The following is a 55,201-nucleotide window of genomic DNA, read 5'->3' on the forward strand; positions in this document are numbered from 1 at the left end:
GCCGCCGCAGGTCTTCCTCCAGCGTAACGGCGGGATCACAGTGCACCGCAAAGCCGGTGTAGCCGTGGCCCTGCTTGCGCTCGGTGCGGGCGAGGGCGTACTCGTCTTTGGTTTGCGGATGCAGGAATACGGGGAAGTCCTTGCCCACCTGCGTGTAGCCCTGCTCCAGCATCTCTGCAGGCGTGGCACCGACCACCACCCAGTCTCTTTCCGAGACCGGGTACTCGAGCAGGGCATCGCGGACCGCGCCGCCAACCAGGTAGGTTTTCATCGGCTGTATTGTACCGCCTCGGCGTGAATTATGAGCGGATATGATGAGGTCGAGGGTGGTGACAGTGGGTACGCTGCCCACGAATTGATCATTGAGTGAAGCTGCTATGTGTGATGTAATAACAAAGTTATTACATGCGGAGATTGTCCCCATGCGCTCGACCATTCGCAAGATAGGCAATTCTCGCGGTGTACTGATTCCCGCGGCGCTGCTGGCCGAATGTGGTATCTCGAAACACATCAACATGCGGGTTGAAGGCAAGTGTATTGTCATTGAGCCCCTCAGGGAGGTTCGTGAGGGCTGGTTTCCGGCTGCCGAGGCAGACGACGATACAGACTTCTGGGCCGAGTTCCCCACCGACGCAGACTGTGAGGACTGGGCGTGGTGAGCCGGCAGGTCGCTATCAGCCGCAGCGAAGTCTACTGGGTGAATCTCGATCCCACGGTGGGCACGGAGATTCGCAAGGTTCGCCCTGCACTGGTAGTGTCGCCGGATGACATGAACGCCGCCCTGCCCAGAGTGATCATTGCACCCATCACCAGCAAGGGCCAGGCTCTGGGCTGTCGTCCCGAGGTCATGCTGGAGGGTCGAGCTGCGAGAATCCTGCTGGATCAGTTGCGCAGTGTGGACAAGTCGCGTCTGGTCAGCAGGCTGGGGGTAATCAAGCCTGAACTGTGGCACGACGTATTGCTGGAGATGTTTGCCTGAGCCTTCATGCTTTCCTGCCCCCACTCTTGCAGCGGCAGGAGGTCAGTTCACCGGAATCCAGGTTGTACAGGGTCATGGCGCCGCCCCAGACACAGCCGGTGTCCAGGCCGATGGTATTGGGACTGTCCGTGTGCCCTTCAATCGAGGCCCAGTGGCCGAAGATAATCTTCTCGTTGGCGGTCTTGCGCTCCTTGTGGCTGAACCAGGGCGATACCTTCTTGCTGTCACCCTCCGGCCGGGGATTGGGACTGGGCCCCTTGCTGACCAGGTCCAGCACGCCCTTTTTGGTGCAGTAGCGCATCCGCGTCAGGTAGTTGGTGATGACCCGCAGCCGGATCATGCCGGTGAGGTCATCGGACCAGACCGCGGGCTCGTTGCCGTACATGGTGCGCAGGAATTCCACACAGTCCGGACTCTGCAGGACCTCTTCCACCTCCCAGGCATGGCGCATGGCGTCCTCCACACTCCACTGCGGCGGGATGCCGGCATGCACCATGGTATAGCCGTGCTCATAGTGCAGCAGCGGGCGGTGGGCCAGCCAGTTCAGCAGCGTGTCGCGGTCGGGTGCGGCGAGGATCTTGCCCAGGGTGTCAGAGGGTGCAGGCGTCCTGACGCCGGCGGCGACGGCCAGCAGGTGCAGGTCGTGATTGCCCAGCACCATCACCAGATTGTCCCGCATATCGTACAGAAAGCGCAGGGTTTTCAGGCACTTGGGGCCGCGGTTGACGATGTCGCCGACGGACCAGAGGACGTCCCGGTCGGGATTGAACCCGACCCGCTTCAGCAGGCACTGCAGGGGCTGCAGACAGCCCTGAATATCCCCCACGGCATAGGTCGCCACCCGCGGCCTCAGTTCAGCGCCGTTGGGGTGTGCAGGGTAAAGGCGCGGATCGGCACCTCGAAGGCGGGCAGCGCGCCGGGGTCGGTATCTTCGTCCTCCAGCACGATCATGGTATAGCTGCCCTGCATGAAGCCCACCGGTGTCGGCAGCGTTGCACCGCTGGTGTAGCGGAAGAAGCTGCCCGGCTGAATGACCGGCTGCTCACCCACGACACCCTCGCCGCGCACCTCCTGCACCTCGCCATCGGCGTCGGTGATGATCCAGTGCCGGGACAGCAACTGCACCGGAACGCCGCCCTCGTTGCTGATGGTGATGGTGTAGGCAAACGCGTATTGCTTGTCCGCCGGGCGCGAGTGGCGGGCGAGATAGGTGGCAAGGACGTCGACGCTGACTGTTTGGGTATCCATGTGTCTCAGTTGTTGCCCAGATGATTGGCCATGTGGATAAAGTCTTCAAGCTGCAGGGTCTCGGCCCGGCAACCGGGGTCTATACCCAAGTCCGCCAGTGCGGCCTCGTCAAGTATACCCTTCAAATTGTTGCGCAGGGTTTTCCGGCGCTGGCCGAAGGCGGCCTGGACCAGCTTCCGCAGACCGTGCACATCGCACTCGGGCCAGGGTGACTGCTGGTAGGGGGTCAGACGGACAATCGCCGACTGCACCCTGGGCGGCGGAAAAAACGCCTCTGGCGGCACATCGAAGAGATGCTCCACTGCGCAATGGTACTGCGCCATGATCCCCAGCCGTCCCCAGTGCTTGCTGCCGGGGCTGGCCGCGAGCCGGTTAACCACTTCCAGTTGCAGCATGAAATGCATGTCCTGGACCATCGGCGCGAAGTCCAGGAGCCGGAATAGCAGTGGCGTCGAGATATTGTAGGGCAGGTTGCCGACCACCCGCAGGGGCACGCCGTCCCGTGCCAGGGCGGCGAAGTCGAAAGTGAGCGCATCCGCACTGTGCAGCTTGAAGCCGGGATAAATGCTGAAGGCGGCGAGCAGGCCGGTGACCAGGTCCCGGTCCAGTTCCACCACGTCCAGGCGAATCTCCCGGCTGATCAGGGCCGCCGTCAGCGCTCCCTGTCCGGGCCCGATTTCCACCAGGTGCTCCCCGGGCTGGGGGTGGATGGCGTTGGCGATACCGGCGATCACTCCCGGGTCCTGTAGGAAGTTCTGGCCAAAGCGCTTGCGCGGGGTGTGGGATTTCAGCGTCATGCGCGGCAGTGTACTTTGCCCCGCGCCCGGGCGCAGCTGTTGTGGCTGAAAATTCCCGGCACTGGTAAACTCGCCCGCTGGTTTCTTGGGCAGCAGTCCTGCACGGGTATATGAATCTCACCCAGTATTTTTCCCTGGTCGACACCATGGCGCGCATGTCGCTGAAGGCGGATGCCTCGCGCTACTTCTTTGGCTATATATGGTGGGTGCTGGAGCCGCTGCTGTATGTGGCTGTGTTCTATGTGGTGTTCGAGCTTATCCTGCAGAACAGGAAGGAAGATTTCCTGGTCTTTCTGATGGTGGGCAAACTGACCTTCATCTGGTTCTCCAAGTCGGTCAACCAGGCATCGCGCAGCATCATCAACAGCCGTGGCCTGGTCAGCAAGGCCAACATCAGCAAGAGCCTGTTTCCGATAGCCACGGTCCAGGAGGGCCTGTACAAGCAACTGAGCGTATTCCTGCTGTTGTTTGCGGTACTGTTGTTCAGTGGTTACGGCATCAGTGAGGCGTGGCTGTGGCTGTTCCCCCTGATTCTGGTGAACTATATCGTGATCGTGGCCGCCTGCCTCGTCTGCGCCTTCCTGGTATGCCTGGTGTTCGACTTCGTCGTCATGGTGTCGCTGGGCACCATCTTCCTGCTGTTCGTGTCCGGGATCTTCTGGGACCCGCGCGGTCTGCCGGACCCGGCGGCCACGGATCTCATTCTCCTGCTGAACCCGCTGGCGTTCGTGATTGATGCCTACCGGCAGATTCTCATGGCGGGGGTGGCGCCGGATGGTTGGCACCTGCTTGGCATCGGCGCGGGCTTCGGGCTGCTGGCCCTGGGCATGGTGCTGCTCCTGCAGCGCACCAGCCGCTTCCTCGCGCTCAAGGTGCTGACCTCATGACTGCCGATGACATCCAGGCCGTAGCACCCCCGGCGGACGACGGCAGGCGGGTAATGCTGGAGCTGCGCAACGTCAGCCACAGCTTCCACGCGCGCAAGGAAAGTTTTGAGCACGGCGTGCACAGGGTGCTGGACGGCGTTTCGCTCAAGTTGCTGGAAGGCGAGACCCTCGGCATCGTCGGCCGCAACGGCGCCGGCAAGACCACCATGCTGCGCCTTATGGCCGGCATATTCGCCCCCACCTCGGGCAAGATCCTGCGCCAGCCCGGCGCCAGTGTGTCCCTCCTGAGCCTGGGTCTGGGCTTCCAGCCCCAGCTCTCGGGCAGGGACAACGCGCTGCTCTCGGCCATGCTTCAGGGCTTCAGCAAGCGCGAGGCCGAGTCCCGCCTAGAGGAGATCAGGGAGTTCTCCGAGCTGGGGCAATCCTTTGACGAGCCGGTGAAAACCTACTCCTCGGGCATGAATGCCCGGCTCGGCTTTACTACCGCCCTGTTGACCAAGGTCGATATCCTGCTGATCGATGAAGTACTGAGCGTGGGTGACGCCGAATTCCGGCAGAAGGCCGAGGAGGCCATGCGCGGCCGCCTCTCCGGTGGCCGCACCGCAGTGTTCGTGTCCCATGCGGAAGGCCAGGTGAAGAAACTGTGCAGCCGGGTGGTGTGGATAGAGGACGGCCTGGTCAGGGCCGAGGGTGACCCGGAGACGGTGTTGCGGGCGTATCGGCCGCCGCCGGTGGCGCCTGCTCCCGGCGGCGGTTCTCCACCGCGCCCATAACCAGCGCGACCAGTACCCCGAGCATGCCACCCGCCACGATGGCAATTGCCAGGGTCAGGCTTTTCCTGGGCCGAATGGGTGCGCTGCGGGCGATGGCGGGCTGGTCCACCCGGGCCAGGTGTACCGCGTCATAGCTCGCGGCCAGCAACTCTCGCAGCTGGCTGATTTCAGCGCGTAATGCGTCCGTGTTGTCCGCCAGTGCTTCATAGTTTTCCCGTGCCTGGAGGATTTCGATGCGGCGGTTCTGTGCCAGCAGGTCCAGTTGCTCCTGCAGGTCGCGCAGCTCTGGCACCATGTGGGCATCGGTCGTGCGCTTTTCGAGCACCGCCAGCTCCGCCTGCAGCATGCGGCTGCCGCGCAGGTACAGCGGGTCCCCCTGTCCCGTGGAGAGGTCCGCACTGACGGACACCGATTCGCGACCATTCTCGCGCCGGGACAGCATCTGCAGGATGGCGGGCTCGGTGATATCCAGGCTGCGAGCAATCGCAAGCGCTTCTTCCAGCTCGGCAACCTTGTCGGCCCGCAGCTGGCGTGCTTTTGTGGTGAGGGCGGCTATCTGATCCTGCAGTTGTAGCCGCTTCAATTCATCCTCTTCCTGCAGCCGTACGATCGTGTCCTTATCCCTGCGCTTCAGAATGTCGGCGCTTCGGGCAATCCGCGACTCCAGCATGCGGATCCGGGTTTCCAGCAGGGCGCGCAATTCATCCATGACGCTGGCCAGGGCGCGGCTGTGTGCGGTCGCCGCCAGGGCATTGGCAATCTCCGCGGCCAACTGGGCATCAGTGTGCTGGAAACGGATGGACATGATGGTTTCGGCGAGGACATCGTTCTTGCCCAGCCCGTCGATGTTGATGGACAGCGCGGGGGTGAAGGCGCGGAGAAAATGCTGCACGACCTGTTTCCGGTCCGCTGCCGGCTCGTGGAGTAGACGCTGGCTGAAGGCGAGGAAGACTTCCCGCTGCGTGTCCAGGGAGCGCGCTTCGAAGACCACCCTGCTGAATGCATCACTCGGAGGCAGTTCCACTTGTCCGGTTTCATTGATGGCAACCAATTGCGATGCTAGCGGCGGGCGCAGACGTGCGGTGGACTCGTACACCGGGCTGGCCAGCATAAGGTAGGCCGCGGCGACTGCCACGGCTACCGCGGTGATCCCAAGCACAATCCACTTGCGCTGCCAGAGGCCGGTGCCAAGTTCGAACAGGTCGATTTCATCATCGGCCCAAGCGGGCGGTGGCAGTTGTGAGGGCGAGGGGTAGTTGCTCGGTTGCGTCATGCGATATCCGTGGGGCTGATTTCAATGGTGATCTGGTTCACCGCGACTTGTCGCGCCCGCTTGCGTGCGATGTGCCACGCCTGACTCATGACGATACAGTACAGGATAAAGGCACCCACCAGAATGCTGAACTGGTATGATTCCGGAGTCCCCGCCCGGGCCAGCATCAGGCCGAGAAAGGGCGGGGCGACCCCCACGCTGCCAATCAGGAATAGGGCGCGTTTGTCGGACAATCCGAGTTCGCGCAGCAGGTGGTGGATATGGGTATTGTCCGCCCGGATCGGTGATTTCCCCTTCAGCACCCGGCGCAAGGTCGTGAGCGCCATATCAAACAGTGGCAGACCGAGCAGGTAGGCGGCGGTTATCGGCTGGATATAGCGCACACCGCCCACCTGGGCCGAGGTCACCGACAGCGTCAGTGCCACCACAATCAAACCGAGCAACTTGGAGCCGGCATCCCCCAGGAAAGATTTCGGAATAAAGGGCGCCAGGCCCAGGTTCGATGTCAGGAAGGCCACCAGGGCTGAGCTGATGACAATGGTAATGAGCCCAGGCGACAGGCCGGTGAACAGGTGGAAGGCAAACAGCGTGATCAGGACGATAACCCCGAGCAACCCGTCCATGCCGTCCAGCATGTTGTAGGCATTGATCACCACGAAAATGACCAGAACAGTGAAAGGGTAGCTGAGCCAGCCGCTGAGTCTTACGCTGCCCAGCCCCAGAAAGTCGCCCAGATTGGCCAGACGCAGGTCCAGGGACTCGATCAGGAACAGGGCCACCCCGATCTCCGCCAGGGTGCGGGTGAACACGCTCAGGTTAAAGCGGTCGTCGACGATGCCGAGCACTACCAGCATCCCGCCGGCCGTCATGAACAGGGTGAGGACATCGGTCTGCTCCGCCAGCCCCCCGGGATGGGTCTGGCCCCAGACCATAGAGTTAGAGAGCAAGGCCAGATAGATGGCGATGCCGCCTACCAGGGGAACATGGCCTTCATGTTGCTTGCGCTGATTGGGCGCATCCACCAAACCCAGGCGTATCGCGATCGGGCTCAGGGCCCAGATGAAAAACAGCGTAAGGGTAAAGGCGAGTGTGGCTTGTAGCAGCGTTGGTGACATGTCTAATTGCAATTCTGATCCTAGCGAGAAGATACAGCCGGGGTAGTGAAAAGGCCAGCGCAGTATGTTTGTAAGTTCAGGTTGAATAAAGGAAAATTTAGAAGTCTCAGCGGAAATCGGATTTCATGACAGACTCTGGCCGACAATGGTATGCCGTGGCGACGCGACCGCGCATGGAGCAAGCTGCCCGCGAGAATCTGGAGCGGCAGGGCTATGAGGTGTGCCTGCCGGAGATTCGGCTGCGCAAGCGGCGCGGAGGGCGTTGGCAGGCAGTGACTGAGGCGCTGTTTCCCGGGTATCTGTTCGTGGCGCTCGATCTGGAACACGACAATGCCGCGCCGATTCGCTCCACTGTCGGGGCCCGGGGCCTGGTTCGCTTCGGGCTGCACAGCCCTGCAATGCCGGTCGGGAGCGTGGAGTTCCTGCGAGGCCAAATTCCTCAAGGTGCGGAGGCTGAAACGCCGCTACCGTTTACTCCCGGGGACAAGCTTCGAATCACCCGGGGTCCCTTCGCGGGGCTGGACGCGGTGTATCAGATGCAGCGCGGGGCAGACCGGGTGCAGGTGCTGCTCGCGCTGCTGGGGCGGGAGCACAGTGTTGCGGTTGATGTGAACGATTTGGAGGTGCCCTGACATCCCGTTCCCCGGCAAGCTATCGTCCAATAACTGGCCCCTTTGCTTGCAATCCTGCTCACGCCAAGCGGGATGAAGGCCAAGATGGTGCTGTGGAGGCTTGCAAGCGAAAAATTGGCGGCCAAGAGTTCAACGCTGTTGCGCGCTCGGGACTCGAGGCCTGCGTCCCGAAGAAACACCCCTGCAAGGTCTCGCAGTCTATTATCGCCAGCAATCAAGAACGCGCGTTTCAGATAGTCGGTGGCAAGTACGGGATTATTTTCAAGCTGCATTGCCACCATTTCGTAGTGGTCAGCCTGTTCGTTCAGATCCTCAAGGTATGCCGAGAAGCTTGTCTCGAAATGTTCGTTGAATTCAATGTACTCCGTGCGGATGAAAGCGCTGGGTATTCTCGCATACCGGGATTTGACCAGTAGCGTTTCTTTGCCCATAGCTTGGGCAACGCCTAACTCGTAGAAGATATTTCCCTGTGTCTCGATTGAAATATCCTCATGGCAGATTCCGACGGACAAAGGTGCCGATGCGTTTATCTTCCAGATTTTCAGCAGAAAATCCCGCCCAGTCACTCGTGACGCTGCATCAATAACCTTATAGTCGTGGCCTCTGCAAACCGCAGTAATGGATGATCTTATTTCTGCCACCCCTGGCGGTATGGGTTTTCCTAACCTTGTCATGAGGAAGCAATGTCGAGGTTGTGCTTTGACAGCGCTCGTGAGGGCGCCTCCATCATGAGGGCTGTAGACAATCACTTGCGCTTCCTGGCTACCGGAACTCCTTTATAGGGCCCATCAGGTTATTTGTGCGCAACAATCAAATGTACCCAACCCTCCGACGCCGGCACACCCCGTGCTTGCACTTCCTCCCAACCTTCGCTAGCCTGTTCAGCTTTTGAACACCCAGTCACCACACCCCGGGAGCACCCCAAGCGTGCATTCCCTGCGGTAGCCTGCCCAGCCCCCCGATTTTTCACCACGAAACAGCCCTATGTCCGACAACGAACAGCACCTGAAAGTCCTGCGTCTGCTGCAGGACAATCCCGACATCACCCAACGGCAAATGGCCCAGCAGCTGGGTATCAGTCTGGGTGGGATGAACTATTGCCTCAAGGCCCTGGTGGAGAAGGGCTGGGTCAAGGTGGACAACTTCAGCCGGAATCCGAACAAGCTGAAGTACAGCTACTTGCTTACCCCGCGTGGGGTGAAGGCCAAGACCACCCTCACCGCCCGGTTCCTAAAGCGCAAGCTGGTGGAGTATGAGGCGCTGAGGACAGAAATCGAGACGTTGCGTACGGAAGTCCGCAAGACCGGCAACTAACCCCCCCCCTGAAATCACGCAAAGCACCCATGAATACAGCAACCAACAAGGCAAGCAACTTCCAATGACACTCGCCATCATAGGCCTCGGCTACGTCGGCCTGCCCTTGGCCGTGGAATTCGGCATGCAGCGCCCGGTCGTCGGCTTTGACATCAACGCCCAACGCATCGCTCAGGTGCAGGCAGGCCACGACGCCACCCGCGAAGTCATCAACGACGAACTCGCCCAGGCCGCGGGCTTAAGCCTTACCGCCAACCCCGAAGACCTGCGCCAGGCCACCATCTACATCGTCACCGTGCCTTCCCCCATCGACGGCCACAAACAGCCCGACCTGCGCCCTCTGCACGCCGTCAGCGAGATCATCGGCAAGGCGCTGAAGCCCGGGGATATAGTGGTGTACGAATCCACCGTGTACCCCGGTTGTACCGAGGAGGAGAGTGTGCCGGTGCTGCAGCGTGTTTCCAGCCTCACCTTCACCAAGGATTTATACGCCGGCTACAGCCCAGAGCGCATCAACCCCGGTGACAAAGTGCACCGGGTGCCGAACATCACCAAGGTGACCGCAGGCTACACTCTCGAAGTGGCGGAGACGGTAGACCAGCTCTATGCCAGCATCATCAACGCCGGCACCCACGAGGCGAGCAGCATCCGCGTGGCCGAAGCAGCCAAGGTGATCGAAAACACCCAGCGGGATCTGAATATTGCCCTGGTTAATGAGCTGGCGATGATCTTCAGCCGCATGGGCATCGATACCGAGAAAGTCCTGCAGGCGGCGGGCACCAAGTGGAAGTTCCTGCCCTTCCGACCCGGGCTGGTGAAGGGCACTGTATCGGCCTTGACCCCTACTATCTGACTCACAAGGCCCAGGCGATTGGTTACGACCCCGAGGTGATCCTGGCCGGCTGTCGTATCAACGATGGCATGGGCAGCTTCTTCGCCAGCGAGCTTATCAAGGTCATGCTGCACCGGGAGTTGCTGATCAAAGGCGCACGGGTGCTGGTACTGGGCCTGACCTTCAAGGAAAACTGTCCCGACCTGCGCAACACCCGGGTGGTGGGTGTGATCAAGGAACTGCGGGAATACAACGTGCAGGTGGACGTGCATGACCCCTGGGCCAGCCCGCAGGTAGCAGAAGCAGAAGAACGGCATCAGCCTTACTGCAGCACCGGAAGCGGGCACTTACGATGCAGTGGTAATTGCTGTTGTCCACGACGAATTCCGTGCCATGGGCGCCGATGGTATGCGCGCTCTGGGCAAAGTGGAACATGTATTGTATGACCTGAAATATGTGTTTCCATCAGATCAGACGGATCTGAGATTAAGAACGTCACCATCTTCGGCACCGCCTATGTCGGCTTGGTGCAAGCTGCCGTACTGGCGGAAGTCGACACACCATGTGCTCCGCATTGAATATGATGTGCACAAGATCGAGCAGCTGCGCAACAGCGTGGATGCCCTGCGCGAGGTGTACGAGCCTTTCAGCCGTAACCACAACAAGGTTGTCGTCATGGATGTGCGTAGCGACGAGCTGACCAAATACGCTGCCAACTGCATGTTGGCCACTAAAGTCAGTTTCATGAACGAAATTGCCAACCTCGCCGAGCGAAAGGGGGTAGATATTGAAATGGTGCGCAAGGGCATCGGCTCCGGCCCGCGAAGCGACTACCAGTTCATCTACCCCGGCGTCGGTTACGGCGGTTCTTGCTTTCCCAAGGATGTGCAGGCTCTGATCCGCACCGCCGAAGGTATCGACTTCGACTCCAGAATCCTCAAGGATGTTCATTTACACCCATAAATTACGTCACACGCGCGAGGAAAGATGCCCTTACTTGCGCGAGCTGGGCGGACTAATCGAAAGTAAAGGCATTGACTGAACAGGTTTCGAAACAGGGATTGCAGGGTCGCATAGCCGGCATGGCGCCACTAAGACTCCGCTATGCCGCTCAGGATCTTGGCGACTGGTTGGCGCGCATCGGGGCGAAAAAGCCAGCTTTCGTCATCATCGGCACAGGACGCTGCGGCACCAATTTCGTCGCCGACTATCTGACGGCAGCCGGGCACCCCTGTGGTCACGAACGCTTCTACCGCCCCTCCGGGCCGCTGTATCGCGCGACCCAGACACAGGTCACGCCCGAGGGCGATTCCTCCTGGTTGGCGGTGCCCTACCTGCCTGAAACCGGCATTACCGCCGTGCACCAGACCCGCGCTCCGCTGCCCGTCATCAAGTCCTTTCTCAAGCTCGGCTTCTTCCACACCGAGCATTACGCACGACACAAGCGCTTCGTCGATTTCGCCCGCGCGCATTTCGCGTTTTCCGACGATCCGCTGCGCTCCTCGATGCGCTGGTGGCTGGAGTGGAACGAGAAATGTACCGCCATCACCGGCCATCATTTCCGGCTAGAGGATTTCCACGACCGTACCGACCAGTTGTCCGACTGGTTGGGCTTAGATGCGCCGCTGCCGAAACTGGACGTGCCCGCCGACACGAACACGAAACGCTCTGTCGTGGCGATCTCAGAGGATGAGATTGAGAGTCGCATCCGCAGCTTCCCGGAATATCCCCGGCTGGTCGATTTGGCCGCGCGGCTGGGCTACGAACTCTGAGGCGGCAGGCATGGCGCGGGGGCTGAAGATCATTTCGGGTGCAATTGCCTTCCGGCTGTATTTTGCGCTCTTCTCAGTGCTGATCACCATCGCCCTGTCCCAGTATCTTGGAGTAGAGAACTTTGGCCGTTATGCCTGGCTGACCAGTATCGCCTTTTTACTGTCGGGCCTGGCGCAGGCCGGGGGCAACAGCCTGGTGGTGCGCGAGACTTCGCGCAGCATGGGGCGGCGGGTGCCGGTGCACGTGCTGTGCCGCACTACGCTGATATCGGGCGGAACGCTGGTGGCGCTGACTGCCGTGGCGCTTCTGTTCACCGGGGACCGCATGACGCCCGCCCTGCTGGTGCCACTGGGACTCCTAGCGGTGGGCCACCTGGCGCTGGTGTTGGTCTCCGCCTCCAACCGCGGCCTCGGACACTTGCAGGCGGGACAGATCCCCGAGCTGGTGCTGCGGCCAACACTGTTTCTGGTCCTGATCGGCGGGGTGGTTCTGGCGGGGTATGTCTCCGGCCCGGGCGTTGACTCGGCATTCGGCTCCGACACCATGGTCTACCTGCTGGCCGCGGCCTATGCCGGCGCCGGGCTAGTGGCCATCGTGCTGTTGGCCCAGGGCCTCGCCGCGCGCTCGGATCTGCCCGACGAGACGCCCGAGACCGACTGGCTGGGCAGCTTCTTTCGCCTCGGGCTGATTGGCTGGCTGGCGGTGGGCAACGCGCAGCTGCTGGTGATCGTGACGGGGGCGCTGGCTGATTTCTCCCAGGTTGGGCTCTACCGTGTCGCCACGCAGGCGGTGATGATCATGGGCCTCGGCCTGACCGCGATCGAGACAGTGCAGGCCCCGGGTTACGCCCGCGCCTGGAAGGACGGCGACCTGCGCCGCCTGCATGACCTGTTGCAACAGAGCTGCCGCATCGGCATCGCCTTCTCGGCGCCGGTCATGGTCCTCTTGCTGCTGCTGGGCCGCCCGATGTTGGGGCTCCTGTTCGGTGACAGCTTCACCGCGGCCTTCCCGGCACTCTGCTTGCTGGCGGGGGCGCAGCTACTGAACGCGCTGACGGGCAATGTCGGTGTTCTGATGATCGCCGCCAAGCAGGAGCGCAAGCTGATCCTCGGCAACCTCGCTGCGCTGACGGCGACGCTTCTGGCGGCCTGGCTCTTCATCCCGCAGAATGGCTCGCTGGCCGCTGCCGGGGCCGGTGCCTTTGGCCTGACACTACGTAACCTCCTGAACCTGTGGTTCTGCTACCGCACGCTGGGGTTGGTCTCGCTGCCCTTCGCCCCCTTCCGATTGCGTAGCGACGCCCCACCAACAACCCATGAGGTCCCATGACCAACAACCCCCCCAACGCCTTTCAAAGACTGCTGTCCGAATACCTCGCCCACAGCCTGTTGAAGCGTGCGCGCGGCTACCGCAGGACCCATCCGCAGATGGCGATTTTCGCGCATGACTTCATCGGCACGGAAATCAACGTCTACGGCCGCTACGAACACCGCGAGCTGATGGCCCTGTCCGGGCTGATCGCCGGTCTTGATCGGTCGAAACGGGTGCTGGATGTGGGGGCCAACATCGGCAACCATACACTATATTTTGTCGGCGAGGGGTTCGAGCATATCCATGCTTTCGAACCCAACCCGCGGACCCTCCGGCTGTTACAGTTCAACACCGAAAGTCACCCGCAGGTAACGGTGCACGACTTTGGACTGTCGGAGCAGGACGCCACGCTGGAGGCTGTGATCCCACTGGTAAACGCAGGTGGCGCGAGCCTCGAAGCTGGGCATCAGGAGGCCCATAGCGCCGACGCGGAACGGATTTCCTTCGATGTGAAGCGGTTTGACGACCTGCCACTGGCACAGGAACCTGTGAGCCTTGTCAAAATTGATGTGGAGGGCCATGAGCCCAAGGCCATAGCAGGCATGATGGAGATGCTCTGGCGGGACAGGCCGCTGGTGGTCTTTGAGTGCAACCGCAAGACGGAACGTTTTTCAGCCGTCCGGCTGGTCGCCATGCTGCAGGAAGCTGGATACAGCAGCTTCGCGGCCATCGAGGCTCCAGCCTCGGCCATTCCGCAAACCCTGCCCTCGCTCCTGCGCCGCCCCCTACGTCTGCTGGAGCGGCTGGTCTCAACGCGGCAGGCACACTGCAAGATCACGCAGATCTCCGATTTCGAAGAGCGCAACTACCCCATGGTCGTTGCGTCTCAGAGCATTGGCAATTGAGCACATTCGCGGAACACCAGTCCCAAGCTTTTAGGCTCTCGGGAGCGTTTGCAAGACGATACTGTCGGGCAAGAGGAAACTAACGTGCCCGCGCCCTATGAAACCATACGCGCAAGCTGTGTGATTCCCGCCTACAACACCGCCGAAACAATCGGGCGGGCGTTGGAGTCGGTACTACGCACCCCCGGCGTCGAGGAGGTGATTGTGGTCGATGACGGCTCCGTAGACGAAACCGGAATTCGGGTGGCGGCGCTAGCGGGAACAGCCCCGGTTCCAGTGCGTCTGATCCGGCAGGATAATTCTGGCGCTGGTGCGGCGCGCAACACGGGCATGCAGGCTGCAACACTTGACTGGATCACCTTCCTTGATGCCGATGATGAAATGCTGCCCGAAGCGATCATCGGCAAGGCGAAGCACCTGGCAACCTGTCCCGATCGAGAGACCGTCGATGCAGTGCATGGCAGCTTTGTGAGAGGCGACACTGGCGCCATCGCGAAATTCTCAGAGACCCGAACCCAGGTCGATCCCGATGGCATCGGCCGGTTGGGTGGCTTTCCGGGAGGAGTCCATTCTTTTGTCTTCCGCCGTGAGCCGCTTCTGGCTACGGGCGGGTTCCGACCTGAGCTGACCAATTACGAAGACTTCGAGCTCATTCTGCGCTTCATCGCGCAGGGCTCGCGGGTGGTGGGCTGTACTGCGCCAGGTTTTCATCGCCATTACACGCAAAATTCGTTGTCACGTGGGCTTGCAGTGCCAAAACGCCTGGAGTTAGAGCGCCGATTCTTGAACATGGCCGCAAGAGAGGATCTGATGGGTAAAACTGAGGTTATGCGGCGGTTACTGCGCAACCGGGTCCGGCAGTTGCATCACGTCGTGACAGGTCATTGAGCCATGCTGTATGTAAAAGAAAGCCTCAAGAATCTGATGCCAGAGGGACTGCGAATGGGGCAGTTGGTCCTGCGCCGCGCCGCTGCCTTGAAACAGGCTGGAGTGATCTTCGTACATGTTCCTAAGAACGGTGGCACCTCAATCAACAACGCAGTCTATGGCCGCTTCATGGGGCATTTCCGAGTGAGTGACATCGAGCGCGTTTGCCCCCACTTGCTACGAAGCTTACCTTCCTTTGCTGTAACCCGGAACCCTTGGGCGCGGGCTTACTCCGCTTGGAATTTCGCGCGAGCCGGTGCTGCAATGAAAGACGGAGCCCAGATCCGTACCCCTGCACGCTATCAAACGCCTGAGTTTGAGAGTTTCGAGCGTTTTGTGCTCGAATGGCTTCCAAGCCGGAACTTGAGCCGCGAGGACTACGTGTTCCGCCCACAAAGCCAATTCCTCCTTACCCGCCGCGGGGAAATCGGCGTGCGCCACCTAGGCCATATCGAGAGCCCCGACAGTTATTTACCGTTCATAGAGGAAATCTTTGGACGCGAGATTGAGATCAGTCACCTCAACCGCACCGCTCACACCTTTAGCTATCGCGAAGCTTATACGAAGGAGATGCGGGATATGTTGGCGCGTTGCTACTCGGTTGATCTTGAGAGGTTCAATTATGACTTCTGAAGTGATCGCGGGGATTAGAGCATGAGCCGCATTTCCCAGGCTGATCCACAGCCACCTAGCCTTCGGCAATATCTTTGCCGCAAGTGTGACACGCACGCCCTTGGTCTATACCTACCACAGCGAGAACGTCCGCTTTTCGCGGGCCTTCCAGACGTATTTCTGCCACCGCTTGGCGTAGTTCATCGGTATTTCCCGAAACTCTGCGACAAACCTGCAAATCTATGCCGGGCAGGACGTATGGGTTAGTACGACCATCAACGGCATCGATCTAGCGGCAATTCCCGCCCGTCCGGGATTTCGCGAGCTCGCGGTGCTGCACGCCATTTGGGTCTGGCGGATCCGCGGCGCAGAAGAATTACCCGCTCATGGCTTGCGCAGTGGCAGTACTGGAGCCCGCGCATCGTGAGGCTTACAGTCGACATCTGTGGTGAGGGCGATTTGACCATTGTCGCCAGCTGCATGGATATCCTGCCCGCTTCCGATGTGCCTGAGGATAGCCTGCGCTTTCACGGTGTTTCCACAGAGATCCGCGAAATTCTGCAGGGCTATGACATGCTGCTAATGACCTCGGACCGGGAGAGCCTGCCCATCGCGCTAATTGAGACGGCAGCGGCGGGTCTGCCTACCGTGGTGACCGACGTTGGCGGTTGCCGTGAGGTTACGGGCGCGGACCCTACCTCCGACACGGCGGGCATTGTCGTGCCGCCGGGGGGATTCGTTAGCCTTCCGCGATGCCACCGCTACGCTGCTCGACGATGCCGCCGCGCGTGTGCGCTGGTCGCGAAACGCGCGGGATATTGCGCGGGTATTTTCAAGCAAGCAGTCCGCCGAAGAACACGCGCGTCTCTACTAGGAGGTCATGGGATGAAGGATATCATCCTAGCCAAGGCACCGGTCTGGTTCCAGAATGCCGCGATTTCGGTCAATAATCGGCGCCAATGGTGGATATGACAAAGCGGGGAATACTAGCCTTGGTTTGAGCTGAATAAGGAAGCCACTCGCTGGAGCGCTGACCATAGCGCAAAGTACCAAGCTGGGTAGCTCGATACCTGCCTGCGCCACGCCATACCAAGGAATTACAGCAGACGGCGGGTATCCAGTGGAGCTTCCTGCCGTTCCGTTCCGGTCAAGACTGGTGGGTGGGCACCGCATCGGTGTGGACGACTACTATCTGACTCACAAGGCCTAGGCAATTGGTTGCCACTGGCTGGCCGGCGCATCAATGGCGGCATGGGCCGGTTTGTCGCCAGCGAGCGTATCAAGGCCATGCTGCATTGAGAGCTGCCGATCAAAGGCACGCGGGTGTTGGTATTGGGCCTGACCCTCAAGGAAAATTATTCAGATCTGCGCAACACCCGGGTAGTGGATGTGATCAAGGAACTGCGGCATTACAACGTGCAGGTGTACGTGCATGCCCCCTGGACCAGCCCACAGGAAGCAGAAGCGAAATACGGCATCAGCCTTACTGCAGCGCCGGAAACCGGCACTTACGATACGGTTGTAATTGCCGTGGTCCACGATGAATTCCGCAGCATGGGTAGCGAGGGCACTCGCGCCCTGGGAAATGCGGAACATGTACTGTACGACCTGACATACCTGTTGCCGGCGCACGCGTCGGACTTGCGTCTATAGGAGGAAAGCTCTTGATTCAAAACGCATACACGAAGTGCCAGGCAGCGCTTAAGGCTGACGCAAAGAACTGGCTGATTACCGGTGTCGCCGGCTTTATCGCGTCCAACCTGCTGGAAACCCTGCTCAGGTTGAACCAGAAGGTAGTCGGGCTGGACAACTTCGCCACCGGCCACCACCACAACCTGGCAGAAGTGGAATCCCCGGTGAGTCCCGAACAGTGGGCGCGCTTTCGATTTATGGAAGGAGACATCCGCACCCTGGCGAACTGCCACACTGCCTGCTAGGGTGTGGACTACGTGCTGCACCTGGCCGCCTTGGGCTCAGTTTCGCGCAGCCTGGAGGACCCGATCACGACCAACGCACCCTATATCAGCGGTTTCCTGAATATGCTGGTTGCCGCGCTGGACGCGCAGGTAAAGAGCTTTACCTACGCTGCCAGCAGCTCAACTCATGGTGACCACCCTGACCTGCCCAAGGTGGAAGACAAAATCGGCAAGCCACTCCGCCCCTATGCGGTGACCAAAGACGCCAACGAACTCTATGCTGATGTATTCGCCCGCTGTTATGACTTCAAAACCATCGGCCTGCGCTACTTCAACGTGTTTGGCGCTCGGCAGGATCCCAATGATGCCTACGCGGCCGTCATTCCCAAGTGGACTGCTGCAATGATCAAGGGGGAGGACGTGTACATCAATGGAGATGGGGAGACCAGCCGGGATTTTGCTATATTGAAAACATCGTACAGGCAAACCTATTGGCCGCTTCAGCAAATGAAGAAGAAAACAATCATGTTTACAACGTGGTCTGCAATGGGCGTACAAGTCTGAATCAATTATTTGGTTAATTAACAGAGTCACTAGAACAGCAGGGTTTCGAATATCGACAGGAGCCAACCTATCGCAGCTTCCGTGAAGGTGATGTAATACATTCGCAGGCGGATATTGGAATAACACAAAGCAAGCAGACTTACGACGTGATTTTTCGAGTTGGTGAGGGGGTGAAAGCGGTGATGCCTTGGTATATTAAATCGATCAGCACTACTGTCGAGTGAGATAGATGTTGGTGCGTTATTCCATTTCTAGCGATAACCGGACCGGGCTGTTGGCCCAAATGAATTACACCATCCGATTATTTCGTAAATGTTGATATCGGACCACCATTTTTCGCTCTCAGATGGCTTCAATATGTACCAAGTTAGTAAAGTGCTTGGCTGAAAATTTGATTGAGGGGGCCTGATAGTATGAGGATATTACATTTCATTTCGTCTCCTGCAGCTGGTGGAGCCGAAATATACGTGCGCGATTTAAGTATAGTGATGCGCGAATGTGGGCATGATATCCATATGGTATTCCTGCAGTCAGCAGCAGGAGAAGGTAGAGATCTGAAATTCGAAAAGCAATTTCTTGAATCACTTTCTCAACACTCAATTACCTATTCATTTATTGGGAAGGATGCGAGAAGCAAGCCGTGGGTAGGCGGGGCGCGTTTGCGTCACCAAGTACGCGTTTTCAATCCAGATGTAATCCATTGCCACCTTTACTATGCGCTTATATTTTCATTCTTTGTTTTGAAAACCCCAGTTGTATACACTCATCACAGCTTTGAACTAAGTCTACCAAGAATTATTTATCGATTTTTTGATTTCCGAGTGAAGGCGTATATAGGTATATGTAGTGCTTGCACAAATCTATTAAGGCCAATCGTCACTAGAGATGTTATTCAAATAGATAACGCTGCCGATCGGCGTCGTACTCCTTCTCGTTCCATTAATCGACAATCTAGAGAAGAGCTTGTTTTTGTTTTCGTAGGAAGTTTAAGGGCACCGAAAAATTTGAAGCTTATGCTGAATTCATTTTCCGTATTGAAAAATCGAAACGCTATATTAAAAATCGCGGGAGAAGGTCCAGACCGTAATGAGCTGGAGATATTGGCAAAAGCACTAGATATAGATAAAAAAGTCCAGTTTTTAGGAAATATTTCAAACGTTGGAGATGTCCTGGCTGACGCAGATGTCTTTCTAATGTCCTCGGCATGGGAGGGCCTCCCTATAGCTTTGATTGAGGCTACCCTTATTGGCCTGCCTGTGATAGTTACCAACGTTGGTGGGTGTGCAGAGGTCGTTCATCGGTGTGCAAACGGGTTCGTTGTGGATAGCTTGGATGTCATTGATTATCGAGCTGCTTTAGAGAAGATGATGAATAGTGCACAATTGAGACTGTTTTTTTCGCAGAACGCAATGGAATATTCTATGGAATATGAGATTCACGGGGCGGTAGAGAAACATTTAGATCTTTACCATAAGGTTGTCTAGTAGAATATCGCTGATTGGTTTTGTGCTCTTGATTTTTTGTAGATATTACTGGATTTCATAATTTGACTTCTTCTTTGAAGGTCAACTCGGCGGCATGCTTGATTCTTGATCAGGCGATCAACAAAGAATTGCCGTGCCAAATAATTCTGTACGGTCCCTACTAATATTTCTCTTTTGATTAGAGGATAAGTATTAAGCCTATGTGTGTGTTGTATAGAATTCGTCTCCCATGGAGATAATCTCGACAGGCTGGCATGTTTTTGGCGCGTTGCTGGTCTTTTTGCTGGGTGCATTTACATCTCTGGCTATTGCTAGCCGTTTTGGTATCGGTGATAAGCGAGGCTTGTTTCTTTATTTATGGCATACTCTTTGGTGTTTAGTTTATTTGATTTACGCAATTAACGCGGGTGGTGATTCGCTTTTTTACTACAGCGAATCCATTTCTGGAGAACTAAAAAGCTTCCGATTGGGTACTGTTGCTGTAATTTATTTCACACATTTCTTTTCGGATTTCGTGGGCCTATCTATTTTGGGAGTCTTCCTTGTCAATAATATCATTGGTTTTATAGGTTTATTAGGATTTGCTGGCGCGCTAAAAAAGGCAACTGTAGCCAAGAGTAGCCAGTTACGCTTGCTTGCGCTTGTCATCATACTTTTACCTTCGGTGAGTTTTTGGTCATCTGCAATTGGCAAGGACTCTATCGCATTCATGGCTGCCGGGTTGGCCCTCTGGGCAGCACTCGATTTGCGGCGTAGGGTGGGCCTGATGATTTTTGCCGTTTTGTCGATGTTTTTCGTCCGTGCTCACATGGCAGCAATGATGGTAATCGCTCTAAGTGCTACTTTCATTATTGATGCTAACATATCAATGTTAAAGCGCTTCTTTTTCGGTATGGCTAGCTTATCAGTTGCAACCTTGCTAATTCCGTTTGCACTTGAATATGCTGGCGTTGGAGATGTTGATGCTGATGGCTTAATCAGCTATGTCGAGGCTCGACAAGGTTACAATCAAGAAGGTGGAGGAGGAGTAGACATCGCCCCAATGAGTCTGCCTGTGCAGCTGTTTACCTATATGTTTCGTCCCTTGGTTTTTGAGGCTCGCTCTGTTTTTCACCTGGGCGCTGCTGTTGATAATTTAGTTCTAGCAATTCTGTTTATGGTCGGTGGATTGGTAGTTTGCAAGCGAAGGAAGAGCCGCATGGACGATGCGCGAGTGTTCCTCTGGGTGTATGCACTCTTTGCCTGGATCGTCCTGGCTATGACCACCGCTAACCTGGGGATCGCTATGCGGCAAAAATGGATGTTTGCTCCAATGCTGATCTACCTGATGATTTCGGTAATGGGCCAGTCAGGAAGTAACAGGCATAGCCCGCGAATATCAACAGGGCACATCAGTACTTCGGTGGTTACAGGTTCTGGCACGTCCGGCAAAGAAACTAGCAATGCATAAAATCAACGCTTGCGCTCCTCGCCGGATCGCCATCTTGGCAGGTCTTGGCTCCTCTCTCGTCAATTTCCGTGGCCCTTTGCTGAAGGCTCTTTGCGATTCTGGCATCGAAGTTCATGCTATCGCTAACGGCCTACGGGAAGACCTGGCGACTCGTAAGCGACTTGAGGACTGGGGTGTAGTCACCCATGATGTGGTAATGCAGCGCACCGGCACCAATCCGCTGAGCGATCTTGCGGCACTGCGAGAACTTTATCACCTTTACCGAGAGATCAAGCCTGATGCGGTGCTCGGGTATACCGTTAAGCCGGCTCTCTACGGTACCTTGACGGCTTGGCTCGCTCGGGTACCCAAGCGATATGCCCTGATTACCGGACTTGGGTATGCTTTTACCGGCGAAGCACGTGGTAAGAGGAGGTTGATTCAGTGGTTGGTGCGTGCTCTATACCGCCAGGCACTCAGTCGCGCAGAAAGGGTCTTTTTCCAGAATCCCGATGATGAGTCACTGTTCCGTCATCTGGAGCTACTGAGCAAACAAGTACCTTCTCAGGTGGTAAGCGGCTCTGGAATTGATACCTCGCACTTCGCTTGCTCTCCACTGCCTGAAAATGGTCCCAATTTTTTGTTGATCGCTCGATTGTTGGGTGACAAGGGAGTCCGTGAATATGTGGCGGCGGCGTCCAAAGTGCGCGAAAGGCACCCTGATGCTCGATTCCGCCTGGTAGGTTTCATCGATGGGAATCCGGATTCCATTACCCAGCGTGAGCTGGAGCAGTGGATAGTTGATGGGGATATCGATTACTTGGGTGAATTGGATGACGTCCGCCCAGCGATAGCTGATGCGAGCGTTTATGTGTTGCCCAGCTATCGCGAGGGCACACCGCGCACGGTCCTGGAGGCCATGTCCATGGGGCGACCGATCATAACCGCTGATGCGCCCGGTTGCCGAGAGACGGTATCACATGGCGACAACGGATATTTAGTCCCAGTAAAGGCAGTCGATGAGCTAGTTGAAGCTATGGAATACTTTATTACTCGGCCCGATTTGATCCACCAGATGGGTGCCCGATCCCGAGAAATCGCAGTTGAAAAATACGAAGTACAAAAGGTAAATGCACAGATGCTGGAAGGCATGGGTATATTAACTGCTAATTGTTGATTTGTTGCCGAATGCTGACTGGGTTTCCTTGACTATATAACTATGGGATATCGTTTTGACAGTACTGTTTGACCAGATTATTAGTGAAGTGCACACGATTTTTGGCGATGGCTTCGTCCCGCTTCATCGCCCTGTCTTTGAAGGCAACGAACGCCAGTACCTTGTCGATTGTATAGACTCTAACTTTGTCTCCTCGGTCGGCACCAAGGTCACCGAATTCGAACAACGCATCGCCGACTTCGCTGGTAGCAAATATGCGGTCGCCACGATAAATGGCACGGCCGCACTGCACATAGCGTTAGGTCTGGCCGGGGTGAGGGCAGGCGAGGAGGTGATCACCCAGGCCCTCACCTTTATCGCCACCTGTAACGCCACTCGTTATTGTGATGCCTGGCCAGTCTTTGTTGATGTGGAGAGCGACACGCTGGGCATGAGCCCCACAGCCTTGCGCAGGTTTTTGGAGGAGTTCGCTGAGCGGCGCCCGGAAGGCATATTCAATCGGACCAGTGGGCGCCGTTTGGCTGCGTGTGTGCCCATGCATACTTTTGGCTTGCCGTGCCGGATTACCGAGATCATCGCTATCTGCCAGGAATACGGTATTTCCGTGGTAGAGGATGCAGCGGAGTCCCTCGGCAGCTATGTCGGTGAGCAGCACACCGGTAGCTTTGGCACCCTGGGTACCTTCAGCTTTAACGGCAACAAGGTGATTACCACCGGCGGTGGCGGCATGATTGTCACCAATGACGAGGCACTGGCCCTGCGTGCCAAGCACATTACCACCACGGCTAAGGTTCCCCACGCCTGGGAATTCGTCCACGATGAGGTGGGCTACAACTACCGCCTGCCCAATCTTAATGCGGCCCTAGGCTGCGCGCAGATGGAGCGGCTGCCGGAAATTCTCGCCATCAAGGCGGGAATCGCCGCGCGCTATGCCGCCTTGCTGGAAGGGAGCCCCCTGGAAATGGTGCAGCCTTTGCCCGACACTACTGCCAATAACTGGCTGAATGCAGTCCTGTTGGAGAACCGTGAGGCCAGGGACGCCTTTCTGGAATACACCAACAGCCGCGAGGTGATGACCCGCCCGGTATGGCGGCTCATGCACCACCTGGAGATGTTTGCCCATTGCCAGCACGACGGGCTGGTGAATTCACTCTGGTTGGAAGACCGCCTGGTTAACCTGCCCTCCAGTGTGCCGGAAGGCGCCCTCGGGAAGTTGTGATACATGGATATCCTGAAATTGATTGGCCGTGATCGGCCACTTTTCGCGCAAGACGTCAAACAGCACGAGGTGGAGCTGTTGGAACTGGTGTCCAGTAGCCGCTTTCTGGTCATCGGGGGAGCCGGTTCCATCGGCCAAGCCGTCGCGCGTGAGATATTCAAGCGCAACCCCAAAGTGCTGCACGTGGTGGACATCAGTGAAAACAACATGGTCGAGCTGGTGCGCGATATCCGCAGCACCCTGGGCTATATAAACGGTGACTTCCACACCTTTGCCCTCGACTGCGGCTCCCGGGAATACCAGGCGCTGATCAACGCCAGTGGCGGCTACGACTACATTTTCAATCTGTCGGCCCTCAAGCATGTGCGTAGTGAGAAGGATCCCTTCACCTTGATGCGCCTGATCGAGGTCAATATTCTCAACACCCTGTCGACCATCGCCCAGGCGCGCAATACCGGCACCCGCAAGTACTTTTGCGTCTCCACCGACAAGGCTGCCAACCCGGTGAATATGATGGGGGCCAGCAAGCGCATTATGGAAATGTTCCTGATACGCGAGAGCCTGACCCTGCCCATATCCACCGCCCGCTTTGCCAACGTGGCGTTTTCCGATGGCTCCCTGCTGCACGGCTTCAACCAGCGCTTCTCCAAACGCCAGCCTATCTCTGCTCCAAGTGATGTGCGTCGCTATTTCGTTACCCCGCAAGAGTCCGGCGAATTGTGCCTGATGTCCGGCCTGCTGGGCGACAACCGCGATATCTTCTTCCCCAAGCTCAGCGAGCAGCTGGATCTAGTGCGTTTCAGCGACATCGCCGTGCGCTACTTGCACTGCCTGGGCTTCGAGCCCCACGAGTGTGCTTCTGAAGACGAAGCCCGCGACCGCGCCGCCGAGCTGATCGCCCGCAAGCAATGGCCCGTGTATTTCTTTGCCAGTGACACGACCGGTGAGAAGGATTTTGAGGAGTTTTATACCGACGCCGAAACTCTCGACATGCAGCGCTTCGATGCCATCGGCGTCATCAAAAATGAGCCGGTTATCGATGAGGCGCGCTTGGAGCACTTCCTTCAGCGCATTACCGAGATTCGTGCGGGCAGCACCTGGGATAAACCGGAAATTGTCGAACTGTTCAACTATATGATTCCGGATTTCAGGCACAAGGAAACTGGCAAGTACCTGGATGGGAGGATGTAGGCCATGCAGCGGATATTGGATATCCTCCTCTCCGGGCTCGCATTGCTCCTGCTGTCACCCCTGTTGATTCCGATAGTTATCGCCCTGCGCCTGACCGGCGAGGGTGAGATTTTTTTCGTCCAGCAGCGCATTGGCCGCGGCGGTAAGCCCTTCGGCCTTTACAAGCTCGCCACCATGCTCAAGAACAGCCCCAACCTGGGTACCGGCACCGTGACCGTCAAGGATGACCCCCGGGTACTTCCAATGGGCAAGCTGCTGCGCAAGACCAAGATTAACGAGCTGCCCCAGCTGTTGAACATCCTCTTTGGGGATATGAGCATCATCGGTCCCCGCCCGCAAACCCGGCGCTGTTTCGATGCGTTTCCTGTAGCCTCCCAGGCTGAAATCATCAAGGTTCGTCCGGGTCTTTCCGGCGTTGGGTCCATCATCTTTCGTGGCGAAGAGGACATGATGCATGCCAGCGATGATCCGGACCATTTCTACGACCATGTGATCATGCCCTACAAGGGCAAGCTGGAGGAGTGGTACGTGGCAAACCAGGGCATTTGGACGTATCTGAAGTGCATATTCGTGACGGCGTGGGTGGTGGTCTTTCCGGGTTCAAGGATTGCCTGGCGCGTTTTTGCCAAGCTGCCAGAGCCGCCGGCGGAGTTGGCGGAGAATTTGGTGTGGGCGTGATCAAGTTGGTTTTTTTTGATGTACCACTTCGGCCGGGAATTCGTCATGCTGTGGGTTCGAGGAGCAGAAGCAAACTCTATTTCTTCATACCCTGATGCCCGGATCCGTCGTTATCGTACTGGTAGTGCTGCGGCTGCAGCTTTGGTTGGAGTGAGATGGCGTCTTATATTAAAGCGTTTTGGCTTCCAGCGCGGTTTATAACCGAAAAACGTCTCCGCGGAGTTTTTTTCGAGCCGCAGGGGGTTAGTGGTTTGTTGTCTGATTGGACGAGCCCGATAAATTGGCCGAAAAACTCCGACCTTAATAATGCATGACCCCCACGTCTGGCAGCAGGTAGCCCGCCTGCATGTCGACAACCTGGACCAAGGCTTTCTGGCCACCCTCGGGCCTCGCTTCCTCGCGCTGATGTACCGGGCCATCGACGAGTGTGACAGCTCCGTACTGCTGGTCGAGCAGCGTAATGAACATGTTATCGGCTTCGTTTGCGGTGCCCACAGCATGGGGCCGATTTACCGTCACATGCTGCGGCACTGGCAGCGTTTGATTCCCTCTCTGTTCCCCTCCCTACTGAATCCGCGCCGTATTTGGCGTATCCTCGAGATCCTGCGCTATAGCGGGAAGGGCGCTGCGTTGGCTAATTTACCTGCTTACGAGCTTCTCAGTATCGCTGTCGAGCCGTCAGCACGAGGGCAGGGAGTGTCCGAGCGGCTCTACAAGGGACTGATGGACCATTGCCGTGAACACGGTATCCCTTCGTTCAAGATTGTCGTGGGGGAGAGTCTGGCGCCGGCGCACAGGTTTTACCTACGTATGGGGGCGGAGGTGGCCGGGGAGACTGAGGTGCACAGGGGGGAGAGGTCTGTGGTTTTTGTGCAGCGCGTTGGGCGGACCTGATGTACGTGTGCAAGCGAATTTGCTACAAACGTTCTGCTGCGGCTATCCACAAGCACCTGGAGCCAAGTGCATGGTATAACCGAAATGGGTTTGCGCGGAGGCGCCATTTCTTCTCAGCCCCCTGGCGCCGGAATTTGCCAACTAGCGACACCGGAGCCACGTGTGCCTCCGTTGCTGGTAGTTGTCAGTAGCCACGCCACAGCCAATGGCATGACATAGAGCAAAGCTCTGGAAAGTCCCGTGTGATCCAGCGCTGTCTCGGGCGCTGCCATAACAAAATACAGTACGATCACGGTTAGTCCACCCATAACGCCAAGATTTTCCACCCGCAGGAGCAGTGGCCACTTGCGAAGTGCCAACACCATCGCTGCAGCCCCCAGCCATAGATAGGCGGCCAGGTGCCAGTTTCCGAACTGCAATAGTGCCTCGAAAAACGGGGAGGGCTGCCAGTCCGGGTTGAAAGCAAAACGCACCAGGCCGGTGACGTGAAATTCCGAAGAGGAAAGCAGGAGTTTTTGGCCTCCCGGCAAGGGAAATTGAAGATTCATGTATCCCAACAGGGTCAGCCCCAGAATACCTGCCATCGTGATGCTTGCAATGACCAATGCTACGGCCACCGGCCTCGGTGCGCGCATGCCGATTTCGACAACCACGAGTGCCAAGAGCACGGCTGCAAAACCCATCCCTGCACGTTTTGCCTGCAAGCAGGCAGCGGCCATCAGCAAAGCCAAAACAAGCTGGCGATAGCGGTGGTTACACCTGAATTCACTCAAGGCCAGCACGCCTACGGTAAACGCCAGCGTCAGCCAGATATCCGCGTAGCCGGCGAGCGCAACATGGCTGTTTAAATAGGGCAGGCTCGTAACCAGATAGGCGCCGAGCGCGGCCACTAGGCTTGAAGAACGTTCGCGCAGATATCCGTATACGATGGCCGCCAGCGCCAGATACGCCAGAAGCCAGGGAAGATGCAGGAAGGGCTCGTGGCTTTTTTCACTGGCGAGCATCATCCACAACATTGCGAGAGTCGAGACCTCCCCATAATTGCCAATGGTCTCCATCGGTGCATCCAGGGAACGATTGGCAAAGAACTGGATGACTTTGGGTTCCCATCCTCGCCAGGCATCCCAGGGAAAAGTTGGGCGCAGTAGCAGCTCCTGCACAACGAAAAGCAGGTGAGCGCCCATAGCGAGGCAGAGCAAGGGTATGATTCCCTGCTGCCAGCCGGCTGTAGATGTGCCTGTCAGCTCTGCCGGGTGTGGAGGAGCCGGTTTGTCTGATATCTTGCGACGTAGTGCGCCAACGACCACCAGGATCGTGAGCACCAGCAATACCACCGCCATCGGCCGGAAGTGCAGAGTCCACCCACCTGCATCCCACGCCTTAATGAGCCACACCACAGCGAGCATGCCCAGAATGTACCCTTGTCCGAGGTACAGGAATACGGAGCGCCCCGGGCCCGATAACCAGCGGGCCAGCATCAGACCGAATATCCAGGGGAGAGAGGCGGCTAGCAGCAATGCGAGTGCAGTGCTTGTCATGATCCGGTGGCCGGTTGCGCTCTGTTGGTCGCATACAAGGCAACCGGGCCGTGCGTCCAAACCATGCTCCAGTTTGCAGCATTCGTATCTTCAAGTGCTCTTCTGAACACCGGCTGGGAGTAGGGCTTGCTACCTGATTCTGATAATAGAACCACATAGTCAAATTCCCGGTTCGCGCTTCGTATCCAGGTTTCGTTGGCGGTGTGAAGTTTTCTTGCCATGATTTGCGGCAGGAGATGAAACCGCATTCTTTGTGCCATGGCAGCGTGGCCTTCCTGATAGAGTATGATCACATCGTTGGTATGGTTACCTGCCAGTTCCTTGATTGACGCCACCCCTTGGTAGTACTCCCCATCCCAATCCGCCAGCTTTTTCTCATGTAGTGTCTTGCCCGCGAACAGATGGCGGGTTTCAGCATTCTGACGGAACAGCTGTTGCAGCCAGAGGCCGTCCAGAATTGCCCACGTCAGCCCGGTGGCAAGGATTGCGGGCAGCCAGAGTGGGGGCGATAGATTGTCACGACGGGTAAACTGGCGCAGCAGCAGGATGATGATCATGCTGGTTGCCAGCCAAATGGCTATTGCCGGCACCGGATACATCAATGCCCCACTGGGCACGCCGCGGTAGGCGTTGATCGAGCGTTGGTCCCAGGGCGCAAACGCAGTCCACTCTGCCCACACCGCCTGCAGTATTCCGCTGTGACTGTAGGGCTCCAGCTCCAACCCATGTAGCTTCACCGCCTCCCCCCGCAGATCCCCGAAAAATCCCACCGCCAGTTCGGTAATCGTGCCTCTCCACTCCTCGTGGCGCAGCAGGTTGTGAAGGCGCGGCCCCTCCCCTGAGTAGTCCAGTTCCGCGAAGTGATTTTCCCCGGGCGCGTCTGCTCTCTGCCAGAACAGCATGACTTGCAGGGCCGGATTGCGGCCTTCAATGTGGTAACGAAGGAAGGGGAACTGATCGGCACGGAACAGGCGCCGGTGCACCAGTACAGCGTGGTCCTCGGGCGGCACTTCAGCCAGCTCACTGATTATGGCGGCTGAGCCATCAACGCGGCTGTCTCCAGACACCACCGGCTGGAAGCGGTTGCCGGAGATGGCAATCGGATCCGCCCTGTCGCCTTCGATGTAGGGCTTGAATTCGGGGTGGAACACGGGTACGAGCCATAGGTACCCGGGTATCAGCAGTGCTGCGCTGGCCGCGAGGGCTGCCACTGCCAACCCAAGGGCCTTCAGGAAGTCCCGGTTGCTGATAGTGGAGATCATCGCAAGCGCGGGTCCCGATATTCAGGCAGATGACTGGTGGTTCGCATAGCGTGGAGCCGGGCTGTTTTTCGGGCGATTGTAGCATGCGGAATTGGGTGGGCAGGTCTCGTTTTGTAGCATTTCTCCAGAAATCGCAACAAGGCGAGACCCCACCATCCTGTCCCTGCCATCCGATGCCCCCACGTCCCCTCCGCCTTACCTGCCGGGAGGCGGAGCGAGCATTGTGCGGGCGGAATGCGATTGGACGGTTTTGATGTACCACTGCGGTCGCGAATTTGCGATGCTACTGATTCGGCAAGAGGCGGGCACTTGCCAGCGCCCGCAGGAGAGCTATCATGGCGACATTGGCATTCGATTCGCTCAGGTATGCCCGCAGGCTGAGAGACGCAGGTGTGCCCGAGCCCCAGGCTGATGCGCAGGCGGAGCTCATGGCGGAAGCGTTTGGATTTTATGCAGACAACATCCTGACGAAGGATCACTTTGAGGCGGTGCTGGACGCCAAGCTGGATGCGCGGTTTGCGCAGCAGGATGCAAAACTCGACAGGCGCTTCGCGGAGATCGACAGGCACTGCCTCGAGCAGGATGCCAAGTTCGAGGGGCGTTTCAGCAAGCAGGATCGAACGCTGGACGTCCACACCTGGATGCTCGGCGTTCTCGTGCTTGGCGTTTTCGTGCCGCAGCTGAGGGCTTTGCTGGGCTGAAGTGGTGGCCTATATCGAAGTGCCTTTGTTCCAGGCGCTGGTTATAACCGAAAAACGTCTCCGCGGAGATTCTGATCGGAATTGATCGCTAATGCAGGGGGCGGCCATCGAAGTACGCGATTTGATGACACGCATCAATCAGGGGGGAGCGCCAGGAGCTGGATATCGGCCTTAGCAAAACCGAGTTCGGCTGGCAGGACTGCGCGTAGCCCAGGGCGCTATAGAAGCTGCACAGCCAGGGGCACGACGTGTGATTCTCCATGCCGCCGCTGAGAGGGCACCCTGGGGTCACTCCCACGTGCATATTCAGAGAGATAGAATGCTGGCAAAGTTCTGGCTTGAGCCACCAATTCTCGCCAGTTCGACTCGTTTCTCGCCGCAGGAACTTCGAAAACTTGAGAGACTTGTCGAGGAAAATTGTATAGTTTTATTGGAGGCTTGGGATGGGTACTTTAGCGGTTGAGCTTCGTCCGTTGGCTCACAATGTCAGTTTTACAGAATATTCTATGAACGTCGATCTTGTGGACGGGCGCACTATCTCAGTGCCGATCGCGTGGTTCCCAGCGCTTTCCAGGGCATCGCAGTCACAAAGAGAAAAATGGGAGCTCCTGGGAGATGGAGGGCATTCACTGGCCCGAAATTGACGAAGACTTGAGCGTTTCAGGCCTTCTGGCCGGCGCGAGGTAGGAGCAGCTAGAAAGACAAGCTTGTCGGGTGCTTTGTCATAGGCATACCGGTAAACGCCGATCAAGACGCTGTCAGCCGAATCGCCAGCTCCAGCGCCGCCCGCAAACTCCCGTCACTCGCCTCCCCGGTACCCGCCAGGTCCAGCGCTGTGCCGTGGTCTACGCTGGTCCGTACAATCGGTAATCCCAAGGTGATGTTTACCGCATTGCCGAAACCCGCATATTTCAGCACCGGCAGGCCCTGGTCGTGGAACATGGCCAGGTAGGCGTCGGCCTGCTCCACCAGCTTGGGACTAAAGGCAGTATCCGCCGGCAGCGGCCCCAGCAGGTTCATGCCTTCACCTCGCAGCCTGTCCAGCACGGGACCGATTACCTCGATTTCCTCCCGCCCCAGGTGCCCGCCCTCGCCGGCGTGGGGATTCAGGCCGAGCACGGCGATGCAGGGTTCAAGGATGCCGAACTTGTTCTTCAGGTCAGCGTGGAGGATGTGCAGGGTGGTGGCCAATGACTCCGCAGTAATGGCCGCGGGAACCTGCGACAGCGGCAGGTGAGTCGTCGCCAGGGCGACCCGCAGTTCTCCCGCAGCAAGCAACATCACCACCCGGGCAGTACCGGTCTGCTCCGCCAGGAACTCGGTGTGGCCGCTGAAGGGGATACCGGCGTCGTTGATCACGGACTTCTGCACTGGCGCGGTGACCATGGCCTGGAACTGGCCGCTTGTGCAGCCGTCGACCGCGCGCTGCAGGGTCTCGACTACATAGGGCGCGTTGGCCACGTTGAGAACCCCGGGTTCCACCGCCTCAGCCAGGCCCGGCCCGGCCAGGCGCGGCCCGGCCTGGCGCGGCGCGGCCTGGCGCGGCTCGGCGCAGTCGCCACTGGCGGGCAGGACGCCAACAGTCCCCGCGGGCAAGGGATGGGACACACCGGCGAGGTCAATCACCTGCAATTGCAGCGGCAGCCCCAGCACTTGCGCCCGGGCTCGCAGCAGCTCCGGGTCGGCAATCACCACCAGCTCCGCTGCCCACTCGCTCTGGGCAATCATGGCGACGATATCCGGGCCGATCCCCGCCGGTTCCCCGGCGGTGATGGCGATCCTCGGCACCGTCACGGGCTGCGCCTACTTGATGTCGACGTAGGCTTCGTCGCGGATCTTGCGCAGCCAGGCGTCCAGTTCTTCCTCGTACTTGCGCTGGTGCAGGGCCTCGGTGGCGCGGGCGCGGATAGCCTGGCGGGTCATGTCCTGCTCGCGCCGCTCCAGCACCTCAAGTACGTGCCAGCCGAACTGGCTCTGTACCGGGTCGGACAGTTCGCCGACCGGGGTCTCCGCCATGGCCGCCTCGAACTCGGGCACCATTTGCCCGGGGGTGGTCCAGCCGAGGTCGCCGCCCTCGGCCGCGGAGCCAATGTCCTCGGAGAATTCCCGGGCGAGGTCGGCAAAGTCTTCACCCGCCTCGGCGCGCTCCTTCAGGCTGGCGACCAGGTCGCGGGCCTGTTCGTCGGTCATGATTTCGGAGGGCCGCACCAGGATGTGGCGCACGCGGGTCTGTTCCACCATCTGGTCACCACCACCGCGCATGTCCGCCATGTGCACCAGGTGCAGGCCGGAGGGGCTGCGGATGGGGTCGGAAGTGGCGCCGGTTTCCAGGCCGGGGGCCACATCGCTGAACAGGCTCGGCAGGTCATCGGCCTTGAGCCAACCGAGGTCGCCACCGGAAAACGGGTAGCGGTCGGTGCTGCCGGAAATGACCTGGTCGAATGCTTCGCCACCGCGGATCCGCCGCAGCAGACCCTCCAGGTAGGTGCGGGCCGTCTCGACCTCGCTCTCGGGCGCCTCGGGCGCCAGTGGCAGCAGGGCGTGCTGGATGCGGTACTCGGGCTGGCTGAGTTCCTGGCCCTCGGAGGAGGCGAGGAAATTGTTGACCTCCTGCTCCGATATCTGGATACGCTGGTTGACGTTACCGGACTGGACCCGCTGAATGATCATTTCACGCCTGATCTGCTCGCGCATGGCGGCGTAGGACTGACCCTCCTGCTCCAGCATGACCCGGAACTGCTCCAGGCTCATGCGGTTCTGGGCGGCGATGCGCTCCAGGGCGGCATTGAGCTGGGCATCGCTGATGCGAGCGCCCACCCGGTTGCCCATTTGCAGCTGAATGCTCTCGATGATCAGCCTGTCCAGGGTTTCGCGAATCAGCACATCCTCGGGGGGCAGCTCCATGCCGCGGGACTGCAGGGTCTGGGTGATGCTCTGGACCCTTTCCCGCAGCTCGCTGGCCATGATGACGTCGTCATCGACGATAGCCACCACCTGGTCCAGCATTTGGGTCTGGGCTTGTGCAGGCAGCCCCAGCAGCAGTGAGGTGGCGAGGCCGGCGGCCAGCAGTAAGGATTTAATAGTCACGATCGTTGAAACCTCGAATCATATCTTCAAGCAGGTCGGTAACCCGGTTACCAAAGCCGCCCATGCCCTTGAGTACGACTTGGACCTGTGTGGAGTGCTCCCGTTCCAGATCGGGGTTGGAGAAATCGGGATTCTGGCCGGGGACGGTATCTATGTAGCGCAGATGTAACAGGCGCACGCGCCAGCAGCAGGTATCGTATTCGATTCCGAACATATCTTCCACGCTGGTGCTGCCCTCGACACTGAAGTTGAGCGCCGCAAACACACTCCAGCGCTCGTCCACCGGGTAATAAGCCGACAGGTGCGCCTGCTCGGTGACGACATCCCGGTCGACCAGGGTGACCGGGCGGCGGTAGGAATAGCCGACGTTGAAGACCGCGCGGTCCCTGCGCTGATAGCTGGCGTGCAGGCTGCCGGCATTCATATTGCCGCTGTCCGGGTCCCACACCAGGCTGTTGCGCAGGCTCAGGCGCTGATTGGGAAAGAAGTTCAGGTCCGCCGCCATTTCCGAACTGGCCTGGTCCAGCACTTCGTCCCGTGGGTCCAGCCGCACCCGGCGGTCGCGCAGGTAGAAGGTCTGGCCGAGGCTGGCGTTCAGGTATTCGCGGCCGTCCTCCTGGCTGATGTAGCGGGTGGTCAGGCCCAGGGATATCTGGTTGGCATCATCGAGACGGTCGCGCCCGGAGAACCGCGTCTCCCGGAACAGCTGGTTGTAGCTGAAGGTCAGCTCGGCGCTGTCGAAATCGGGCTGGGTGGACTGGTTGTCGTACTCGCTGACCAGATAGTAGGCCCGTGGCTCCAGGGTCTGCAGCAGGTTCCGCCCCGCCAGTTTGGTGGCGCGTTCGAAGAACAGGCCGCCGTCGATGCTGAGCAGTCCCGACCCGGCCGAGGGGCTGTCGCTGCCGAGCAGGCCGCGGTCGTTCAGTTCGTATTCCAGATAGCGGTACTTGGCGGTGGGCTTGAGGAAGCCGTATTGCCACAGCAACGGCAGGGTGGCGCCGCCCTCCATGTACAGTCGCTGGCCGGTGACGCGTTCTGAATCCGAATCAAAGTAGGAATATTGGGCAAGGAAGATCGGGTCGAGCTGGAAGGGCGTGTTGTCGCCGCGAAAGCTCGCGGTAATCTGCGGCAGCTTCTTGTAGTCCTCGACGATATCGTCGGCCAGGGTCTGGAACTGCTGGAATTCCATGCCCACCAGCCAGTCCTCGCCCAGGTAGTCAACGGAACCCAGCTGCAGGAGGTTGGTCTTGCGCTGGGTATCCAGGTTGGAGGTGTCAAGATCCTTGAAATAGTCGACATCGCTGACCTTGCTGTAATCGACTCGCGAGCGCCAGCGCTGCTCGAACAGGCCGTAGTGTTCGACATTGGCCAGCCAGCGGTTGTCGCCGCTTTCCTGCGGCCGGTCCCGCTGCAGGCGGTCATCGCTGGGCATGTAGGCCCCGCCGACGGACCAGAAGCCGGTATGGCGGTTGAGATAGCGCGCCTCCAGCTCGTGGTTGAGGCCGCGATCCTGGATCAGGCGCGGTGTGTACAGCAGGTCGTAGTTCGGGGCCAGGTTGAAATAGATCGGCACCGCCAGGTCCAGACCGCCGTTGGTATCGGAGCTGATGTCGGGCCAGAGCAGGCCGGTACGACGCCGGTCGTCCAGCGGAAAGCGGATCCACGGTATGTAGAGCACGGGCACGCCGGCCAGGTCCAGCTTGGCGCCGGTGGCGGTACCCAGGCCTTCCTCCAGATCCAGCTTGATGCTGTCGGCACGAATGGCCCACTCTACGTCGTCCGGCGCGCAGTAGGACATGCTGCCGTCGCGGATGAACAGCTTGCCCGCCCCGTCCCGGCGCAGCTGGCCGGCGCTGCCGTGGATGTGCTGCTGGTGCAGCACGAATTCACTGTCGCGGATGCTGGCTTCGCCTGTGTCCGCGGAATACTGGGCCTCCTGGCCGCGCAGCAGCAGGCCGGGTTCGCGCAGGGTGATGCCCCCGGACACGGTGCCCTCGCGCTCGATGCGGTCGAAGTAGGCGTCCTCACCCCGCAGCTGTCGATAGCCCTGGTCCACGGCCACCCCGCCGCGCAGGTAGACATCGTCGCCCAGCAGTTCGGATTCGGTGGCGCTGGCGCGAATGTCGGAGCTGGCGGGCGTGTCGCTGAGATCAGATTCGGCCAGCGGGTCCAGGTAGCGGCCGCCGCAGCGGCGGCAGTGCTTGTCGCGCAGCGCCTCCGGCACGGATTGCAGTGGTACCCAGTCCAGCCCGGCGCTGTCACTGGCCCGGGCGAGCCCGGTGGTCAGAGCGGGCAGGACCAGGCTCAGGGCAACGGCGAGAAGGCGCAACCGGGGTTCGGCAGGGCTGTGCGGGCGCGGATTCATCAGGGCAAGATGCATTTTCTGGTATAAAACGGGATGATAAAGCATCACCCCGGGCTTGTCCGGGACTTTTTTGCCACAGGAGCCCTCCTTGCCGATCCCTTCGCCACAACTGCTGCCCTGGGCGCTGGCCGCCCTCGACCAGTCCCCGACAACCCCGGCGGTACTGTTGCCCGTGGCGGGCGATGCCAGCAACCGCCGCTATTTTCGCCTGCAGTGGCCCGGGCGCACCGCCATAGTGCTGGAGTCGCCGCCGGCGACAGAGAAAAACCGCGAGTTCCTGGCCATGCGCCAGCTGCTGGAGCGTGCGGGGGTGCGGGTACCTAAACTGCTGGGGGCGGATCTGGACCGGGGATTCCTGTTGCTGGAGGACCTGGGTGACCGGCTGCTGCTGGGTGAACTCGGTGCCGCGACCGTGGAGGCACACTACGCTCGCGCGCTTGCGGTCCTGCGCCAGCTGGCCGCGGTCGATCCCGGGGCGCTGGTTGCCCTGCCGGTCTATGATCGTGCCCTGCTGGCGGAGGAGTTCAGCCGCTTCCCCGCCTGGTTCCTGCAGCAACTGCTGGGCCTGGTGCTGACGGATGCGGAAATCCACCTGCTGGCGGAACTGGACGGCCTGCTGATCGGTAGCGCACTGGCACAGCCTCAGGTGCTGGTGCATCGGGACTTTCACAGCCGCAACCTGATGTGCCTCGGCGGCGCTGAGCTGGCGGTGATCGATTTCCAGGACGCCGTGGTGGGGCCGGTCACCTACGACGCGGTATCGCTGCTGAAGGACTGTTACATCTACTGGCCGCGGGAGCAGGTGACGGCCTGGGCGCTGGCCCACCGTGACGCCCTGCGCGCGCAGGGGCTACTGCCCGCGGTGGATGATGCCACCTTTTTGCGCTGGCTGGACTGGATGGGGCTGCAGCGGCATCTGAAGGTGCTGGGCACCTTCGCCCGCCTGTATCTGCGCGACGGGAAATCCGCCTATCTGCAGGACCTGCCGCTGGTGATCACCCATGTTCGCGAGGTATTGGCCGCCCACGCCGGCGAAACCGCGGTACTGGATAACTTTAGCGACTGGTTCGAACAGCGTCTGCAGCCGGTCATTGCGCAGCAGCCCTGGAGCGTGTCGCGGTGAAAGTGATGATCCTGGCCGCCGGGGTCGGCGAGCGCATGCGTCCCCTGACCGGGCATACGCCCAAGCCGCTGCTGGAAGCCGGCGGCAGGCCCCTGATTGCCTGGCATATCGAGGCCCTGGCTGAACTCGGGCTGCGGGACCTGGTGATCAATGTCTCCCACCTCGCCGAACAGATTGTCGACTGGTGTGGAGACGGCAGTCGCTGGGGCGTACAGATTCGCTATTCCCGGGAACCGGAGCCCCTGGAGACCGCCGGCGGTATCCACAGGGCCCTGCCGCTGCTGGGCGATGACCCGTTCCTGGTGGTGAATGGCGATGTCTGGACCACGTTTCCGCTGCAGCGCCTGCTGGTGCAGCGCAGTCTGCCCCCGGGGGCAGCCCACCTGGTGCTGGTCGACAATCCGCCCCAGCATCCCGACGGCGACTTCTGCGTCACGGCGGGGGGCGGATTGAGCGCCCGCCCGGCTGGCACGCGCGGACTGACCTACGCCGGTATCGGAGTCTACACTGCGGGATTTTTCGCCGACATGGTCCCGGGCAAGCTGCCGCTGCGACCGCTGCTGGATGCCGCCATCGCCGCGGGCCGGGTTTCGGGCGAGTATTTCGGTGGCGCCTGGACCGATGTCGGCACGCCGCAGCGACTGCGGGAACTGGACGCCCGGCTCTCCTCCCCACCGCAAAGGTAGGAGCGCACTCTGTGCGCGATCGCCCGCGGACAAGGTGAATGGCCGCGCAGCGGACAGAGAGGGTGGCCTGGGCCAGCGGGCTCCTACAATATCTGGGGTGGAATTTCGAGATGAAGCCGGGATGCATAGCCGCTAGAATGGCCCCCTTTGCCACTACCGGAGTTTCGCCGTGACCGACTACCTTATCGCACCGTCCATCCTGTCGGCGGATTTCGCCCGCCTTGGCGAGGAAGTCGACCAGGTGCTGGCAGCGGGCGCGGATGTGGTGCACTTCGATGTCATGGACAATCACTACGTCCCCAACCTCACCATCGGGCCCATGGTCTGCAAGGCGCTGCGCAAGCATGGAGTCACTGGGCCCATCGACGTGCATCTGATGGTGTCCCCGGTGGACCGCCTGATCGGCGACTTTGCCGAGGCCGGGGCCAGCTGGATCACCTTCCATCCGGACGCCTCCACCCACGTTGACCGCTCCCTGCAGATGATCCGTGAGGCGGGCTGCAAGAGCGGCCTGGTGTTCAATCCCCATGTCGGCCTGGATGCACTCAAATACGTGATGGACAAGGTGGATGTGGTACTGCTGATGTCGGTGAACCCGGGCTTCGGCGGCCAGTCCTTCATTCCCGCCACCCTCGACAAGCTGCGCGAGGCGCGAGCCCTGATCGATGCCTCCGGTTACCCCATCCGCCTGGAAGTCGATGGTGGTGTGTCGCCGAAGAATATCGCGGAGGTTGCCGCCGCGGGCGCGGACACCTTTGTCGCCGGCTCCGCGATCTTCAACCAGCCGGATTATGCCGCGGTGATCGCCGACATGCGCAACGCCCTGGCCAGGGTGGGCCGCAGCTGATGCAGCCAGAGGAGTTCGCCGCCCAGGCGGCCCGGGGCTACAACCGCATCCCTGTCAGCATGGAAGTGCTCGCCGACCTGGAAACCCCCATCAGTGCATACCGCAAGCTGGCGGAAGGGCCGTTTTCCTACTTCTTCGAGTCGGTCCAGGGCGGTGAGAAGTGGGGCCGCTACTCGATCATCGGCTTGCCCTGCCGCACCCTGCTGCGGGTGCATGACTACCAGGTGGATATCCTGGTCGATGGCGAGGTCACCGAGTCCCACGAGGTCGAGGATCCCCTGGCCTTTGTCGAGGCGTTTCAGGGCCGCTTCCAGGTGGCCCCGCAGCCGGAACTGCCCGTCTTCCACGGTGGTCTGGTGGGCTATTTTAGCTATGACAGCGTGCGCTACGTAGAGCCGAAGTTGAAGGGCGGGGCGCCACCGGACGAGCTGGGCAATCCGGATATCCTGCTGCTGCTGTCGGAAGAGGTGTTGGTGTTCGACAACCTGTCCGGCACCATCCGCATCATCGTCAATGCCGACCCGGCGCGGCCTGAGGCTCTGGCACAGGCCCGGGCACGCCTGCGGGCCCTGGCCGACAAGCTGCGCGAGCCGATGCCGCCCCTGCCCGAGGTGGCCCTCCACGGCGCCGATTCCAGTACCCTGGAGGGCAGCGCCAGCTCCCATTTCAGCGAACCGGAGTTTGCCGACGTGGTCAACCGCATCAAGGACTACGTGCTGGCGGGGGACGTCATGCAGGTGGTGCCTTCCCAGCGCCTGGAAGTGCCCTTCAGTGCGCCGCCGCTGAACCTGTACCGCGCCCTGCGCAATCTCAATCCCTCGCCCTACATGTACTACCTGGACCTGGACGATTTCCACATTGTCGGTTCTTCGCCGGAGATTCTCGCCCGTCTGCAGCAGGGCGAAGTGACAGTGCGGCCGCTGGCGGGCACCCGTCGCCGCGGCCACAACGAGGCCGAGGACCTGGCCCTGGAGGCGGAACTGCTGGCGGACCCGAAGGAGATCGCCGAGCACCTGATGCTGATCGACCTCGGCCGCAACGACATTGGCCGCATCGCCGAGACGGGGACCGTGCGGGTGTCGGACCAGATGGCGGTGGAGCGCTACTCCCACGTCATGCACATCGTTTCCAACGTGTGCGGCAAGCTGCAGGCGGGCAAGTCGGCCATGGACGTGCTGCGCGCGACCCTGCCGGCAGGCACCCTGAGCGGTGCGCCCAAGATCCGTGCCATGGAGATCATCGACGAGCTGGAACCGGTCAAGCGCGGGGTCTATGGCGGTGCCGTGGGCTATATTTCCTGGGCCGGGGAGATGGACACCGCCATCGCCATCCGCACCGCGGTGATCAAGGGCGGCAAGCTCTATGTGCAGGTGGGCGCCGGCGTGGTAGCCGATTCGGTGCCGCGGCTGGAGTGGAAGGAAACCCACAACAAGGCCCGGGCCATGTTCCGCGCCGCCTCCATGGTGCTGGCGGGGCTGGAGCAGCCGTGACACGGGGCAGGCAGGTGCTGGAGCGGGCACTGGCGGATGTCAGGCTGACTCTAGAGCCGCGAAGCCAGCCCGTCCGGCCCGGTCGCCCGGGCTTGCAAGCTAGAGTCCGGTAGACGGTAAACAGCCTCTGCATGCTATAATTCCGGCCTTTTCTCCATGACCCGTGCCTGGCCGCCGATGCGGGACAGCAAGTTTCAGCAGGCATCTCTGCCCACCCCGACCTGCCGAGCCTGCGCCCACAGAGATAGTTATGTCCAAGATACTCATGATCGACAACTACGACTCCTTCACCTGGAATATCGTGCAGTATCTGGGTGAACTCGGGGCCGAAGTGCAGGTGGTGCGCAACGATGAAATCGCCGTTGCCGACATCCCGGCGCTGGCGCCGGAGCGCATCGTCATTTCCCCGGGGCCCTGTACGCCCAATGAGGCAGGCATATCCATGGCGGTGATTGCCGAGTACGCCGGCAAACTGCCGATCCTGGGGGTGTGCCTGGGCATGCAGAGCATCGGCCAGGTTTACGGCGGGCAGGTGGTGCGCGCGCGGCAGGTGATGCACGGCAAGACTTCCCTCATCCACCACCGCGGGCAGGGCGTGTTTCGGGGCCTGAGTCAGCCCTTCGAGGCTACCCGCTACCACAGCCTGGTGGTGGCAGCGGAGGGATTGCCGGACTGTCTGGAAATCACCGCCTGGACCGAAACCGGGGACGGTGACATGGATGAGATCATGGGCCTGCGGCATCGCGAGCTGGCGGTGGAGGGGGTGCAGTTTCATCCGGAATCCATCCTCACCGCCCACGGTCACGATTTACTGCGTAATTTTCTGGAACTGGAGACGCGCTGATGGATATGCAACAGGCACTGGCGCGGCTGGTGGCAAGGCAGGACTTGAGCCAGGACGAGATGGCTTCGGTAATGACCACGGTGATGTCCGGCGGAGCCACCGACGCCCAGATCGGCGCCCTGCTGGTGGCGCTGCGGATGAAGGGCGAGACCATTGACGAAATCGCCGGTGCGGCCCAGGTGATGCGCGAACTGGCAACGCCGGTGGCGGTGTCGGGCCCGCACCTGGTGGACCTGGTGGGTACCGGCGGCGACGGCGCCAACCTGTTCAATGTCTCCACCGCCGCCACCTTTGTCGTGGCCGCGGCCGGCGCCCAGGTGGCCAAGCATGGCAACCGCTCGGTTTCCAGTACCTCTGGCAGCTCCGACCTGCTGCAGGAACTGGGTATGCCCATGGACCTCAGCCCCGCCCAGGTGGCCCGCAGCATCAACAGCGTGGGCATGGGCTTCATGTTCGCCCCCGCGCACCACTCGGCGATGCGCCACTCCGTCGGCCCGCGCCGGGAGCTGGGCATGCGCACCATCTTCAACGTGCTGGGGCCACTGACCAACCCCGCCGGCGTCAAGCGCCAGCTTGTCGGTGTCTTCGACCCGGCCCTGTGCCAGCCGCTGGCCGAGGTGCTGAAAGTGCTGGGCAGCGAGCATGTGCTGGTGGTGCACGGCGAAGGCGGTCTCGACGAGGTCACCATCAGTGGCAGTACCGAGGTGGCCGAATTGGTCCGCGGTACCGTGTCCAGCTACCGGATCACGCCGGAGGATTTCGGCCTTGAGCGGCAGGATCTTGACGGTCTCTCCGTGGGCAGTGCCAGCGAGTCGGCCGCGCTGATCCGCGCTGCCCTGGGCCGCGAGGACAGCGAGCTGGCGCGCAAGGCCGCGGCGATGATCGCGCTCAATGCCGGCGCCACCATCTATGTCAGCGGGCTGGCGGCCACCATTGCCGACGGCGTCGCGCTGGCGGAGGACCTGATTGCGACCGGGCAGGCAATGGAGAAACTCAAGGAGTTTGTCAGCTTCACCCAGATGATGAGCAGCGGAGGGCACGACTGATGGGCGAGGTATCCACCATCCTGCGCCGTATTCTCGCGCGCAAGCAGGAAGAGGTTGCCGAGGGTCGGGCACGCCAGTCGCTGGCGGACCTGGAGTCCCGCATCAGCGAGCAGTCCGCGGCCCGTGGCTTCGCCGCTGCGCTGCAGCAGCAGGTGGCCCAATCCCGGCCGGCGGTCATCGCCGAGGTCAAGAAGGCGTCGCCCAGCCAGGGGGTGATTCGCGAGGATTTCCAGCCCGGGCAGATTGCGGAAAGCTACCAGCGCGGTGGCGCCACCTGTCTTTCCGTGCTCACCGATGTGGACTTTTTCCAGGGCGCGAACGCCTATCTGCAGCAGGCGCGAGCGGCCTGTGAGCTGCCGGTGCTGCGTAAGGATTTCACTGTCGATGCCTGGCAGGTGGTGGAGGCCAGGGCCATTGGTGCCGATGCGGTGCTGTTGATCGCTGCCGCGCTGGATGATCGGCAGATGCGGGAGCTGGCGGCTGCCGCCGCCGAATATGGCCTCGATGTGCTGGTGGAGGTGCATGACCGCAGTGAGCTGGAGCGCGCCCTGGAGCTGGCAACACCGCTGCTGGGCATCAACAACCGCGACCTGCACAGCTTCGAGACGTCACTGCAGACAACCATCGGCCTGTTGCCCCATATTCCGGCGGATCGGGTGGTGGTCACGGAGAGCGGTATTCACACCCCCGGGGATGTGGCGCTGATGCGCGACGCCGGGGTATTCAGCTTTCTTGTCGGCGAGGCGTTCATGCGTGCTGCGGAGCCCGGCGACCGCCTGCGGGAGCTGTTCTTCCCGTCCCCATAGCGCAGTCCCGGTGGGAGCGCAGTCCCGGTGGGAGCGCAGTCCCTGCGCGATCGCCCGCGGACAAGGTGAATGGCCGCGCAGCGGACAGAGAGGGTGGCCTGGGCCGCAAGGTGAATGGCCGCGCAGCGGCCAGAGAGGGTGGCCTGGGTCAGCGACCGCCCGCGGCCCGGGTCCTACCGGGTGCCCAGCACCACCATGGTCTTGCCGGAAACAGAGACCAGCCCCTCTTCCTCCAGGGTCTTCAGCACCCGGCCCGCCATCTCCCGGGAGCAGCCGACAATCTTGCCCAGCTCCTGACGGGTGATCTTGATTTGCATGCCGTCGGGGTGGGTCATGGCATCGGGTTGCTTGCAGAGATCCAGCAGGGTGTGGGCGACGCGTCCGGAGACATCGACAAAAGCCAGGTCCTTCAGTTTGCGGGTGGTCTGGCGCAGACGGATACCCATCTGCTTGGCGATGGCAAACAGGATGTCGGGGAACTGGCTGCGCAGCTGGTGAAAGCGCTCATAGGAGATCTCGGCGACCTCGCATTGTTCCCGCGCCACAACCATGGCGCTGCGCACCTCCCCGGTGGCGCCGAACAGGCCCATCTCGCCAAAAAAATCGCCCGGATTCAGATAGCTCACCACCATCAGGTGGTCGGGGTCATTTTCATCCTGCACCATCACCGACACCGAGCCCTCGAGGATCAGGTAGAGACAGTCGCTGTCCCCACCCTCCCTGAGAATGACATGCTTGGAGCGGTATACCTGGCGATTGCAATGACGGAGAAAGTTCTCCACATTCGGTATGTTTCTGGTTATCTGGGGCTTCAGCATTCAGCAGTCTTCCTTTCGCCCGCAAGCTGTGACGGTAGCCAATGGTACCGCACGCTCAGCTCAAGTAAAACGCATACCGCTATGCTAAGCTCGCGATCCTGGTCAGGCTGGAGAGCGCAAGGCAATGCAGGTAACGGTCAAGTGGGTAGACGGCGCCATGTTCCTGGGGGAATCCGGTAGCGGTCACAGCGTGGTTATGGACGGACCGCCCGATCATGGCGGCCGCAACCTGGGGCCACGGCCGATGGAAATGCTGCTGCTGGGCGTGGGCGGCTGTGCGTCCTTTGATGTGATGGCGATGCTGCAGAAATCCCGCCAGCAGGTGGTGGACTGCCGGGTGGAGATCGCCGCCGAGCGCGCAGACGCGGTGCCGGCGGTGTTCACCAGAATCCACCTGCATTTCGTGGTTACCGGCGTGAACCTGAAGGAAAAGCAGGTGCAGCGGGCGGTGGAGCTGTCGGCGGAGAAATACTGCTCGGCATCGATCATGCTGGGCGCTGCCGGGGTGGTGATGAGTCACAGCTTCGAGGTCGTTGAATTTCCTTAGCGATCGCGCGGAGACCTCGCTCCTACAGGTGGTGTGGGAGCCCGCTCTGCGGGCGATTGGGCGACCGCCCACGGACAAGGTGAATGGCCGCGCAGCGGCCAGAGAGGGTGGCCTGGGCCACAAGGTGAATGGCCGCGCAGCGGACAGAGAAGGTGGCCTGGGCCAGTGGGCTCCTACAGGTAGTAGCTGCTGCGGGTCATCAGTTTCGATACCGCGCCCATCAGCTCCTTGACCGGCGCCGGCAGGTCGGCACCGCCCGCGGCCAAGGCGTTCTCTCCATGCCGCTCCTCATCCGCCAGCATCTGCTGCAGAATCAGCTGCGACTTGCGGTCATCGATGGGTAACTGCTTGAGGTGATCTCTCAGGTGTCGGCACACCCGCTCTTCGGTGGCAGCCACGAAGCCCAGGCTCCACTTGTCACCGATCGCGCCGGCGCCGGCACCCAGCAGGAAGGAGAGGCCATACCAGGCCGGGTTCAGGTGACTGGGGCGGCTGTCCAGCTCACGCAGACGCTCGGCGCACCAGGCCAGGTGATCCTCTTCCTCGCGCGCGGCCTCGCGCATCTCCTCGCGCACATCGGGCAGCTTCGCGGTCAGTGCCTGGCCCTGGTACAGGGCCTGGGCGCAGACTTCCCCGGTGTGGTTGACCCGCATCAGGCCGGCGATATGGCGCCGCTCGCTGTCGCTGAAGCTGCTGTCGCGGTGGCCCTCCGCCGGGGACGGGCGGCTGGCGGGCTGGCCGCGATTGTGCAGCGTGCGCAACACAGTGTCGGCTTCCGCGAGCAGGCGGTCCAGCAGTGTCAGTTGGCGGGCTCTCATCGCGGTAGCATCCAGTGGCGGCACAGGCCCTAACTATAGCGCGCCAGCGCGCGCCAACCAATGTCCCGGCGCAGGGTCATCCCGTCCCAGCTGATCTGCCCGGCGGCCTCGTAGCAGCTGCGCTGGGCGCTGGCGATGTCAGCCCCCAATGCGGTCACACAGAGTACCCTGCCGCCACTGGTAACGACGGTGCTACCCTCCAGGGCGGTGCCGGCATGGAATACTTTCACGCCGTCCGACGACACATTGTCGAGGCCCTGGATCGGGAAACCCTTGCCGTAGTCACCGGGATAGCCGCCGGCGGCCAGTACCACGCCGATGGCGCAGCGCGAGTCCCAGTCGGCACTCACCTGCTCAAGCTGGCCGTCCAGGGCGGCGTTGCAGAGCGCCACCAGGTCCGACTGCAGGCGCAGCATGATGGGCTGGGTTTCCGGGTCACCGAAGCGGCAGTTGTACTCGATGACTTTTGGCTCGCCACTGGACGAGATCATCAGCCCCGCGTACAGGAACCCGGTGTAGGGGTTGCCCTCGGCCGCCATGCCACGGACCGTGGGCAGGATGATTTCATCCATGACCCGCTGATGGACCGCAGCGGTTACCACCGGGGCCGGTGAGTAGGCGCCCATGCCGCCAGTGTTGGGGCCGGTGTCGCCATCGCCGATGCGCTTGTGGTCCTGGCTGGTGGCCATGGGCAGCACATGCTCGCCGTCCACCATGACGATGAAGCTGGCCTCCTCGCCCTCGAGGAATTCCTCGATGACCACGCGGCAGCCGGCCTCGCCAAAGGCATTGCCGGCGAGCATGTCAGTCACGGCGGCTTCCGCCTGTGCCAGGGTTTCGGCGACAATCACGCCCTTGCCCGCCGCCAGGCCGTCGGCCTTGACCACAATCGGGGCGCCCTGCGCCCGCAGGTAGGCCAGCGCCGGCTCCAGCTCGGTAAAGTTGCCGTAGGCGCCGGTGGGAATGTGGTGCCGGGCGAGAAAGTCCTTGGTGAAGGCCTTGGAACCCTCCAGCTGGGCCGCTCCCGAGCGCGGACCGAAGCAGCGCAGTCCGCGCTCACTGAAGTAGTCCACCACGCCCGCCACCAGCGGCGCTTCCGGGCCGACAATGGTCAGGGCGATGCCCTGCTCCACGGCGAAGGCCGCCAGGGCAGGAAAATCCATGGTGTCCAGGGCCACGTTGCGGACGCCGGGTTCGGTAGCGGTGCCGGCGTTGCCCGGTGCCACATAGACCTGTTCCACATCTGCAGCCTGCGCCGCCTTCCATGCCAGGGCGTGTTCGCGGCCACCGCTGCCGATGATCAGTACCTTCATCTTTGCTCCCGGATTCAGTGGCGGAAATGGCGCATGCCGGTGAAGACCATGGCCATGCCGTGTTCGTCGGCCGCCGCAATCACTTCCTCGTCACGGATGGAGCCGCCGGGCTGGATCACCGCGGCGATGCCCGCCTGGCCGGCGCTGTCGATACCGTCGCGGAACGGGAAGAAGGCATCCGAGGCCATCACCGACCCTTTGACGGCCAGCCCCGCATGTTCAGCCTTGATTGCGGCGATGCGGGCGGAATTGATCCGGCTCATCTGGCCGGCACCCACGCCCACGGTCTGGCCGTTGCTGGCGTAGACAATGGCATTGGACTTGACGTACTTGGCCACTTTCCAGGCGAACAGCAGGTCGCGCATCTGCTGTTCACTGGGGTGCAGCTTGCTGACCACTTTCAGCTCGGCTTCCGTCACCATGCCGAGGTCGCGGTCCTGCACCAGCAGGCCGCCGTTGACCCGCTTGTAGTCCAGGGCCGGGCTGCTGACGCCCCATTCGCCACAGGCCAGCAGGCGCACGTTCTGCTTGGCCGCCACCGCTTGCTGTGCTTCGTTGCTGACGCTGGGGGCGATGATCACTTCCACGAACTGGCGCTCGACAATGGCCCGGGCAGTGGCCGCGTCCAGCTCGCGGTTGAAGGCGATGATGCCGCCGAACGCGGATTCTGGGTCGGTGGCGAATGCCAGGTTGTAGGCATCCAGCAAGTTGCCGGCGACCGCTACGCCGCAGGGGTTGGCATGCTTGACGATGACGCAGGCGGGCTCGGCGAAATTCTTCACGCACTCCAGCGCCGCATCGGTATCGGCGACATTGTTGTAGGAAAGCTCCTTGCCCTGCAGCTGGCGAGCCGTGGCGATGCCCGCCTCGGCCGGCCGGGCTTCGGTGTAGAAGGCCGCGTGCTGATGCGGGTTCTCGCCGTAGCGCATTTCCTGCACCTTGTGGAACTGGGTATTGAAAGTGCGGGGGAAGGCCTCGGAGCCCCCTGCCACCAGCCGGCCGAAATGATTGGCAATGGCACCGTCGTAGGCTGCGGTATGTTCGTAGGCCCTGATCGCCAGGTTGAAACGGGTATCCAGGGTTGTGGCGCCGCCGTGGGCGCGCATTTCCTCGATGATCTGCGGGTAGTCGTCGGCGTTGACCACGATATTCACCCAGCGGTGGTTCTTGGCCGCGGCCCGGACCATGGTAGGCCCGCCAATGTCGATATTCTCGACGGCATCTTCCAGCGTGCAGTCCGGCTTTGCCACCGTTGCCGCAAACGGGTACAGATTGACCACCACCATGTCGATGGGCGCTATTCCGTGCTCGGCCATGATCGCGTCATCCTGGCCGCGACGGGCGAGTATGCCACCGTGGACCTTGGGGTGCAGGGTTTTTACCCGGCCGTCCATCATCTCCGGAAAGCCGGTGTAGTCCGCTACCTCGGTCACTTCGAGGCCGCTGTCCTGCAGCAGGCGGTAGGTGCCGCCGGTGGACAGCAGTTCCACCCCCAGCTCGCGCAGGGCGGTGGCGAAATCCACCAGGCCGGTTTTATCGGAAACGCTGAGCAGCGCGCGCTTGACGGTTACGGGATGGGAATCAGTCATGGGTTTGGGGTTGCCTGTCAGCTTTTGTCGGAGAGAAGGTTGTATTGCTTGAGTTTTTTGCGCAGGGTGCCGCGGTTGAGTCCCAGCATCTGCGAGGCGCGGGTCTGGTTGTTGCGGGTGTGGCGCATGACTTCCCGCAGCAGGGGCGCTTCCACCTGGGAGAGGACCAGCTCGTAGAAGCCCGTAGTGTCCTGCCCGTCCAGTTCGTCAAGGTAATTGCGAACGGCGCGGGTGACCGCATCGTGCAGGTGGCTGCCGGGTACCGGACCGGGCGTGTCGCTGCCATCAATGGCGGTCACTGTGGCTGGATGTGGTTGCGGTATTACGGGCCGGGTCATGCGGCAATGTCCTTTGCGCTGTCGCGCCTGTCCAGTTGTTCGATCATCCGCAGTTGTGCGCAGGCATCGGTCAGGCTGTTGAAAGCCTGTCGGCGAGCTGCAAGCCCGGGGTGCTGTTGCAGGAACCAGCCTACATGCTTGCGGGCGATACGCGGGCCCATGAAGTCACCGTAAAAGGCGTGCAGGGCACTGACATGGGTCTGCAATATTGCCAGCTGCTGTTCAAGCGGCGGCTCTGGCGGCGTCACCCCGGTGGCCAGCCGGGTGGCAATCTGGCCGCAAAGCCAGGGCCGGCCCTGGGCGGCGCGGCCGATCATGACGCCGGCGGCGCCAGTGTGGCGCAGTACCGCCTCCGCCTTCTCCGCGGAGTCGATATCACCGTTGGCGAACACCGGGAAGTCCGTGGCGGCGACAATCGCGGCGATAGTGTCGTACTCGGCTTCGCCGCGGAAGGCGCAGGCCCGGGTGCGGCCGTGTACGGCCAGGGCGGCGATGCCGGCATCCTCGGCAATGTGGGCGATACTCGCACCATTGCGCGCCGCCGGGGTCGGGCCGGTGCGGATCTTCAGGGTAACGGGAACCGGCACTGCCGCTACCACCGCTTCGAGTATGGATTGCACCAGCGCTTCATCGGCCAGCAGGGCGGACCCCGCCGCCTTGCGGCAGACCTTCTTTGCCGGACAGCCCATGTTGATGTCGATGATCTGGGCACCCAGCGCAACATTGTAGCGCGCAGCGGCGGCCATCTGCGCGGGGTCGCTGCCGGCGATCTGTACCGAGCGGGGTTCAATCCCGGTGTCGTGGCGGGTGCGCAGCAGGGTCTTGGCGGTGTCGCGCAGGCGCGGGTTGGCGTTGACCATTTCCGACACTGCCAGCCCGGCTCCCAGCCTGGCGCAGAGCTGCCGGAAGGGCAGGTCGGTCACGCCCGCCATGGGCGCCAGAGCCACGGGGTTGGACAGTTTGTAGGGCCCGATCTGCAGCATTGCGAGTGCACACGGCGGTCGTTTCAAGAGGGCGCGTATGATACTCGACCGCTCCCCGGGGTTAAAGCGTGGTGGCTAAAAATTCACCAGTCGGTTCACGACACCACTGCTTCAGGACAGAGTGCCGCGCAGGCAGACCCAGTCTTCGCGCTCGCCGACCACGCGCAGCTCAATGCGGTCGCGGTAGTGCGCGGTCAGCTCTGCCGCCTGCGTGTTCAGCAACCCCGACAGCAGCAGTGTGCCGCCGGGCTTCAGCAGGCCCAGCAGGGTCCCGGAGAGCGCCATCAGCGGGCCGGCGAGGATGTTCGCCACCACCAGGTCCGCCTGCTTTCGCCAGGGCTCGATGGCCTCGGCCCCGGGCAGGGCAATGTCCAGGGCACTGACGGGGAGGTGGTTGCGGGCGCAGTTGTCGCGGCTGGCGGCCAGGGCCTGGGGATCATTGTCCACGCCCAGGGCCCTGGCAGCCCCCAGTTTCAGCGCGGCCACCGCCAGAATCCCGGAGCCGCAGCCGTAGTCCACGACCTTGCAGCCGGCCAGGGACATGCCGTCCAGCTCGGTCAGGCACAGGGCCGTAGTCGGATGGGTGCCGGTTCCGAAGGCGAGGCCGGGGTCCAGCAGCAGATTGACTGCCCCGGGTTCGGGTGGGTCCAGCCAGCTTGGGCACACCCAGAGCCGTTCCCCAAAACGCATGGGCTGGTAGTGGGAGATCCACTCCCGCTCCCAGTCCTTGTCCTCGAGAATTTCCACCCGCTGGTTGCAGGTGTCGAGCAACTCCCGGGGGAACTGCGCCAGTACGGCGTCCATGTCGGTGTCCGCGTTGAAGAGGCCGGTGAGGCGGGTCTGGTGCCACAGGGGAGTCTCGCCGACGCCCGGTTCCAGTAGCGGCTGGTCGGCGTTGTCCTCCATGGTAACGGCCACCGCGCCCGCAGCCAGCATCAGCGCCTCCAGCGGTTCTACCTGTTCCGGGCTGGTATCCAGCCGCAGTTGCAGCCAGCTCACGAGGTCATACCGTCAGGCCCAGTCTTCCAGCTTGCCTTCGAGATAGTGAATGCTCACTCCGCCGGCCTGGAAGGAGCGGTCGATCACCAGTTCCCGGTGCAGGGCGGTGTTGGTGCGAATACCCTCGATGACCAGTTCGTCCAGGGCCTGGCGCATCCGCGCCAGCGCGCGCTCGCGGGTCTCGCCATAGCTGATGACCTTGGCGATCAGGGAGTCGTAGAACGGTGGCACCGTGTAGCCGTCATAGAGGTGCGAGTCCACCCTGATCCCGGGGCCGCCCGGGGCGTGGAAGGTCGTGACCTTGCCCGGCGAGGGCATGAAGGTCTGGTGGTCTTCGGCGTTGATGCGGCACTCGAAGGCGTGTCCCCGGAACACAACGTCCTGCTGGCGGACGGAGAGCGGCATGCCGCTGGCGATGCATAGCTGCTCGCGGACGATGTCGATGCCGGTAATCATTTCGGTGACCGGGTGCTCGACCTGGACCCGGGTGTTCATCTCGATGAAGTAGAAACCGCCGTCCTCATACAGGAATTCGAACGTGCCGGCGCCGCGGTAGCCGATCTCGATGCAGGCGGCGACACAGGCCTCGGCGACCTGGGCCCGCAGATGTTCATCCACTCCCGGGGCCGGGGCCTCTTCCAGCACTTTCTGGTGTCGGCGCTGCAGGGAGCAGTCGCGATCACCCAGGTGGATGGCATTGCCCTGGCCGTCGGCGATGATCTGCACTTCCACGTGGCGCGGCTTCTGCAGGAATTTCTCCAGGTACACCACCCCGGAGCCAAAGGCCGCGGCGGCCTCGGCCTGGGTGAGCTGCACGGAGTTCAGCAGTGCGGCCTCGTTGTGGACCACCCGCATGCCGCGACCACCGCCACCGGCGGCTGCCTTGACGATCACCGGATAACCGATGCGGCGCGCCACTTCCAGGGTGAGTTCGGCGTCGTCGGTCAGGGGCCCGTCAGAGCCGGGGACCGTGGGCACGCCGGCCTTTTTCATCGCCTCGATGGCGGAGACCTTGTCCCCCATCAGGCGAATGGTGTCTGCGCGCGGGCCAATGAAGACGAAGCCGCTCCTTTCTACCTGTTCGGCAAAGTCAGCGTTCTCCGCGAGGAAGCCATAACCCGGGTGGATGGCGGTGGCATTGGTGATCTCGGCCGCGCTGATAATGGCGGGGATATTGAGGTAACTGGCGGTGGAGGCGGCGGGGCCGATACACACCGACTCGTCAGCGAGACGGACGTGCATCAGCTCCCGGTCGGCCTTGGAGTGGACGGCGACGGTCTTGATGCCCAGCTCCTTGCAGGCCCGGAGAATGCGCAGGGCGATCTCACCGCGATTGGCGATGAGTACCTTTTCCAGCTTGGCCATGGTGTGTTCCTTTGCTTGCGGCGCACGGGCGCCCGGGGCTGTGTCAAACGATGGAGAACAGGGGCTGCTCAAACTCGACTGGCTCGCCGTTGTCGACCAGGATGGCCTCAATGGTGCCGGCCTTGTCGGCCTCGATCTGGTTCATCATCTTCATGGCTTCAACAATGCAGAGCACATCGCCGACCTTGACGGTCTGGCCCACTTCAACAAATGCCGGCGAAGTCGGCGAGGGCGAGCGATAGAACGTCCCCACCATGGGTGAGGTTATGACCTTGCCACTGCTGGCCGGTTCTGCCGCCTGGGCGGGGGCCGCCGCTGCTGCGGGTGCGGGTGCAGGTGCGGGTGCAGCGGGGGCGGGTGCAGGCGCGTACGCCGCCATCAGGGGCTGGGCGCTGTTGCGGCTGATGCGCACCGATTCCTCGCCTTCCTTGATCTCGATCTCATCGATGTTGGACTCCTCCAGCAACTCGATCAGCTTCTTGACTTTGCGAATGTCCATAGTGGGCTCTCTCTGGTTTTCGGTTAAGGCTGTTCCAGGCCGCGGATTGCAGCCAGCAGTCCAAGTTCATAGCCCTGGGCGCCCAGGCCGCAGATCACGCCGCGGGCCAGGTCCGAGAAATAGGAATGCTGCCGGAAGGGCTCGCGGGCGTGGGTATTCGACAAGTGTATCTCGATGAACGGGATGGCGACCGCGGCCAGGGCGTCGCGCAGGGCAACACTGGTGTGGGTAAATGCGGCGGGGTTGATCAGGATGAAGTTTACGCCTTCGCGGCGGGCGTCATGGATGCGCTCCACCAGTTCGTATTCGGCGTTGCTTTGCATTGCCAGCAGGTGATGACCCCGCTCGGTAGCCAGGGTGGCAAGGTCGCGATTGATGTCCGCAAGCGTTACCCGCCCGTAGATATCCGGCTCGCGCTCACCGAGTAGATTCAGGTTGGGACCGTGCAGTACCAGGATGGTGGCCATGATTCCCCGCCGTTGCTCATTTCGACCTTATTGGGCGGATTCTCGCGCAAATGCCAGATGCTGTCTATGTCTAATGTTATTTTTGGGAAATAGCGTCTGTTAGCCGCCAGTTAGCCGATTTTATCCATTTTCCAGACGATGGCGACACGCAAGGGGCTGTTTCGCCGCGATTTCGGGATAATGTCGGAAAAGGCGGCTATTTTCAGGAAAAACATCAGTAATTGACAGCAACCGCGCCAGTTCTGGGCACAATTCTGTCCAGAACCTGCAGTACCGTCCCTTTGGTCAGGATCTGTGGCAGCAGCACAGGTTCCGCTGCGGGGTTGGCGGGGTACATGACATAAAGTGGTATGCCCGTGCGACCGTGCTGGCGCAGGAAATCGGCGATGTCGGCATCGTAGTTGGTCCAGTCGGCCACCAGATAGACCATGCCGCGCTCGGCAAAGGCCGCACGTATATCGGCGGTGTGCAGTACCGCACGCTCGTTGGCGATGCAGGTGATGCACCAGTCCGCGGTGACGTCGACGAATACCGGTTGCCCACCCTGGCGCAGCGCCGCAACCGTGGCCGCGGACCAGGGTTGCGCCCCGGCCACAGACCTGCTGCTGCCAGCCTCCATGGGCGACCGCCACAGGCCCAGCATGATCGCCAGCACCAGGCAGGACAGTGCCAGCCCCCGGCGCCACAGGGCGCCCTGCCACAGCCACAGGCCCAGCGCCAGCAGCAGGCCGCCGCTCAGCGCGGCGGCCATGGTATCAACGCCGGTCTGGCGCCCGGCCACCCACAGCAGCCAGATTGCGCTGCCGTAGAGGGGGAATGCGAGCAGCTGCTTCAGGGTTTCCATCCAGGGGCCGGGACGGGGCAGCCAGTTGCGAGCCCGGGCACTGTAGCCCAACAGCAACAGCGGTGCGGCCATGCCGGCACCGAGGGCAAAGAATACTGCCAGCGCCACCGCGGCTGGCTGGGTGATGGCGAAGCCCAGCGCGGTGCCCATGAAGGGTGCGGTACAGGGGCTGGCGACCACCACCGCCAGCACGCCGGTAAAGAAGCTGCCACTGTCACCCTGGCGGCCGGCGAGGCCGCTGCCGATGTTCATCATGCCTCCCCCCAGTTGCAGCATGCCGGACAGGGAAAGACCCATGATCAGGAACAGGTAGGCCAGGGCGATGACAAAGCCCGGCGACTGCAGCTGGAAGCCCCAGCCAAGCGCCTGCCCCGCCCGCTGCAGCAGGATCAGCACGGTGGCGACCGCCAGGAAGCTCAACACGACCCCCGCGGAGTACAGCCAGCTGTGGCGCAGTCGTTCATGGCTGGCGCTGCTGGCGAAGCCCAGCACTTTCAGGGACAGAATCGGAAAAACACAGGGCATCAGGTTGAGGATGGTGCCGCCAAGGAACGCCAGCAGCATCATGTAAGGCAGGCTTCCCAGTGCGGCACCGGCGGGTTCTTCGGCCGCCGCGGGTGTCTGCCTGGTTGGCAGGGCCACCGGACTGACGCTGCCGCTGTCGAAATCGATATCAAACATCTCGGTGCGGGGTGGATAGCAGAGACCTGCGTCGGCGCAGCCCTGGGATTTGACTGTCAGCCTGGCGTAGCGGGGCACATCGGTTGCCTGCAAACGGACATCGGCATCCCGGTAGTACACGCGCACGTCGCCAAAGAATTCATCGTGGCGCTCCAGTGCCTCGGGCAACTGGGCGGTCAGGGGAACAGGGGTGCCGGCGCTCTGCAGGGAGAACTCGAAAGCGTGCTGGTACAGGTAGTAGGTATCGGCGATCTGCCAGTACAGTCGCAGCCCACCGGACGGCTGGGCTTCTATGTCCAGCTTGTACGCTTGCTCCACCGGCAGAAAATCCGGCTGGCTGAAAGCAGCGATAGTGCCATTGGCGGGCAACTGGGCCAGGCTCAGGCTGCTGCAGAGCAAGAGCAGGCTGGCAAACAGAAAACGCATGGAGAGTCCTTTTGCTGTTGCGGCCAGGCCGCTGCGCGGTACATTGTAGCAGCGCCGCGGCAGCGGCCCAATTCGAGATGGGTCCGGTGCCGGTGCCGATGGTATACTGTGACGCCGGGAGCTACTGATAGTTTCCGCGGTGCGGGCAGTTTTATCGGGCACGATGGTGTGCAAGGAGAGTCTAACGTGGAAGTCCTGAAACCGGTGTCATGTGTTCTGGGCTGTGTACTGGCGCTGTCCCCTGCGTTGGCAGCGCAGGGGCAAGAAGCCGTACTCGAGGATGCCTGGGTGCGTGCGCTGCCGCCAACCCAGGCCAATACGGCAGCCTATGTGACTGTTCGCAATCCGGGGCCGGAGCCGCTGGTGATCACGGGCGGCGCTGCCGCGCTGGCGGGCCGGCTTGAGCTGCATGATACGGTGGAGGTCGACGGCATGCTGCGCATGCGGCAACAGGAGTCGGTCACAGTGCCCGCGGGCGAGGCCGTTGCCTTTGCCCCGGGTGGGCTGCATCTGATGCTGCTGGATCTGGAAAGAATGCCCGCCGCGGGCGAGGTGCTCAAGCTGTGCCTGGAGATCAATGGCGCGCCCGTGTGCACCGAAGCCGAAACCCGGCGCGGACAGGCCAGCCCGGACCGCGAACACCAGCATCACCATTAATCGACACCGTTGGCCTGTGGCCACGGAAGGAATGCGAATATGACAGGATTCAGGGGCACCCTCGCCCGCTGGCGCGATGATTACCTGCCGCAGAAGGGCTGGGCCTACGGGCTGCTGGTGATTGCCGGCTTGTATCTTCTGTTGGCGCTGCTGGTCGGCATGTACTGGAGTGTCACGCCGGCCCCCTTTGACGTCAGCGAAAAGGCCAGGACCTATGCGGCCGAGGACGGCGCCCGTATCGCTACCGGCTCGACCACCACGGCGGCCCTGATTGGCGCCATGGAAACCCTGCTGGAAAAGCGCGGTGGCTACCTGTCGAACGATGTGTTCCCGCCCGGCGTCTGGCTGGACAACGTCCCCAACTGGGAGTTCGGGGTGCTGATCCAGTCCCGTGACCTGGCCCGGGCCATGCGCGAAGTGTTCAGTCGCTCCCAGTCCCAGTCGCGGGAAGACCCGGATCTGGCCCTGGCCGAACCGAAGTTCAATTTCAATTCCGACAGCTGGATCCTGCCGGCGACCGAGAGCCAGTACGGCGAAGGCGTCAAACTCCTGCGCAGCTATCTGCAGCGGCTGGCGGATACCGATGAAAGCGATGCCCAGTTCTATGCGCGGGCAGATAACCTGCGCTACTGGTTGTCCACGGTCAGCTCGCGCCTGGGCAGCCTGTCCCAGCGTCTGAGTGCCAGTGTCGGCCAGCGCCGCCTGAATACGGACCTGGCTGGCGATGACAGTGCCAGCCAATCCACCCCGGCACCGGCCGAGCTCGAGGTGCGTACGCCCTGGGCGGAAATCGATGACGTGTTCTTCGAGGCGCGCGGCACCGCCTGGGCGCTTATTCACTTCCTCAAGGCAGTGGAAGTGGACTTTGCCGAGGTGCTGGCCAATAAAAACGCCCAGGTGAGCCTGCAGCAAATCATCCGTGAACTGGAGGCGACCCAGGATACCGTGTGGAGCCCTGTCATTCTCAACGGCAGCGGCCTGGGCCTGCTCGCCAACCACTCGCTGGTGATGGCGTCCTACATCAGCCGGGCGAACTCGGCGATGATTGACCTGCGCGATCTGCTGTCGCAGGGCTGAAGCAGCTACCTGCGGTCGTAGCGCAGGCGGGTGCCGGTATCCAGCGACAGCCGGA

Annotated in this window: 59 protein-coding genes and 2 pseudogenes (2 of these 61 only partly in view); 37 read left to right on the plus strand and 24 right to left on the minus strand. The window is 61.1% G+C overall.

Going from position 1 to position 55,201, the window contains the following annotated elements:
- Positions 1-271 carry the 5' portion of a multifunctional CCA addition/repair protein gene (locus RLO07_RS00435; RefSeq protein WP_462290157.1) on the minus strand. It extends 965 nt beyond the left edge of the window, so only the first 271 of its 1,236 coding nucleotides appear in the window; it begins with the start codon at positions 269-271; its stop codon lies beyond the left edge, outside the window.
- Positions 272-422: 151 nt separating this feature from the next.
- Here RLO07_RS00435 and RLO07_RS00440 point away from each other — a divergent pair, with 151 nt between their 5' ends.
- A complete protein-coding gene (locus RLO07_RS00440; protein ID WP_462290158.1) occupies positions 423-659 on the plus strand; it encodes an AbrB/MazE/SpoVT family DNA-binding domain-containing protein in 237 nt (78 codons plus the stop codon).
- Positions 656-979, plus strand: a complete 324-nt coding sequence (locus RLO07_RS00445; protein WP_462290159.1) for a type II toxin-antitoxin system PemK/MazF family toxin — start codon at positions 656-658, stop codon at positions 977-979. The genes RLO07_RS00440 and RLO07_RS00445 overlap by 4 nt, the downstream gene beginning before the upstream one ends.
- Positions 980-983: 4 nt before the next feature.
- Here RLO07_RS00445 and RLO07_RS00450 read toward each other — a convergent pair whose 3' ends face one another.
- The 3 genes from RLO07_RS00450 to rsmA are packed head-to-tail and all read right to left on the minus strand — an operon-like array spanning position 984 to position 3,024.
- On the minus strand, positions 984-1,820 hold the full coding sequence (locus tag RLO07_RS00450) for a symmetrical bis(5'-nucleosyl)-tetraphosphatase (RefSeq protein WP_462290160.1): 837 nt from the start codon (positions 1,818-1,820) through the stop codon (positions 984-986).
- 8 nt (positions 1,821-1,828) lie between these two features.
- The gene (apaG, locus tag RLO07_RS00455; RefSeq protein ID WP_462290161.1) at positions 1,829-2,227 is read right to left on the minus strand and encodes a Co2+/Mg2+ efflux protein ApaG; all 399 of its coding nucleotides are present in this window, start codon (positions 2,225-2,227) and stop codon (positions 1,829-1,831) included.
- A 5-nt stretch (positions 2,228-2,232) separates the two neighbouring features.
- Positions 2,233-3,024 carry a 16S rRNA (adenine(1518)-N(6)/adenine(1519)-N(6))-dimethyltransferase RsmA gene (gene rsmA / locus RLO07_RS00460; protein WP_462290162.1) on the minus strand — a complete coding sequence of 264 codons (792 nt, stop codon included), beginning with the start codon at positions 3,022-3,024 and terminating at the stop codon, positions 2,233-2,235.
- Between the two features lie 110 nt (positions 3,025-3,134).
- On the opposite strand from rsmA, the gene RLO07_RS00465 reads away from it, so the two are divergent.
- Together RLO07_RS00465 and RLO07_RS00470 are read left to right on the plus strand one after the other, a co-directional pair.
- A complete protein-coding gene (locus tag RLO07_RS00465) occupies positions 3,135-3,911 on the plus strand; it encodes an ABC transporter permease (protein ID WP_462290163.1) in 777 nt (258 codons plus the stop codon).
- On the plus strand, positions 3,908-4,684 hold the full coding sequence (locus RLO07_RS00470; protein WP_462290164.1) for an ABC transporter ATP-binding protein: 777 nt from the start codon (positions 3,908-3,910) through the stop codon (positions 4,682-4,684). Before RLO07_RS00465 ends, RLO07_RS00470 begins: the two co-directional genes overlap by 4 nt.
- Here the strand turns inward: RLO07_RS00470 and RLO07_RS00475 are convergent.
- Both RLO07_RS00475 and RLO07_RS00480 read right to left on the minus strand, forming a co-directional pair.
- Positions 4,590-5,957 carry a Wzz/FepE/Etk N-terminal domain-containing protein gene (locus RLO07_RS00475; protein WP_462290165.1) on the minus strand — a complete coding sequence of 456 codons (1,368 nt, stop codon included), beginning with the start codon at positions 5,955-5,957 and terminating at the stop codon, positions 4,590-4,592. The genes RLO07_RS00470 and RLO07_RS00475 overlap by 95 nt on opposite strands.
- A complete protein-coding gene (locus RLO07_RS00480) occupies positions 5,954-7,072 on the minus strand; it encodes an MraY family glycosyltransferase (protein ID WP_462290166.1) in 1,119 nt (372 codons plus the stop codon). Before RLO07_RS00480 ends, RLO07_RS00475 begins: the two co-directional genes overlap by 4 nt.
- A 125-nt stretch (positions 7,073-7,197) precedes the next feature.
- Here RLO07_RS00480 and RLO07_RS00485 point away from each other — a divergent pair, with 125 nt between their 5' ends.
- From RLO07_RS00485 to RLO07_RS00575, 19 genes and pseudogenes are all read left to right on the plus strand, one after another.
- Positions 7,198-7,704 (plus strand): transcription termination/antitermination NusG family protein, encoded by a 507-nt coding sequence (locus tag RLO07_RS00485; protein ID WP_462290167.1) that lies wholly within the window; start codon positions 7,198-7,200, stop codon positions 7,702-7,704.
- A gap of 984 nt (positions 7,705-8,688) precedes the next feature.
- On the plus strand, positions 8,689-9,018 hold the full coding sequence (locus tag RLO07_RS00490; RefSeq protein ID WP_462290168.1) for a MarR family EPS-associated transcriptional regulator: 330 nt from the start codon (positions 8,689-8,691) through the stop codon (positions 9,016-9,018).
- 64 nt (positions 9,019-9,082) lie between these two features.
- Positions 9,083-9,871, plus strand: a complete 789-nt coding sequence (locus RLO07_RS00495) for a nucleotide sugar dehydrogenase (RefSeq protein WP_462290169.1) — start codon at positions 9,083-9,085, stop codon at positions 9,869-9,871.
- Positions 9,802-10,296 carry a UDP binding domain-containing protein gene (locus tag RLO07_RS00500; RefSeq protein ID WP_462290170.1) on the plus strand — a complete coding sequence of 165 codons (495 nt, stop codon included), beginning with the start codon at positions 9,802-9,804 and terminating at the stop codon, positions 10,294-10,296. Before RLO07_RS00495 ends, RLO07_RS00500 begins: the two co-directional genes overlap by 70 nt.
- A gap of 139 nt (positions 10,297-10,435) precedes the next feature.
- A complete protein-coding gene (locus tag RLO07_RS00505) occupies positions 10,436-10,813 on the plus strand; it encodes a hypothetical protein (RefSeq protein ID WP_462290171.1) in 378 nt (125 codons plus the stop codon).
- 71 nt (positions 10,814-10,884) lie between these two features.
- On the plus strand, positions 10,885-11,622 hold the full coding sequence (locus RLO07_RS00510) for a hypothetical protein (protein WP_462290172.1): 738 nt from the start codon (positions 10,885-10,887) through the stop codon (positions 11,620-11,622).
- A 10-nt stretch (positions 11,623-11,632) separates the two neighbouring features.
- Positions 11,633-12,952 carry a lipopolysaccharide biosynthesis protein gene (locus RLO07_RS00515; protein ID WP_462290173.1) on the plus strand — a complete coding sequence of 440 codons (1,320 nt, stop codon included), beginning with the start codon at positions 11,633-11,635 and terminating at the stop codon, positions 12,950-12,952.
- Complete coding sequence (locus tag RLO07_RS00520) at positions 12,949-13,839, plus strand: FkbM family methyltransferase (protein ID WP_462290174.1); 891 nt, start codon at positions 12,949-12,951, stop codon at positions 13,837-13,839. Before RLO07_RS00515 ends, RLO07_RS00520 begins: the two co-directional genes overlap by 4 nt.
- Before the next feature lie 84 nt (positions 13,840-13,923).
- Positions 13,924-14,727 carry a glycosyltransferase family 2 protein gene (locus RLO07_RS00525; protein WP_462290175.1) on the plus strand — a complete coding sequence of 268 codons (804 nt, stop codon included), beginning with the start codon at positions 13,924-13,926 and terminating at the stop codon, positions 14,725-14,727.
- 3 nt (positions 14,728-14,730) lie between these two features.
- Complete coding sequence (locus tag RLO07_RS00530; protein WP_462290176.1) at positions 14,731-15,399, plus strand: sulfotransferase family 2 domain-containing protein; 669 nt, start codon at positions 14,731-14,733, stop codon at positions 15,397-15,399.
- A 402-nt stretch (positions 15,400-15,801) separates the two neighbouring features.
- Entirely contained in the window at positions 15,802-16,350 is a 549-nt protein-coding gene (locus tag RLO07_RS00535; protein WP_462290177.1) for a glycosyltransferase, read from the plus strand.
- 351 nt (positions 16,351-16,701) lie between these two features.
- A complete protein-coding gene (locus tag RLO07_RS00540; RefSeq protein ID WP_462290178.1) occupies positions 16,702-17,031 on the plus strand; it encodes a UDP binding domain-containing protein in 330 nt (109 codons plus the stop codon).
- Between the two features lie 128 nt (positions 17,032-17,159).
- Positions 17,160-17,858: pseudogene (locus RLO07_RS00545) on the plus strand (NAD-dependent epimerase/dehydratase family protein).
- Positions 17,859-18,271: 413 nt separating this feature from the next.
- A complete protein-coding gene (locus tag RLO07_RS00550; RefSeq protein ID WP_462290179.1) occupies positions 18,272-19,342 on the plus strand; it encodes a glycosyltransferase in 1,071 nt (356 codons plus the stop codon).
- A gap of 229 nt (positions 19,343-19,571) precedes the next feature.
- Positions 19,572-20,792 (plus strand): hypothetical protein, encoded by a 1,221-nt coding sequence (locus RLO07_RS00555; protein WP_462290180.1) that lies wholly within the window; start codon positions 19,572-19,574, stop codon positions 20,790-20,792.
- A complete protein-coding gene (locus RLO07_RS00560) occupies positions 20,785-21,948 on the plus strand; it encodes a glycosyltransferase family 4 protein (RefSeq protein WP_462290181.1) in 1,164 nt (387 codons plus the stop codon). The genes RLO07_RS00555 and RLO07_RS00560 overlap by 8 nt, the downstream gene beginning before the upstream one ends.
- Before the next feature lie 55 nt (positions 21,949-22,003).
- Entirely contained in the window at positions 22,004-23,167 is a 1,164-nt protein-coding gene (locus tag RLO07_RS00565) for a LegC family aminotransferase (RefSeq protein ID WP_462290182.1), read from the plus strand.
- A 3-nt stretch (positions 23,168-23,170) separates the two neighbouring features.
- Complete coding sequence (locus RLO07_RS00570) at positions 23,171-24,358, plus strand: UDP-N-acetylglucosamine 4,6-dehydratase (RefSeq protein WP_462290183.1); 1,188 nt, start codon at positions 23,171-23,173, stop codon at positions 24,356-24,358.
- Positions 24,359-24,361: 3 nt separating this feature from the next.
- Positions 24,362-25,036, plus strand: coding sequence for a sugar transferase (locus tag RLO07_RS00575; RefSeq protein ID WP_462290184.1), 675 nt, complete (start codon positions 24,362-24,364; stop codon positions 25,034-25,036).
- Positions 25,037-25,336: 300 nt separating this feature from the next.
- Here the strand turns inward: RLO07_RS00575 and RLO07_RS00580 are convergent, their stop codons facing one another.
- Entirely contained in the window at positions 25,337-25,504 is a 168-nt protein-coding gene (locus RLO07_RS00580; RefSeq protein WP_462290232.1) for a hypothetical protein, read from the minus strand.
- Between RLO07_RS00580 and RLO07_RS00585 the strand changes: the two genes are divergently transcribed.
- Positions 25,442-25,930 carry a GNAT family N-acetyltransferase gene (locus RLO07_RS00585; RefSeq protein WP_462290229.1) on the plus strand — a complete coding sequence of 163 codons (489 nt, stop codon included), beginning with the start codon at positions 25,442-25,444 and terminating at the stop codon, positions 25,928-25,930. The genes RLO07_RS00580 and RLO07_RS00585 overlap by 63 nt on opposite strands.
- Positions 25,931-26,043: 113 nt before the next feature.
- Here RLO07_RS00585 and RLO07_RS00590 read toward each other — a convergent pair whose 3' ends face one another.
- Positions 26,044-27,468 carry a hypothetical protein gene (locus RLO07_RS00590; protein WP_462290185.1) on the minus strand — a complete coding sequence of 475 codons (1,425 nt, stop codon included), beginning with the start codon at positions 27,466-27,468 and terminating at the stop codon, positions 26,044-26,046.
- Positions 27,465-28,730 carry a hypothetical protein gene (locus RLO07_RS00595; protein WP_462290186.1) on the minus strand — a complete coding sequence of 422 codons (1,266 nt, stop codon included), beginning with the start codon at positions 28,728-28,730 and terminating at the stop codon, positions 27,465-27,467. The genes RLO07_RS00590 and RLO07_RS00595 overlap by 4 nt, the downstream gene beginning before the upstream one ends.
- Positions 28,731-29,065: 335 nt before the next feature.
- Here RLO07_RS00595 and RLO07_RS00600 point away from each other — a divergent pair, with 335 nt between their 5' ends.
- From RLO07_RS00600 to RLO07_RS00610, 3 genes and pseudogenes are all read left to right on the plus strand, one after another.
- On the plus strand, positions 29,066-29,431 hold the full coding sequence (locus RLO07_RS00600) for a hypothetical protein (protein ID WP_462290187.1): 366 nt from the start codon (positions 29,066-29,068) through the stop codon (positions 29,429-29,431).
- A gap of 298 nt (positions 29,432-29,729) precedes the next feature.
- Entirely contained in the window at positions 29,730-29,894 is a 165-nt protein-coding gene (locus tag RLO07_RS00605) for a DUF4160 domain-containing protein (protein ID WP_462290188.1), read from the plus strand.
- A pseudogene (locus RLO07_RS00610) lies at positions 29,875-30,118 on the plus strand (DUF2442 domain-containing protein). Before RLO07_RS00605 ends, RLO07_RS00610 begins: the two are co-directional and overlap by 20 nt.
- A gap of 60 nt (positions 30,119-30,178) precedes the next feature.
- On the opposite strand, the gene pdxA reads toward RLO07_RS00610, so the two are convergent.
- The 3 genes from pdxA to RLO07_RS00625 form a co-directional block, all read right to left on the minus strand.
- Positions 30,179-31,159: a 4-hydroxythreonine-4-phosphate dehydrogenase PdxA gene (pdxA, locus tag RLO07_RS00615; RefSeq protein WP_462290230.1), complete on the minus strand. Its 981-nt coding sequence runs from the start codon at positions 31,157-31,159 to the stop codon at positions 30,179-30,181.
- A gap of 75 nt (positions 31,160-31,234) precedes the next feature.
- Positions 31,235-32,518, minus strand: coding sequence for a peptidylprolyl isomerase (locus tag RLO07_RS00620; RefSeq protein ID WP_462290189.1), 1,284 nt, complete (start codon positions 32,516-32,518; stop codon positions 31,235-31,237).
- The gene (locus tag RLO07_RS00625) at positions 32,508-34,883 is read right to left on the minus strand and encodes an LPS-assembly protein LptD (RefSeq protein WP_462290190.1); all 2,376 of its coding nucleotides are present in this window, start codon (positions 34,881-34,883) and stop codon (positions 32,508-32,510) included. Before RLO07_RS00625 ends, RLO07_RS00620 begins: the two co-directional genes overlap by 11 nt.
- Positions 34,884-34,971: 88 nt before the next feature.
- Here RLO07_RS00625 and RLO07_RS00630 point away from each other — a divergent pair, with 88 nt between their 5' ends.
- The 7 genes from RLO07_RS00630 to trpC all read left to right on the plus strand — a co-directional run bounded on the left by RLO07_RS00630 (position 34,972) and on the right by trpC (position 41,725).
- Positions 34,972-36,006 (plus strand): aminoglycoside phosphotransferase family protein, encoded by a 1,035-nt coding sequence (locus RLO07_RS00630; protein WP_462290191.1) that lies wholly within the window; start codon positions 34,972-34,974, stop codon positions 36,004-36,006.
- Between the two features lie 5 nt (positions 36,007-36,011).
- Positions 36,012-36,692 carry an N-acetylmuramate alpha-1-phosphate uridylyltransferase MurU gene (gene murU / locus RLO07_RS00635; RefSeq protein WP_462290231.1) on the plus strand — a complete coding sequence of 227 codons (681 nt, stop codon included), beginning with the start codon at positions 36,012-36,014 and terminating at the stop codon, positions 36,690-36,692.
- A 169-nt stretch (positions 36,693-36,861) separates the two neighbouring features.
- Positions 36,862-37,539 carry a ribulose-phosphate 3-epimerase gene (gene rpe / locus RLO07_RS00640; RefSeq protein ID WP_462290192.1) on the plus strand — a complete coding sequence of 226 codons (678 nt, stop codon included), beginning with the start codon at positions 36,862-36,864 and terminating at the stop codon, positions 37,537-37,539.
- A complete protein-coding gene (trpE, locus tag RLO07_RS00645; protein ID WP_462290193.1) occupies positions 37,539-39,029 on the plus strand; it encodes an anthranilate synthase component I in 1,491 nt (496 codons plus the stop codon). The genes rpe and trpE overlap by 1 nt, the downstream gene beginning before the upstream one ends.
- Before the next feature lie 250 nt (positions 39,030-39,279).
- Positions 39,280-39,873 (plus strand): anthranilate synthase component II, encoded by a 594-nt coding sequence (locus RLO07_RS00650; RefSeq protein WP_462290194.1) that lies wholly within the window; start codon positions 39,280-39,282, stop codon positions 39,871-39,873.
- Positions 39,873-40,919 carry an anthranilate phosphoribosyltransferase gene (gene trpD / locus RLO07_RS00655; RefSeq protein WP_462290195.1) on the plus strand — a complete coding sequence of 349 codons (1,047 nt, stop codon included), beginning with the start codon at positions 39,873-39,875 and terminating at the stop codon, positions 40,917-40,919. The genes RLO07_RS00650 and trpD overlap by 1 nt, the downstream gene beginning before the upstream one ends.
- A complete protein-coding gene (gene trpC / locus RLO07_RS00660; protein ID WP_462290196.1) occupies positions 40,919-41,725 on the plus strand; it encodes an indole-3-glycerol phosphate synthase TrpC in 807 nt (268 codons plus the stop codon). Before trpD ends, trpC begins: the two co-directional genes overlap by 1 nt.
- Positions 41,726-41,898: 173 nt before the next feature.
- Here the strand turns inward: trpC and crp are convergent, their stop codons facing one another.
- Complete coding sequence (gene crp, locus RLO07_RS00665) at positions 41,899-42,543, minus strand: cAMP-activated global transcriptional regulator CRP (RefSeq protein WP_462290197.1); 645 nt, start codon at positions 42,541-42,543, stop codon at positions 41,899-41,901.
- Positions 42,544-42,667: 124 nt separating this feature from the next.
- On the opposite strand from crp, the gene RLO07_RS00670 reads away from it, so the two are divergent.
- Positions 42,668-43,090, plus strand: coding sequence for an OsmC family protein (locus tag RLO07_RS00670; RefSeq protein ID WP_462290198.1), 423 nt, complete (start codon positions 42,668-42,670; stop codon positions 43,088-43,090).
- 173 nt (positions 43,091-43,263) lie between these two features.
- On the opposite strand, the gene coq7 is transcribed toward RLO07_RS00670, so the two are convergent.
- The 10 genes from coq7 to RLO07_RS00720 form a co-directional block, all read right to left on the minus strand.
- On the minus strand, positions 43,264-43,908 hold the full coding sequence (gene coq7 / locus RLO07_RS00675) for a 2-polyprenyl-3-methyl-6-methoxy-1,4-benzoquinone monooxygenase (RefSeq protein ID WP_462290199.1): 645 nt from the start codon (positions 43,906-43,908) through the stop codon (positions 43,264-43,266).
- Between the two features lie 29 nt (positions 43,909-43,937).
- Positions 43,938-45,221, minus strand: coding sequence for a phosphoribosylamine--glycine ligase (gene purD, locus RLO07_RS00680; RefSeq protein WP_462290200.1), 1,284 nt, complete (start codon positions 45,219-45,221; stop codon positions 43,938-43,940).
- Between the two features lie 14 nt (positions 45,222-45,235).
- On the minus strand, positions 45,236-46,810 hold the full coding sequence (gene purH / locus RLO07_RS00685) for a bifunctional phosphoribosylaminoimidazolecarboxamide formyltransferase/IMP cyclohydrolase (protein WP_462290201.1): 1,575 nt from the start codon (positions 46,808-46,810) through the stop codon (positions 45,236-45,238).
- A gap of 17 nt (positions 46,811-46,827) precedes the next feature.
- Positions 46,828-47,148: a DNA-binding transcriptional regulator Fis gene (gene fis, locus RLO07_RS00690; RefSeq protein ID WP_462290202.1), complete on the minus strand. Its 321-nt coding sequence runs from the start codon at positions 47,146-47,148 to the stop codon at positions 46,828-46,830.
- Complete coding sequence (gene dusB / locus RLO07_RS00695) at positions 47,145-48,131, minus strand: tRNA dihydrouridine synthase DusB (RefSeq protein WP_462290203.1); 987 nt, start codon at positions 48,129-48,131, stop codon at positions 47,145-47,147. Before dusB ends, fis begins: the two co-directional genes overlap by 4 nt.
- Positions 48,132-48,242: 111 nt before the next feature.
- A complete protein-coding gene (gene prmA, locus RLO07_RS00700; RefSeq protein WP_462290204.1) occupies positions 48,243-49,130 on the minus strand; it encodes a 50S ribosomal protein L11 methyltransferase in 888 nt (295 codons plus the stop codon).
- Positions 49,131-49,142: 12 nt separating this feature from the next.
- On the minus strand, positions 49,143-50,495 hold the full coding sequence (accC, locus tag RLO07_RS00705; protein WP_462290205.1) for an acetyl-CoA carboxylase biotin carboxylase subunit: 1,353 nt from the start codon (positions 50,493-50,495) through the stop codon (positions 49,143-49,145).
- A gap of 43 nt (positions 50,496-50,538) precedes the next feature.
- Positions 50,539-50,994, minus strand: coding sequence for an acetyl-CoA carboxylase biotin carboxyl carrier protein (gene accB / locus RLO07_RS00710; RefSeq protein ID WP_462290206.1), 456 nt, complete (start codon positions 50,992-50,994; stop codon positions 50,539-50,541).
- Between the two features lie 23 nt (positions 50,995-51,017).
- Positions 51,018-51,461 carry a type II 3-dehydroquinate dehydratase gene (aroQ, locus tag RLO07_RS00715; protein WP_462290207.1) on the minus strand — a complete coding sequence of 148 codons (444 nt, stop codon included), beginning with the start codon at positions 51,459-51,461 and terminating at the stop codon, positions 51,018-51,020.
- A 214-nt stretch (positions 51,462-51,675) separates the two neighbouring features.
- Positions 51,676-53,412 (minus strand): protein-disulfide reductase DsbD family protein, encoded by a 1,737-nt coding sequence (locus tag RLO07_RS00720; protein ID WP_462290208.1) that lies wholly within the window; start codon positions 53,410-53,412, stop codon positions 51,676-51,678.
- A gap of 186 nt (positions 53,413-53,598) precedes the next feature.
- Here RLO07_RS00720 and RLO07_RS00725 point away from each other — a divergent pair, with 186 nt between their 5' ends.
- Together RLO07_RS00725 and RLO07_RS00730 are read left to right on the plus strand one after the other, a co-directional pair.
- A complete protein-coding gene (locus RLO07_RS00725) occupies positions 53,599-54,069 on the plus strand; it encodes a copper chaperone PCu(A)C (RefSeq protein ID WP_462290209.1) in 471 nt (156 codons plus the stop codon).
- 39 nt (positions 54,070-54,108) lie between these two features.
- Entirely contained in the window at positions 54,109-55,146 is a 1,038-nt protein-coding gene (locus tag RLO07_RS00730) for a DUF2333 family protein (protein ID WP_462290210.1), read from the plus strand.
- A gap of 5 nt (positions 55,147-55,151) precedes the next feature.
- On the opposite strand, the gene RLO07_RS00735 is transcribed toward RLO07_RS00730, so the two are convergent.
- A protein-coding gene (locus RLO07_RS00735; RefSeq protein WP_462290211.1) for a pentapeptide repeat-containing protein crosses the window boundary here: on the minus strand, positions 55,152-55,201 show its 3' end. Its footprint extends 295 nt past the window's final position; the window shows 50 of its 345 coding nt (coding positions 296-345); its start codon lies off the right edge, out of view — the gene reads right to left on this strand; the stop codon is at positions 55,152-55,154.

Origin of the sequence: Haliea sp., from assembly GCF_040221975.1 — a bacterium.
In the GTDB taxonomy this organism is placed as follows: Bacteria; Pseudomonadota; Gammaproteobacteria; order Pseudomonadales; family Halieaceae; genus Haliea.

Excerpts from the sequence above, each read along its gene's own strand:
- RLO07_RS00440 (WP_462290158.1), top strand. The coding sequence starts at position 423 with ATGCGCTCGACCATTCGCAAGATAGGCAATTCTCGCGGTGTACTGATT.
- apaG (WP_462290161.1), bottom strand. The coding sequence starts at position 2,227 with ATGGATACCCAAACAGTCAGCGTCGACGTCCTTGCCACCTATCTCGCC.
- rsmA (WP_462290162.1), bottom strand. The coding sequence starts at position 3,024 with ATGACGCTGAAATCCCACACCCCGCGCAAGCGCTTTGGCCAGAACTTC.
- RLO07_RS00465 (WP_462290163.1), top strand. The coding sequence starts at position 3,135 with ATGAATCTCACCCAGTATTTTTCCCTGGTCGACACCATGGCGCGCATG.
- RLO07_RS00470 (WP_462290164.1), top strand. The coding sequence starts at position 3,908 with ATGACTGCCGATGACATCCAGGCCGTAGCACCCCCGGCGGACGACGGC.
- RLO07_RS00475 (WP_462290165.1), bottom strand. The coding sequence starts at position 5,957 with ATGACGCAACCGAGCAACTACCCCTCGCCCTCACAACTGCCACCGCCC.
- RLO07_RS00480 (WP_462290166.1), bottom strand. The coding sequence starts at position 7,072 with ATGTCACCAACGCTGCTACAAGCCACACTCGCCTTTACCCTTACGCTG.
- RLO07_RS00485 (WP_462290167.1), top strand. The coding sequence starts at position 7,198 with ATGACAGACTCTGGCCGACAATGGTATGCCGTGGCGACGCGACCGCGC.
- RLO07_RS00490 (WP_462290168.1), top strand. The coding sequence starts at position 8,689 with ATGTCCGACAACGAACAGCACCTGAAAGTCCTGCGTCTGCTGCAGGAC.
- RLO07_RS00495 (WP_462290169.1), top strand. The coding sequence starts at position 9,083 with ATGACACTCGCCATCATAGGCCTCGGCTACGTCGGCCTGCCCTTGGCC.
- RLO07_RS00515 (WP_462290173.1), top strand. The coding sequence starts at position 11,633 with ATGGCGCGGGGGCTGAAGATCATTTCGGGTGCAATTGCCTTCCGGCTG.
- RLO07_RS00520 (WP_462290174.1), top strand. The coding sequence starts at position 12,949 with ATGACCAACAACCCCCCCAACGCCTTTCAAAGACTGCTGTCCGAATAC.
- RLO07_RS00530 (WP_462290176.1), top strand. The coding sequence starts at position 14,731 with ATGCTGTATGTAAAAGAAAGCCTCAAGAATCTGATGCCAGAGGGACTG.
- RLO07_RS00550 (WP_462290179.1), top strand. The coding sequence starts at position 18,272 with ATGAGGATATTACATTTCATTTCGTCTCCTGCAGCTGGTGGAGCCGAA.
- RLO07_RS00555 (WP_462290180.1), top strand. The coding sequence starts at position 19,572 with ATGGAGATAATCTCGACAGGCTGGCATGTTTTTGGCGCGTTGCTGGTC.
- RLO07_RS00560 (WP_462290181.1), top strand. The coding sequence starts at position 20,785 with ATGCATAAAATCAACGCTTGCGCTCCTCGCCGGATCGCCATCTTGGCA.
- RLO07_RS00570 (WP_462290183.1), top strand. The coding sequence starts at position 23,171 with ATGGATATCCTGAAATTGATTGGCCGTGATCGGCCACTTTTCGCGCAA.
- RLO07_RS00575 (WP_462290184.1), top strand. The coding sequence starts at position 24,362 with ATGCAGCGGATATTGGATATCCTCCTCTCCGGGCTCGCATTGCTCCTG.
- RLO07_RS00585 (WP_462290229.1), top strand. The coding sequence starts at position 25,442 with ATGTACCGGGCCATCGACGAGTGTGACAGCTCCGTACTGCTGGTCGAG.
- RLO07_RS00580 (WP_462290232.1), bottom strand. The coding sequence starts at position 25,504 with ATGTTCATTACGCTGCTCGACCAGCAGTACGGAGCTGTCACACTCGTC.
- RLO07_RS00590 (WP_462290185.1), bottom strand. The coding sequence starts at position 27,468 with ATGACAAGCACTGCACTCGCATTGCTGCTAGCCGCCTCTCTCCCCTGG.
- RLO07_RS00595 (WP_462290186.1), bottom strand. The coding sequence starts at position 28,730 with ATGATCTCCACTATCAGCAACCGGGACTTCCTGAAGGCCCTTGGGTTG.
- RLO07_RS00600 (WP_462290187.1), top strand. The coding sequence starts at position 29,066 with ATGGCGACATTGGCATTCGATTCGCTCAGGTATGCCCGCAGGCTGAGA.
- pdxA (WP_462290230.1), bottom strand. The coding sequence starts at position 31,159 with ATGATTGCCCAGAGCGAGTGGGCAGCGGAGCTGGTGGTGATTGCCGAC.
- RLO07_RS00625 (WP_462290190.1), bottom strand. The coding sequence starts at position 34,883 with ATGAATCCGCGCCCGCACAGCCCTGCCGAACCCCGGTTGCGCCTTCTC.
- murU (WP_462290231.1), top strand. The coding sequence starts at position 36,012 with ATGATCCTGGCCGCCGGGGTCGGCGAGCGCATGCGTCCCCTGACCGGG.
- trpE (WP_462290193.1), top strand. The coding sequence starts at position 37,539 with ATGCAGCCAGAGGAGTTCGCCGCCCAGGCGGCCCGGGGCTACAACCGC.
- RLO07_RS00650 (WP_462290194.1), top strand. The coding sequence starts at position 39,280 with ATGTCCAAGATACTCATGATCGACAACTACGACTCCTTCACCTGGAAT.
- trpD (WP_462290195.1), top strand. The coding sequence starts at position 39,873 with ATGGATATGCAACAGGCACTGGCGCGGCTGGTGGCAAGGCAGGACTTG.
- trpC (WP_462290196.1), top strand. The coding sequence starts at position 40,919 with ATGGGCGAGGTATCCACCATCCTGCGCCGTATTCTCGCGCGCAAGCAG.
- crp (WP_462290197.1), bottom strand. The coding sequence starts at position 42,543 with ATGCTGAAGCCCCAGATAACCAGAAACATACCGAATGTGGAGAACTTT.
- RLO07_RS00670 (WP_462290198.1), top strand. The coding sequence starts at position 42,668 with ATGCAGGTAACGGTCAAGTGGGTAGACGGCGCCATGTTCCTGGGGGAA.
- coq7 (WP_462290199.1), bottom strand. The coding sequence starts at position 43,908 with ATGAGAGCCCGCCAACTGACACTGCTGGACCGCCTGCTCGCGGAAGCC.
- purD (WP_462290200.1), bottom strand. The coding sequence starts at position 45,221 with ATGAAGGTACTGATCATCGGCAGCGGTGGCCGCGAACACGCCCTGGCA.
- purH (WP_462290201.1), bottom strand. The coding sequence starts at position 46,810 with ATGACTGATTCCCATCCCGTAACCGTCAAGCGCGCGCTGCTCAGCGTT.
- fis (WP_462290202.1), bottom strand. The coding sequence starts at position 47,148 with ATGACCCGGCCCGTAATACCGCAACCACATCCAGCCACAGTGACCGCC.
- dusB (WP_462290203.1), bottom strand. The coding sequence starts at position 48,131 with ATGCTGCAGATCGGGCCCTACAAACTGTCCAACCCCGTGGCTCTGGCG.
- accC (WP_462290205.1), bottom strand. The coding sequence starts at position 50,495 with ATGGCCAAGCTGGAAAAGGTACTCATCGCCAATCGCGGTGAGATCGCC.
- accB (WP_462290206.1), bottom strand. The coding sequence starts at position 50,994 with ATGGACATTCGCAAAGTCAAGAAGCTGATCGAGTTGCTGGAGGAGTCC.
- aroQ (WP_462290207.1), bottom strand. The coding sequence starts at position 51,461 with ATGGCCACCATCCTGGTACTGCACGGTCCCAACCTGAATCTACTCGGT.
- RLO07_RS00720 (WP_462290208.1), bottom strand. The coding sequence starts at position 53,412 with ATGCGTTTTCTGTTTGCCAGCCTGCTCTTGCTCTGCAGCAGCCTGAGC.
- RLO07_RS00730 (WP_462290210.1), top strand. The coding sequence starts at position 54,109 with ATGACAGGATTCAGGGGCACCCTCGCCCGCTGGCGCGATGATTACCTG.